Source organism: Pseudophaeobacter arcticus DSM 23566, from assembly GCF_000473205.1.
Taxonomy (GTDB): domain Bacteria; phylum Pseudomonadota; class Alphaproteobacteria; order Rhodobacterales; family Rhodobacteraceae; genus Pseudophaeobacter; species Pseudophaeobacter arcticus.
Window position 1 is genome coordinate 2,226,822 of sequence record NZ_KI421507.1, and the last position, 55,023, is coordinate 2,281,844.

Sequence of the window (55,023 nt, forward strand, 5' to 3'; positions counted from 1 at the left end):
CCAGTGAATTCAAGCAGACACCTCTCCAGTTGATAAGCTGAACGGGAGCGGACATTCAGACAAGTACGCTGTAGGTCAGGTTTGTCCGCCTAGCAGACTGTGGCTTTAGTCCCGCTGTTTGTCTGCTCTTCGATCTTTCGATGCATACCGGTCAAAAGCGCGTTGCCCTCTCTGCATGACCCAAAGGACGCCATAGAGGTAACAAATGGACCTGTCACGCTTTTGTGCCGCCCCAAGTGCTCGTTTAGGCCACTTTCCGTTCGAAGGCGACCGGGCTTTTCCAGCCCAGTGCTGAATGGCGTCGGCGTGGATTGTAGAAGCCATTGATGTATTCGAAGATGGCCATCTCAGCCTGCCTGCGCGTTTCCCATGACCGCCGCCAGATCAGCTCAGCTTTGATGGTTTTGAAGAACGTCTCAACGGCGGCGTTGTCGTAGCAGTTGCCCTTCCCAGACATCGACACCTTGAACCCATGCTGTCGCAGGATCTTCTGATAGTCGTGTGAACAATATTGCGACCCACGATCCGTGTGATGAATGCAGTCCTTGGGCGGTTGCCGGAACGCGATGGCCATCTTCAACGCTCGGATCGCCAGATCACGTTTCATCCGATTGCTCACCGCCCAGCCGATCACACGCCTTGAATGAAGGTCCAGGAATGAGGAGGAACAGAAAACGGTCCGGGGGACCGTTTTCCCGACGAATGCCAGATAAAGCCAACCCTCGCGTGTCCAGACATAGCTGATGTCCATTGCCCGGCAGGGTATTTCCGTAGGAAATGTCCCGAGAGGGGCCGCCCATTTCTGGTTGGGCGCATCAGCGTTGAAGTCTCGATCCAGCAGGTTCGGCGCAATATTGAACTTGTGATCGCTATCGGTCGTCACCTTGTGTTTGCGGGTTCTGGCCACTGATATGCCGTTCTGACGCATCAGCCTGCCTACGCGGCGGTGCCCCACGTCCAAGCCGATCTCTTTCAGCTCTTCCGTCATTCGCGGCCTGCCATAGCTGCCCAAACTAAGACGGGATTGTTCTTTGATATGGGCCAACGTGATCAAATCAGACCGCTGTCTGCGGCTGGCTGGACGGCTGCGGAACGCACGCAAACCACGTGAACTGACGCCAACAACCTCGCACAACCGATTGGCTGGAAAGCTGGACCTATGTTCTTCGACAAACCTAAATCTCATTGCTTTAGGCCCGCGAAGAACTGGGTGGCCTTCATCGGGCAAATGATCCCCCGGATCATTTCCTGATCCTCTTCAGTTTAGGATATCCCACTCCTCCTTGAGAAGCCGGATCTCGCGTCGAAGCCGCTCATTCTCTTTGGCGAGATCTAAATCTTCTTTCGACACCACGTCAGTATCTCGATGCGCGGTGATCCATTTGTTCAGCGTCTACATGCCGACACCCAGATCGTCAGCCACCTGCTTGCGCGTAAGCCCACTTGTCAGCGCGATACGCACCGCATCAGCGCGGAATTCGTCCGTCCGTTTCAGTCCCATAGTTCGTCTCCTTTGTTGCAGGAAATGCTATCAAAGGAGCGGCATCAAACCGTGACAGGTCCACTGGGTTTCAACAAGCGTGGCCTTCTCGGCTCCAGTACTGGAGACGCAACGCGAACACCCCCGCCGGAGCGAGGTGTAAGTTATTGAATTTGTTCATTTATGATAATATTGGTTGCGGGAGTAGGATTTGAACCTACGACCTTCAGGTTATGAGCCTCACAGGCGTGATATTGCTATAGTTTACTGAACATATTTCTTTGTATATTTATCAATATATTACACCCATACAAACTAAACCACTCACACCCGTATATTGTTCAAATTTGCTCGTCAGTGTAGCACTGGTGTAGCACCAATAGTATTTCGTAGCACCAAGACATTTCAGGGGAACAGCGTGGCCAGCCATCGTTTGAACTTTACCAAAGCCGCACTCTTAAAGGCCGCAGCCGCCAGGAAGGGCGCGCGGGACTATTACTATGATGAACGTGAAGCGGGGCTAATGATGGCCGTAACCGCTGCGGGATCAAAGAGCTTTTACCTCTACAAACGAATTGAGGGCCGCCCGGAACGCCTGCTCTTGGGCAAGTTCCCCGACATGACCGTAGAGCAAGCCCGCAAAGCTGCCGCCAAGGCCAAAGGCGGCATCGCCGCCGGAGCGAACCCGCAAAAAGACAAGAAGGCCATTCGAGACGAGATGACGTTTGGCGCACTCTTCGGCGAATACATGGACAAATACTCCAAGGTTCACAAAAAATCGTGGAAATACGATGAGCGCGAAGTGAACAAGTATCTGTCGCACTGGTTCCGCCGTAAAATCTCCAGCATTGACCGGGCCGAGGTCGAACGGCTGCATGCCAAGACCGGCAAGGAAAACGGCATCTATCAGGCCAATCGCCTGCTTGAACGCATTCGTTCCATTTTCAACAAAGGGATCGAATGGGGTTGGAAGGGCGTAAACCCGGCAACCGGGATCAAGAAATTCCGCGAACAGAGCCGCGACAGGTTCCTGCAACCGGACGAGCTGCCCCGCTTTTTTGAAGCCCTGGCGAATGAACCAAATGAGGCCGCGCGGGATTTCTTTATGATCTCCCTGCTGACCGGGGCGCGCAAATCAAACACCCTGGCGATGATGTGGAAAGATATCAGTTTTGAAGCCGCAACCTGGCGCATTGAGGAAACCAAAAACGCTGACCCGCTGACAGTCCACCTGCCCCAGCAAGCCGTTGAATTGCTAATTGAGCGCAAGCTGAAATCAGACAGCCCCTATGTATTTGCTGGCTCCGGCAAGAGCGGCCACCTGGCCGACCCCAAGAAAGCCTGGACGCGCATTTTGGCAGAGGCAGGCATTGAAAACCTGCGCATACACGACCTGCGCCGCACCCTTGGCAGCTATCAGGCAGCGACGGGGGCCAATGGCTATATCATCGGAAAATCGCTGGGCCACCGTTCGCAGCAATCGACCGCAATCTATGCCAGGCTAAACCTGGACCCGGTCCGTGAAAGCGTAGACAAGGCAACTGAGCTGATGTTCTCGAAGACGCGGTAGCATATCCCCCAATGGCAGTTCTGCGCAGGAAGCTGACTTTGCAAAGTCATGGTGGCACACCAGAGCGTCAGGCGCGACTGGCCCAAAGCTACCGCTCAATCGAGTTGTAAGAAACCGCAGTTAACGCCGCAAATGCGGACATTTGAATGAAGCGCCAACCAATTCAATCTCGGCACTTCGCAGGCGGCTTTGATCTGTGGCAACGTTTACAACCCGGGTTTGGAGAGCGCTTGGCGACAGCGCGGCCTGGTGCGGGACGCTGCGGGAGGTGTGTTGGGTGACCACACGTCAGCAGAGAGTTCTCAGCTGACGCCTCAGATTTAAGTGGAACCCTCGCTGCCTACCTGCTAGTCTTCCACGCCTGACGCAAGATTCCCAAGTATGCTCAGTTGTGGCATGGTCGGCGGATGAGACGCTCCGACATCTGCCTTTACCTTGGCCCCGCCGACCGCACCGAGCTGCAAGCCCTGATCGCCAACCGCAACACGCCGCGCAAGCTCGTCTGGCGGGCCGAGATCGTGCTGGCCACGGCCGATGGGAGTGGCACCACCGAGATCATGCGGCAGACGGGCATGTCGAAGCCGACGGTCTGGCGCTGGCAGGAGCGGTATCTCGATGAGGGCGTGGCGGGGCTCAAGCGGGACAAGACGCGGCCCTCTCGGGTGCCGCCGTTGCCTCGGGAGGTCCGGCTGAAGGTGATCGCGAAGACCGTGCAGGAGGCCCCGCCCAATGCCACGCACTGGAGCCGCGCGTCGATGGCAGAGGCGGTGGGAATTTCGGCTTCGAGCGTGGGGCGCATCTGGGCCGATGCCGGGCTGAAGCCGCATATCGTGAAGGGCTTCAAGGTCTCGAACGACCCGATGTTCGAGGAGAAGGTCACCGAGATCGTCGGCCTCTACCTCGACCCGCCGGACCGCGCGGTCGTGCTCTGCGTCGACGAGAAGTCCCAGATCCAGGCGCTCGACCGGACCCAGCCGGGGCTGCCGCTCAAGAAGGGACGCGCTGCCACGATGACCCACGACTACAAGCGCCACGGCACCACCACGCTCTTCGCCGCGCTGGACGTGAAGTCGGGCCTGGTCATCGGAGAATGCATGCCGCGCCACCGCGCCAGGGAGTTCCTGAGTTTCCTCCGCCGTATCGACCGGGCGGTGAAGAAGCCCCGCGACATCCATCTCGTGCTCGACAACTACGCCACCCACAAGACGCCCGAGGTGCAGGCCTGGCTGGAGAAGCATCCCCGCTTCAAGCTGCATTTCACGCCCACAAGCGCGTCCTGGATGAACCTCGTCGAGCGCTTCTTCGCCGAGATCACCGCCAAGCGCATCCGCCGCGGCAGCTACTCCAGCGTCGACGACCTCGAGGACGCAATCTACGATTACCTGCTGCAGCACAACGCCAAGCCGAAGCCCTTCGTCTGGAGCAAGACCGCCGAAGACATCCTCGCCCGGGAGCGGCGCGCACTCGACGCGCTCGACCTTATCAGAGGAAATCGGTAGCAAATGTCAGACTCGGAACACTAGTCTGTTCCAAGACGATTCGAGGAGCGACTCCGTTGCAGATAACCAACCCCCTACTTGCACCCACCAAACTACTGGATTTTGATGCCGCGCCTCTTGCGCATCTAATAGAGAGCCGCAGCTGGCGCGACTTATCCGAATACGATCGGATCGGAGCTGCCTATGATTTCGTTCGAAATGAAATCTCGTTCGGATACAATCGAGCTGACGACATCCCCGCATCCGAGGTACTTTCCGACGGCTACGGGCAGTGCAATACGAAAGGCACGCTCTTAATGGCGCTGCTGCGTGGTGTTGGCGTTCGTTGCCGGTTGCATGGGTTTACGATCCACAAAGGCTTGCAGCGCGGTGTTGTCCCAGAGTTGGTGTATCCGCTTGCTCCAGAGGAAATTCTCCATTCGTGGGTAGAGATCGAATTTCAAGGGGCCTGGATCAACCTTGAAGGCTTCATCCTGGATGACGCTTTCTTCGAAGTCCTGCAAAGATCGTTCTCGGACACGGACAGTCTCTGCGGTTATGGCGCGGGCACAGATTGCCTTGGCGCACCTCCCGTCGCCTGGAACGGAGAAGATACCTACATTCAGAAAACCGGCATCGTGCAAGATTTCGGCGTGTACGATACGCCCGACGCCTTCTATTTGTCCCATGAGCAATCCTTTGGAAGGCTGCGTGGTGCCCTTTACCGTCATATAATACGCCACTGGATGAATGCGCGCGTACGTGGTTTCCGCAGCGGCCGCCTGAAGACTGACCGACGCGCGACACACGCGCATGAGGAGCCTGCCAATGCCGCATGATCACGGGCACGCGAATATCGATCCGAATTCTGGGGATCGACGGGTTGCGATCGCGATCTGGGCGAATGGGCTACTTACTGTTGCGCAAATCGTCGGGGGCATATTGTCGGGCAGTCTAGCACTTATCGCCGATGCGCTGCACAACTTTTCCGATATGGCCTCGCTTGTCATTGCCTTCGCCGCGCGCAAGATCGCGCGCCGCCCGGCCGATGAGCGCATGACTTTCGGCTATGGCCGGGTCGAAATCGTCGCTGCCCTGATCAACTACACCACCCTGATCGTGATCGGCTTCTACCTGATCTACGAAGGTGGCATGCGCATGATTGATCCACCCGAAGTCATGGGGTGGACCGTCGTCATTCTCGGTGGAATTGCGCTTGTGGTCGACACGCTGACCGCAATGCTGACCTATTCGATGCAGAAGGGGAGCGTGAACATCCGCGCGCTGTTTCTCCACAACCTTTCGGACGCGTTGGCTTCAGTGGCCGTCATAGTCGGCGGGACGCTCATTATACTTTATGATATGCGTTGGGTGGATCCGGCCATCACCATCGGCATCGCGCTCTACATCCTGTATCTGTCCTTCACCGAAATAGGGGGCCCAATTCGAACCCTGATGCTTGGGAGCCCACCAGATATTGATGGAAATGACGTGGTCAGAGCGATCCAGAGTGTCGATGGCGTTGTGAACGTGCATCATGTCCACCTGTGGCAAATGCAGGAGAACACTGCGGCATTGGACTGCCATATTGTTGTCGAACGCGACCGGATGGGTGAGGCCGACAAAATTAAAGAAAACGTCAAATCGGTGCTGCATGAACGTTTCTCAATCGAGCATTCCACGCTTGAATTCGAAGCGACCGACAATGCGCATCAGGAGGCGCAGGTGTTCGGACACCGCTCATGACGATTGCCCAAGGCATACTAGTCTTCCACGCCTGACGCAAGATTCCCAAGTATGCTCAGTTGTGGCATGGTCGGCGGATGAGACGCTCCGACATCTGCCTTTACCTTGGCCCCGCCGACCGCACCGAGCTGCAAGCCCTGATCGCCAACCGCAACACGCCGCGCAAGCTCGTCTGGCGGGCCGAGATCGTGCTGGCCACGGCCGATGGGAGTGGCACCACCGAGATCATGCGGCAGACGGGCATGTCGAAGCCGACGGTCTGGCGCTGGCAGGAGCGGTATCTCGATGAGGGCGTGGCGGGGCTCAAGCGGGACAAGACGCGGCCCTCTCGGGTGCCGCCGTTGCCTCGGGAGGTCCGGCTGAAGGTGATCGCGAAGACCGTGCAGGAGGCCCCGCCCAATGCCACGCACTGGAGCCGCGCGTCGATGGCAGAGGCGGTGGGAATTTCGGCTTCGAGCGTGGGGCGCATCTGGGCCGATGCCGGGCTGAAGCCGCATATCGTGAAGGGCTTCAAGGTCTCGAACGACCCGATGTTCGAGGAGAAGGTCACCGAGATCGTCGGCCTCTACCTCGACCCGCCGGACCGCGCGGTCGTGCTCTGCGTCGACGAGAAGTCCCAGATCCAGGCGCTCGACCGGACCCAGCCGGGGCTGCCGCTCAAGAAGGGACGCGCTGCCACGATGACCCACGACTACAAGCGCCACGGCACCACCACGCTCTTCGCCGCGCTGGACGTGAAGTCGGGCCTGGTCATCGGAGAATGCATGCCGCGCCACCGCGCCAGGGAGTTCCTGAGTTTCCTCCGCCGTATCGACCGGGCGGTGAAGAAGCCCCGCGACATCCATCTCGTGCTCGACAACTACGCCACCCACAAGACGCCCGAGGTGCAGGCCTGGCTGGAGAAGCATCCCCGCTTCAAGCTGCATTTCACGCCCACAAGCGCGTCCTGGATGAACCTCGTCGAGCGCTTCTTCGCCGAGATCACCGCCAAGCGCATCCGCCGCGGCAGCTACTCCAGCGTCGACGACCTCGAGGACGCAATCTACGATTACCTGCTGCAGCACAACGCCAAGCCGAAGCCCTTCGTCTGGAGCAAGACCGCCGAAGACATCCTCGCCCGGGAGCGGCGCGCACTCGACGCGCTCGACCTTATCAGAGGAAATCGGTAGCAAATGTCAGACTCGGAACACTAGCCAATTGCATTGAAGGCAATGAAACACTTGGGGAAGGCGATGCCGTTCAATCCTTGGCTTACTTTTGTGCTGATTGTAATGCAAACCACTTTGCACTTAGGTGCCACCCCAGCGTCAGTACAATATTCTTTTGAAAAGGTCAGCCAGTTGCTGCGAGTTATGTCTAACATTTCTGTTCGAGGAAAAATGATCACAAGATTGCATATTTGGAATATATGCAAAATCGGCGCAATTCACGACAAGCTGTTATTCAAAAGTAACAGGAGGGCGAAGGTAAAGCTTCAATTTCTGCTCTCCCTTTTTTTCATTATCTTTTCAGGGGAAACAATAAGCGCTGGCGCTCAAAATACGCCCCTAGGGCGATGCACAATTGCGAGGCAAGGTTCCGAATTAATTCAATCAGGCTGCGATCAACAGCGCCTATCCTTGCAAGAAATCTATGACGGAAGGTTTTTGTTGGAGATCCTAACGGGTCACAAACCTTTCACGCTACTAGGGAGTCCTATTCCGGACAGAGAACCTACTGAATATATTCTCCGCAGAATGTCATTGCTAAATAAGAGCTGCAAAAATGACGAAAGTTGCCCAAATGAAGTCAAAAACATTGAGGCCGTATTGGAGACTGGCTGCGAGAATCCTATCACCACAGTGGAACTACATGCATTTGACGAAATTTCCGGAGATTACTACAAGAGTATTAAATTCGGCCAAGGCGTTTTGTGCAAATCAAATAAAATCAATTGGATGATCTTCGACAGTTTGTTCTCCCCCCTACATCGAAAAACAGTCTTGCCGGAAGAGCAAATTGAATCGAAAAGTGATCAACTACAATTCTACATATTTGGAAATTAAACAATGCCTGAAATAAGTTACGGAATTAACGGATTTCCTACCTTCTCATTTACATCAGACGATTTTCATGCTGCATATGACCCCGACGGCTTTTCGCTCGGAAGGCTAGCGTTTGACGCAGTTCAGAATTTCTCCAGCTCTTTGCATGTGCGGCAACGAGAGCGAACCTCCCTTCGCATCGGTCACTTTGGGCTGAGTGCTGCCACCCGTCACCTAGGTAGATCCGCGCGACCCTCGTGGGCTGCCAGCAACGGCAGCTCTGCGCAGAGAGCGCCATTTGCAAACTCTGTGATTAGACAAGACCTGCCACAGCTTTTTGCTGCGGTGCCACCAGCAGGAGCTGACGTTCGCCGCAAGTGCAGCCTACAATCAGGGTTGAACGGTAGAGACGCGTACAAAGCCGCCATTCACCGGCTCGCGTCGGATGGCGGCTTTCTCAACTTAGCACGATAGAAGGCAATTATGCCTAAAAAACCACTTCACCGAATTCATGCCTCAGTAGCTATCGGTTGGCCTTCTTGACAGCTTGCGCGGTTAGCAACGATTACCAGTGCATCCACCAGTGTTTTCGGCTAGCAGATTGGCATTCCCGATCAATATCAAGGACATTTCGGCATGACATCAGGCAACAAGACGGCGATTGTGACAGGTGGTTTGTCAGGCATGGGGCTTGCCATTGCACGCAGGCTGGCAAAAGACGGTACAACCGTTTTTGTTGGAACGCGGAGTGCTGGCGATGAGGCTAAAGCGCGCGCAGTTCTTGGGGCGGATGCCGATCATATTTTTGCGAAGGCCCTCGACGTGCGATCACGCGAGACCGTTGATGCCTTTGTCGCCGATGTAGTCGCGGCGCGTGGCGGCGTTGATATTCTTGTGAATGCGGCGGGTGTCTATGACGAGGCTGCAATAATCGATCATCCAGAGCAGATTTGGGAGGATCAGATTGACGTGAACCTCAGTGGTACGTTTCGGATGATACGTGCTGTGATGCCGCATATGACACACGCCGGATGGGGTCGGATCATCAACCTCGCCTCTGTTGCTGCTCACAATGGTATGGCCAACAATGCCGCCTATTGTGCATCTAAAGCGGGGCTTTTGGGCTTGGGTCGCTGTGTCAGCCTTGAGGGGGCCGCGCATGGTGTAACATGCGTCTCGATCAGCCCGACTTGGGTCGAAACCGAGATGCTGCGCAAGTTTATTGATGCCGACATGAAGGCCACGGGGCAGACGCTGGAACAGGTCCGTGCGGACTATGCCAAGTCGAATCCGCAGAACCAACTTGTGCAGCCAACAGAGATCGCCGAGCTGGCTGCATTTTTGGCCAGTGATGCGGCCCGCGCGTTGACGATGGGTGATTATCAGGTCAACGCCGGATCACTTTGGTAGTCACGCGCGCGACGTTTCAGCAGGGTATCACCATCGCTGATACTGTCGAATGGTTGCGTGCTGATGCGTGCCCAAGCAAGCCGCGCAGCGTTATTTTCAAAGGTTGAATCGGCGCGCAAAGTGTCCGGGAAATCAGCGATGACTTTGGCTATCCCTGCCTCAAGCGTTACAGCACCCAGCCACGCCGACGCAGGCAGTGCTGCTTTGGCAACCGGCGCGATACGTGCATCCGCCATCAGGTTGTAGATCGGCGCTGCGGGCGCTGTGATAGGGCCAAGTAAAAATGCAGCTGCAACTGTCACATCGGTCATCGGAAACTCAAGCGATTGTGGCATATGGCCAGCCATCAATGATGCTTTGAGAATGATTTCATAGATATCGCGCGGGTTCGGTGCATTCAGATCATAAAGCGACGGGAGACGCACAATCGCTGCAGGAACACCAGAAGCCGCAATCGCACCTTCTGCCGCGATCTTTGCTGCGCCGTAGCCGGTACATCCATCCCAGACAGTTGCGGGCGCTTCGGGCCAGGGGCCGCCACGGTCAGGAAAGACCGCACTCGATGAGGTGAACCGCAAATCGGCCCCAGCATCGGTACAGAACGTTAGGACCGTCTCCATGCCACGCGCAGACCAATCCAGCATGTCTTCGCGTCCGATCGCGAGGTTCACCATAGCCGCGCAGTGAACGACTTTAGTAACCGAAGCAGCCAAAGCGGTGTAGCTGTCCTGATGCAATGCGAAATGAGGTGCGTCCAAGGTTCCGTGCACAATAACGTAGCGGTCGGATGCGACCCCATGTGCCAGCGCGACGTCATCCAAGCGATCACGCGCGCCACGGTTTTTGTCCCTGACAAGGCAATAGACAACCTCGCCTGCGGGCAAATCACGGGCGGCTTTGGCCAGAACATGCCCACCCAGAAATCCCGTGGACCCCGTCAGCAAGATGCCCGGACGATCAAGGTTCTCGGTCGGCGCAGGCGCATCGGCCTCATGCGTCATCAATTGGTCAAGGCGGTGCAGCGGGACGTTCATTGCCAGATCAAAGTCGATCGGAAGGCCGTAGACCTTTTCAAGTTCCAGCATCAAGGTCACGCACATCAATGAATCGCCGCCCTGATCATGAAAGCTAAGCGCGGGATCAATGTCAGACGGCGCACAGGACATTGCTAGGGCTGCCGCGGCAATGACAGCATCCTCGATCACCTCTGCATCAATCATGGTTTCCTCTACCGCTGGAAGGGCCCGCATGTTTGCTTTTCCCGACACCGGATGCAGCGGCAAGGCGTCCATCTGAACTAGGAAAGTCGGCACACAATAGGCTGGCAACACAGCCCGCAGGTCGGCGGCAAGCGCTGTGGGGATTTTGTTGGTTCCTGCAACAAGCCCCCAGTGTTCATTGTTGCGTTTGGCCTGTGCAGCGTCCGCCGCAAAATAGAAAACTAGGCTTTGACCGCGCGCGCCGACTTCGGCCACCCAAGGTGCCGCACTGGAAAAAGCCAGCCTTTCGCGCATAGTGTCAGACAGCTCTTTGGTCTGGATCGAAAAGCCCCGCAGCTTGAGCATATGGGCAATGCGCCCTTCGATATGCAGCGCGCCCGTGTCGTCCACCCACGCCTGATCGCCGGTGTCGTACAGCCGCACCTCGCACCCCTCAATGGTCAGTTCGCGGAATCGCAGGCGGGTTTCCTCGGGGCGATTGACGTAGCCAGGGCCCAGCATCCGGGGCCCTTCAAAATGCAACTGCCCAGACGTGCCGGGCGGGCAAGGCAAATCCGTCTCATCCAGAATGACCGCGCGAAGATGCTCCATCGGGATACCAACCGAGGCAGGCGCATCGCCCGCTGGCTCTGTCAGGTGCGACATACAGACATCGTGGGTCTCGCAAATGCTATAAAGGTTCCACAGGGCCACGTCGGGCAGTTTGGCCAAGGACGCGATGATCAGATCATCGCTGACAACTTCTCCATTGAGCACAACGCGACGCAGCGGCAGTGCAGCCGCCTTGTCAGCGCCCAATGCATTTAGGAACGTGTCATAGAAGGAGGGTGTAAACAGCATCTCGTCAATGTTGTTTGCGATCAGAAAATCAGCGAGCTTTCCCGGTGCGAACAATGTGCTGGCATCGGGAAACCACAAGCCCGCCCCTTTGCGCAGTGGGCGAAACATTTCCCAGATCGCAAACACGTAGATGCCCACGCGCATATCGGGGCCATAGGGCGTATATGCGTCACGCCATTCATATGACAGATATGCCGCGTCCTGAGACACTGGAATACACTTTGGTCGCCCTGTTGTGCCAGATGTCGCGACCAAATAAATTGGATCGATCGGTGCAACCGCCGCCGCATGCAGTGGCGCATAATGCGCGGGGGCATCGCCAAGCAGGTCATTGGCATCAACCGTTTCGCAATCACCCGGCAACTGGCCTGATGCGGGTCTTTCGCAGGTGACAATCAGGCTGACCTGCAATTCAGACACGATGTTATGCAACACCATTTGTGGCATCGCGGGATCAAGGTGCACAAACGCACGGCCATGAACAACGCAAGCAACAGCGCTTGCGGCCATAGCAACACCAGGTGAGCCAAATATTCCGACGACCTGGGGGTCTTTCAGACGACGACCAAGTGTCGAAACAAACTGGCCGAGCCGTTTGTAAGTAACTGTACCATCGCCATTGGACATGGCGGGCAAATCCGAGAACTCTGAAATAGCGCAGACGAGATCGGCTGCAACTGTTTGGTGCGATGTCATGAAATTGGTCCCTGCTTCTGGCTCCACGTTTACCAGCATGAGAGCGAAGAAACAGTCCAACTTTTTACCTGACGACGGATATGCGCTCAGCTGCCCGCGCAACCGTGGCATTGCGCCAAAACAGGCATACGCGAGGTTAACTGAAGTACAAGGAGCGAGACCGTGAGCGCGCAGAGCCGACATTCGCCCAACTTGCAGCATTGGTCGATTAGGGCTCAAAGCTGCCTTGCGGCTGTGCAGCAGCTGGCGCGCGGCATTTTCGCTCCTGGTGCCCGCCGCTGCATGGCACCAGCCAGCCCAATCCCGACCTTCATGCAAGGCGCAGCGATGACCGTGCTGCAGGCGCGAAGGCACCCGATAGTTTCCCGAAAGCTGCCATTGGTATTGGTTGTGGTGAATGTATTCGACTACTTCCACCACGTATCGTAAGCTACCGCCCCGGCTTGCACAATCCCGACAACCATCAGAACTGCCGTCAGCCAGAAGATACGGTTTTGCGTATTTCTATTGTCAGCATGACGCTGTTCTTCGAGCTCGAAGCTGGTGACCGTGTTCAGCACTTGCGGTCTGAGCTTGTAACCATGGTGCTGCGTCGTTTCGAGATCTTGCGCCTCCTTCATCGAATCCAGAAGGAGCGTGTAGTAGGTCATCAGTTCTTCTTTATCAGACCGATGAACCCAGCGAACCGTATAGAAGTGGGTCAGCAAGCTGGTCGGATGTGTCTGGAAGGCTCGATCCTTGACCGTTTCTGAAAGAATGTAGCGCAGCACCTTCATTCGATCATGACGAGTCAGCTTGCGCTTGTTGAAGCGCGATTGCAGATATCGGTCGAATGTCACCCGTATCCAGGGCCAGCAGCTCCATCGGTAAAGAAAGAACTTCGGAAGGCCGATTGTGTAAAAGGTCCAGCCTCGATAGTAGTGCTGGACCCATGGCTGGAACTCTGCCAGTTCGCTAATGTCGAGGGATCGTTCCTCAGTGAAATTCTGACCGTCGAGCGACCACTTCCCTCTCACCTGATCATCCACGAGGTCGACGACGAGGAGCCTTGCCTCGCCCGCGCTGTCGAGCATGTAGACCAGATAGGTGTCGTTCTTCAGAGCCTCGTCACCCGCGAGCGGTATCATCCCTTTAATTGGTTTCGCTAATGCCGCCTGAATGACATGCCGTAAGGCTAACTGCCGAATCCTCGCTGGTATACCCATCCCGCCTCCGATCAATGTCCTTGAAGAAGAAATAAGTCATATTTCGTCTCACGTCTCCCTATTCCGTTCGGATATCTTGAGGGCCACGGTGCATGGAGCTTCGACCATGGTCCACATCCCTTCCATTCGATGATGCTTGGTGCCTGGATGTGCGGCGAAGGTCTGCTCCTTCCATTGCTCGTGCAGCATTGGACCGCTGCAAGTCTGGCAGATCCCGAAGACTTTGCAAATGTCACTATCTGCGCTTCGCTGCCCCTGGAGCTGATCGCAGCATCAGCCAGGGCCGCCACCGCCTGCTGAACGGCGGCTTTCGGGAAAGCTCTCGCGCTCGCAGCAGCGCTTTCGCTGCACCCTGCATGAATGTCGTGATTGGGCTGGTAGCGGGCGCTAGCGCCAATCGAGTTTGCGATGCTATCTGTATCAGCAACACCCAGCAAGGAATCCCAGCCATGCCCAAAGTGAAACCCGTCCGGGAGCGCGCCGCTCGCGCACTGTGTAAGTTAGAAGGCCTTGAACCAAACATAACAATGGAGGGGGCGCCCATGTGGTGCTCGTTCCTACCGGAAGTCGATGCCGTTCTGAGGGCAGCACTCAAACCCGAATGCTGGGAGGCCTTGAAAGATACCTCGGATGAGCTGGAAGCCGAGCACCTTCAAAAGCCTTTAAACACCCTTTAAAGACCTCCGCCGCCCGACGATTTAAACGGTTTGGGCGGCGGATTTTTGGAGTTTGAAACGGGAAGTGTCCCAAACCTCCCTCGCCGCCTCAAACCAGCCGCGCGGCTATGGGCTGGTCAAAGGCACGATTTGGGGTTAGAAAACAGGGAATTCGTCAAATTGGTGTTAGGAGACACTTGTTATTGCAGTAACCGGAAGAACCCGGATGTTCCCGGAAGAAGCCGGATAGAGCTATGTAAAAAAAGGCTTTCAGCGCTGTTTAACCTGGGTTTTAAGGCGAATAGGTTTTGTCTTTCAAACCCGCCCCAAATGGCCCATACAGGGCATCAAGGCGATTATCGGACACTTCGCCTTTCAAACTCCTCTCCCCCACTACAGCCCTTATAAAACAAGCGCTTGAGGTCGCCTCGAGTCCGATAATGGCGCTTATGTTCAATTCCGAACCAGGAAGTAGCGCCGACTGAGGCGGCCCAGTTCCTAGAATGGGATTATGCTTTTCATGACAAAGAGTTGAGCAAAATCGGTATGCCGCAGCCGCACTTCGAACTAGGAACAGATTTTGGAACGGATCTCAGGCTTGCCTTCACTTGCTGCGGCGCGGAGAATGGCAGCTGTGAGCCCAAAGTCGCGGATGCTGCACTTTGAACGAATGGCGGCTTTCCTTTTGAGTGATCAGGTTGACTATCGCTGCCGTGTAGCCACGCCACGCAGCATTTCCTCAACAACCGGTGCTGTTGCCTGTGCGATTTTCAAAGTAGCGCGTTCCAATCTTGAGGGGTTGCGGATTTGCCCGCCCCAGAAACCGCGTTGGCCTCCGTTGGGTGATACGGCCCGTGCAGTCGCCATCACTCCGCCTGACCCTGTATGCACGAGAGCAATGTCAGCCGATCCCGTCGCTGGATACATGCGTACCAAAAGCAAGTAGTTATATCGTTGTTCGCGGGCGGTTTGGACTAAGCTGTTCCTGTTGGAGTACCGGTAGTTGGCATCTCCGGCAACTAAAGGTGCAAAGCTACCAAGGCTCTCTGCGCGGCTTGCCAAGTCCGTCCAAAGTTCTGCTTCCTCTGCACCGGCGGCCTGCGTTCTGCCGTAGACAACTCGCGCCAGGGCAAAGCGAGCGGGCAACTCAAAGTGATCAGGGGTTGACGAAGTCACGGGAACTGGCCGCGCGTCGCCAACAAAACTTGGGGAGGAACAACCGCCCAGAAACACAAGAAAACAAGCGATTACAAACAGTTTCATGGGTTTTCTCCGTTTCATCATGTTTTGATTAAGTGTAAGATGTGTAAATTGCACATTTCATTTATTGATTGCAGTGTCAAGGGAAATGTGCAAATCACACATATGCATTGGCTAGACCCCATTTTGAGACCCCTTGCGCGACTGGCAGTCCGGAAAGGATGGTTGTTTCCGGTCGTGGAGCGCCGTTTGCGTCACGCATATGTTGAGGCCGCACAGGCCATTGATGGCGATGGAACAACAGACAGCAAGATCAGCATAAAAACGGGATTGCAGCGACGCGACATTGCGCGATTGCGTGGTGAACGCGATCCCAACGAGACCAAGCGCCAACCCTTGGCCGAAATCATTGCGCTTTGGTGGGATGACCCGACCTTTGATGCTGAAGGGATTCCCATTCAAGGCGATGGCGCAAGCTTCACGAGCCTCGCGCGTAGCATCAGAAAGGATGTCCATCCCCGCACATTTCTGGACATTCTCATCGAGATAGGGGCCGTGAGCGAAATCGACGAGCAAGTCAGCCTCAACGTGCGGAGTTATCGCCCGCCATCTGGTTCAGATGAGCAATTGGCTTACCTGGCAGACAATGTGGGGGATCATCTGGCAGCGGCGGTTTCGAACGTGGTTGATGGAGGACGGAATTACGACATGGGCGTCCACTACAAGGGCTTATCGGCAAGCGCAATTTCGCAACTGGACCGGCATTTTCGAACTCGAATGAGGCAAACACTGGAAGAACTAGATACTATGGCCCGAGGCTTTCCTGCCACCGAGGACGGGCTCCACAGATTCCGCGCCGGTGGGTTTTTTTTCGACGATGTAAGCAGTGAGGCCAATCCAAATGATCCGTAAAGTATTAGCGCTCTTTCTTCTGATTGCACTCGCCTCCTGTTCAATGTCTGATGAGATTCCTGCGATTGATTGTCCTCGCGAAGGAGGCATAGGCGGAACAGGCGACTGTCCTATCCAACCTGAAGTCACATGATGACTACGGAAGAAACCGGCCATTGGGGCAAGCGCAGCGAATTCACACTTTGTCCGCACACCAAACCTTAGTCGCTCCCTACCAGGCTGAGGCATTCACCACGCACTGCCGAACCGATAGTGGCACTTATGTTCACTTTCGAACTAGGAACTAGCGCCGACTGAGGCGGCCCAGTTCCTAGAATGGGATTATGCTTTTCATGACAAAGAGTTGAGCAAAATCGGCATGCCGCAGCCGCGCTTCGAACTAGGAACAGATTTTGGAACCGACCTCAGGCTTGCCTTCGCATGCTGCGGCACGGAGAATGGCGGCAATGCGCAGAGAAGCTGACTTTGCAAAGTCAGCTTTTCGACCTGGGAACGCTGCCTGCGACCGCTGTGATGCCACGTGAGAAGCGACTATTGATCAGAGGTGCGTCGGAATTTTGGGGTTGGAGGGCAGCAGTGCCAACGAAGCGCCCATTCGCTCCAGTTGCGCCAACGGCTGCTTTGCACTGGACACCGTGAGAACAATGTTGTGTTTGGTGGAGGAACCGGCAACGCTCAGTGCGGATTAAAGCGCAGGTTTGAATATTGTAAGAACTTTTTCGGTTCGGAAATCGAATGAATAGATACATTTCAGATCATCACAAATGGCATTTATATTCTTCCCAAAGCGGTTTCAATTGGTAAAAATATCAAATCACGCCTTTGATAAATTCATTTTTTGAGTATGATTGATATGCGAAGACTTGAAAATTGGTTCATGCAAATAGTGCAACGATCTTTTCAAAGATAGGCCGCAACTGGGCGATTACTGCCATACCGCTAGTGCTCGTTGCCCATGTGAACAGTGCTGTCCCAAGCGCTCCAGCGATTGCGCTAGAAACAATTCCTCCAATCGCAGCGATTCCACTGCGAAAATGACCAAGTCGGCTTGTTCCATTCTGCAGTGCACTTTCAAAGTAATTTTTGGAGGCTCTTAACGCCTCCACAACTTCGTTTTCGACTGACGGATCGCTCATCACATCGATTGCTGAGTCTGCTATTTTTAAGAGATCTTCTGAGGTTACGCTTGGTAACAACTCCGGAAGCATTGCCTCAGATTGCTCTTTGCTTACTAGCAACGGCCGAATTTCTTCGTGCATGCTGACTAGTAATTTGCAGGCCGCAATGAAGCCGCCATCAAGCCCATCTGTGACATAGTTATCATTTATACTGCCTTGTATGAAAGACATGGGTCCATCTAGCATAAGAAACACAGGAAGTTCGTGTTCGAGCGCGATCAGATAATTCGAAAGGCGTCTGTGGAAGTCATCTGGTACTTGCTTTTGTCTACATTCAACTAGGATTTGTTGAACGTGATCTTTTAGTATTCGAAACCTCAACTCAAGCTCGCCAGGCGCGCCCTTCTCTGGCGTTCCTTTGTCGCGCAGTCCCAATCGGTGATCTTGGTCAGTTAATTCGACAGGAGATGCTCCGACAATCTGCTCAATTGTAGAAATCTTGTCAGTTGGAAAGTTGGGGAAAGCTTCAATAATTACGGATCGGTCAAAGTGACTATAGAAAGCCTGAGGAATTTCGGATTTATAATTCTCAATCTCTTGACGCTCAGCTTCTATCCGTTCGGCCTCTCGGCGCTTAGCCTCTATCCGTTCGGCTTCTTCACGCTCAGCCTTTGCTTTTTTGAGGTTCTGATCACTTTCTTCATGAGTCTGTTCCACAACATGATCTATCCCGTCATGCCTTTGAAACCACTGCTGCCCACAATTGGAACATTGAACCAGGCGACGTTGCGATGGTTCTATCGTGTCTTCAGGAACTTCATACTGCACTGCGCAGTTCGGACAGATTAATCGCATTCTGTAGTCACTTCCTGTTGAAAGTCAGACACTGCTACCTATTGAGTATGTGTAGAAATGCCTACAGATGGCAAATAAGAAACACAAGTTCTGGTTGGAAATTTGTTATCTTACCAGGCTTTTACGGCCCTTTCCTTGGGCCAATGGAGGCTTTCGATACAGCTCAGGCGTTTATTCAGCTTGCAGAATAGATCCAGATGGGTGGCCCTTGGGCTTTCGCTACTCTCGCACAATTCGGCCATTTTGAAGGTCAGTTTCGTCTTGTGCCTTCGCCCCTGCGCAGCAAGAACCCACTCCTTGCCATATCCATATGACTTGAACGTCTCCTTTGGGCTTATTCCGTTGAAAAACTCGCCCCAGTAGCCGCGTTGAATAGCTCACGAGATTGAGCGCGCGTTGCCTCGCCTCTCTTCAGCAGGCGATTTTTGGTGGCGGCAGGAGCTTTGCGAGCTTTCGGAGGTTCTGGGCGGTTGCTGCGAGGTGGAATTCGTCGCGCGCGCCGAGAGGGCCCCGCAATCGAAGACGGTTCAGCCCTAGGATCCGCTTCAGATGGGCGAACAGCATCTCAACCTTCTTCCTCAGTTTGCAGGAGATCGCGTATTCCGTGGTCTAAGCGATCGCACGGGCCCGATTACGGGATGGCTCGTAGATCGACCGGAGTACCTTGCGTGCAGGCGCCTTCGGGCAGCAGCGTGCTTTCAGTTCGCAGACATCGCAGTCGGCCTTGCTGGCCCGGTAGCGCAGCATCCCATGCTCATCCGGTTTCTGCTCTCTGGCCGTCGTGAAGGCCCGACGGTTCTGTTTCAACTCCTTGCCCCCCGGACAGGTGTAAGTGTCCTGCTCGGCATCATAGGTGAAGTCGGTGCGTTCGAATGTTCCATCCCGGCGCGCCGACTTGTCAAACACCGGGATATGAGGCACGATCCCGCGCTGGCCGCTTGCCAGTCCCTCCGCGATGCAGCTGGCAACCACCGTTTCGAACAGATGGCGCAGCAGATCGCTGTCACGGAAACGGCCGTGCCGGTTCTTCGAATGATCCGGCACGGGATCGGTCAGGTCGAGACGGCAGAACCAGCGGTAAGCGAGATTGAGGTGGACCTCCTCGCAAAGTCGACGTTCCGAACGGATACCCATGATGTAGCCGATCAGCAGCATCCGGATCGTCAGTTCAGGATCAACCGACGGTCGCCCAGTGGAGCTATAGAACGGTGCCAGGTGCTGCCGGATGCCACCCAGATCCACAAACCGATCCACCGCCCGGAGCATGTGGTCCGCCGGGACATGCGCCTCAACCGAGAACTCGTAGAACAGAGCGCTCTGCGCTTCCTGCCGGGTTCCCATCATCGCCGTTCACCTCCACCTGTCTCAAGTGAACTGAATCAGCGCTCAGGGCTTCAGGCAAGCAGAGTTTTCAACAAAATAGGCTGGGACCAGTCAGTGAGATGCAAAAGGCTACCGCCAACAAAGCCCGCATAGAAGACCATAGATATTCCCTCCTCACATGAGGGGGATTTTCTTCATGTTTTCAATGACCCTCGTGCATCGCATTTAAGTACACAGCTATACTCATAGCGATGCGGTCACCTCATATTCAAGTGGCCAAAGCGATCATTTCCCGGCTCCGAACCGAATGACTTACGACTAAATCGCTATTTACCTTCTCGTCGCAATCCATGGAGAAAGGCCTGTAGCGACGGCCATCGTCCGCGCAAATATAGGCATCACCGGCAATAGAAACATTGTAGCCAAACGAGCGCAATAGCCTGCCCAACGGTGCCGGAGACAGCGACATGAGGCTACGGGCGCCCAAGCCACCGGACAGATGACAAAGCCCTGCCACGACTATGCGCGTGGCCTGTAACCTGTCCTCGTTTGTTCCCTGGTTGTTATCAGATACAAAGCGGGTGCACTCCCAAACCGTTTAACGAAAAAAATCCATGCAACTGTACATAGCTACTTGCGGGAGAGGTTCTTGCTTTCATAAGCAAAAGCCTCTCCGAAGTCTTCCAGTTCCTCACCACTTGTGCCCTGACCATACGACCTCGCCGACGATGTTTTCTGCAATGGCGTTCATAGCTTCAGCTGTGCAGTGTTCGGTTGGAAATTTTGACTGGTCTGGATTGTCGCTGCGGATGATTATGGCGTGACCGGGAACCACCTCAAGCCGCTTGATGCGGGTGCCGTTGGCGGGGTCGTTGTAGACATAGATGTGGCCGCTTTGAATTTCGCGTTTGTTGCGGTCGATCATCACCAGATCACCGTCATAGATGCTGGGTTCCATGCTGGCCCCACGTGCTGTGATCAGGGCGCTGGAGCCTGGGTAGATGCCATTTTGTGCCAGCCACCTTTTTGAGAAGGCCAGATGGTCGATCGGTGGGCCATCGAGATTGATATACCCGCCACCCGCCGCCGCCTGCACATCGTGGCGGGCCACGGTGGCAAAGGGCTGACCATCCAGTTCGAATTCATGGTCCGCGTCCAGCGCGTCGGGGTTCTTTATATAATAGTCGGCGGTGATCTCATCCGCATGTTTGGCCACCGCGATTGCGTGGCCATATTGCTCCTGCACCTTCTTGACCACGGCAGGAACTCTAATACCGGTCAAAATGTAGGCAATGTCGGCGCCGGCTTCCCGAGCTGCTATCAGGTATTCCCCAGAAGGTGAGCGTTTGTTGTTTTCATAGTTGAATTGAGCATTTTTTTTAACACCAACAAGCTGCCCCCAAGCATCTTGCGTCAAGCCGAGCCGCTCACGTTCTTCACGTAGCCGAGTACCTAATTTATCCATTTGAATTACTTTCCTGTTGACGGTATTCATTTGAATACCTAACATCACCCTATACAGGATATTATCCGATTGGTGATGAATGATGACAGATAGCGACTTCCCTTTCCAGCATGGTGACATGTTGTACAGCGCAATCCTTGGCGCGTTCCGTGCCAGCGGCACGACTTTTGATCAATGGTACAAGGCCAATGGTGTAACTCAGGCACAGGCGCGCAACGTGACCTTTGGTATCTCCCAAGGTCCGAAAAGCCGCCAAGTTTTGAAAGCGATGATCCTGGGTGCAGGGCCGGATGTTGTGAAAGCCGGATATCTTGCCCGTCTGACCCGTCATGTCGAAGCCCTGAAAGAGCTGGGGGCGCTGAAATGACCTTTTCCCGTAACGACTTGAGCGAAATCGAAGGCGAAGCGCGGATCGCAGATCGGCACATCCAAGAGGTGCTAGAATTCGGTCGGATCTCTGAACTCCACGCCCTTATAGAGCGCCGCAAGGAAGAACTTGAGGATTTCGGAGAGGTTTTCCGCGTTTCAACAAAAAACCCATCTTCAAGGGGCGGGCGTCCCACAGTCTCATACCTTCTCAATGAACATCAATCCGTAGCTGTCTGCATGTGGGCAAGAACAGAAAAGGCTCGTGAGGCCCGGCGAGAAATCATCGAAGTGTTTATGGCATGGCGGCGGGGCAGCTTGGTGGTGGCGGATGAGGCCCCGCAGAACAGCGAAACCCGTCCTGATCTGAATGCCACCATGGCGGCCAGCACTGCACGGGTGCAGCACAGCACCGACTATCTGCGCAGCCTCTATGGGCTGGGGGAATTGCAGGATATCGCCAGCGATGTAACCCATATGCCGATCTGGCCCAGCAATCGCCGCCCGAACTGGTGGCACAATCAGGACCTGCGCAGCTTTCTGACCAAGGCGCATCGCCAGATGTCCAGTGTTCGGGCCGCTTCAGAAGGTCAGCGCCTGTTTGGCGAGGACTGCCCCGGCAAATCCGCGATCTGCGAATATTGGTTGCGCCTGGATAAGGCCAAGAAAGAAATGGTTCTAGTGCCTGAACAACCAACTTCCACCGCATCACGCGAAGTGGCGAGGCTGGGTAAATGATCCGGTCCGTCCCCCTAGCAATGCAGAATAGAAGCTTTGCGTCGACCTCCCCGGAGACGCCAGCTTCTGCCTCGCTCAACCGTACCACTCTGAGCACCCGCAAGATCCAGAGTGCCCGTATGCGGTTGAGCCACTACCCCAGCGATGCCGTGGATGCGTCGCTGGGGGCTTTTGACACCCCACGCCCGCTCACGGCGAAGACCGGCCCCGGCGCAGCCCTATTTTGGCTGAACCGGGGCCACATTATCCACCTGCCCTGGGCAAACTTTTCTGAGTTTTGGGACGATCTCATTGGCGGGCTTTGCGTCTGCATCTTCCCCCTGCTTCTTTTGTTTCTGGAGTTTGTGAAGTGACCGAAGAATTTAAAACCCGGCGCACGTCCCTGGCCCCCATAGCCGCCGCACTAGCGGGTGCGACCTCTGAGTATGCGGAACGCCGCCAGGAGGTCCAAGACGTCCATATGGATCTGTGCAGTGCCCGCCTGTGGGGCGCCCCCAACCTAGGCGAAATTTCGGCAAAATCTGATGCCGCCGTCGAAGCCATGAGCGCGGCACAAGAGAAGGTCGCCGACCTGATGGCTACCCTGCAGTCCACAGGCGCCCTCGCCAATTTCTACGCCTTCGTCTCAACCCAAGACCGGGCTGCAACCTGATGCCCGGCGCGCAGATCATAAAGGGCCGTTTCCCGGCCCCAGAGCGCGCCGATCCCACCGGTCATGCCGCACAGAACGGCAGGCCTTCCCCAACTGAACCCCATTTCACTGGAGCATCCACAATGACCCCTCCAAATTGGCAGAATACTCAATCGTTGCCGGTGGCAGACATCCAGGTGGAAGAGCGCCTGCGCATCGCCTCCGACACGGCAGTCGCCAGTATCGTTTCATCCATTCAGGAAGTCGGCAGCATCCTGCAACCCTTGTTGGTGCGCCGGGTCAAAGGCGGCTATCGCCTGATGGACGGGCTGCACCGCCTGACCGCAGCGAAGCAGGTCGGCCTGGAAGAAGTACCGGTCAAGGTGAGCGAATGCACCAATGACCAGGCCATCAGGATTGAGGTCGACGCCAACGTGGCAGGCGCACCGCTCACACCTTTGGATATGGCGGTATTTTTGGCCGCTCATAAAGAGCTGTACGAGCGGGAAAACCCCGAAACACGGCGCGGTAGCGCTGGCGGCAGAGCCAAAAGTGAAGTGCTAACTGACAAAATGTCAGTTAGCAGTTTTGCTGCCAACGCCGCCGAGGTTTTTGGCAAGGGCGAGCGTCAAATCTTCCGCCTGATCAGCGTCGGTGAGAAGCTGTCGAAAGCTGAAATTGGCCTTTTGCGCAAAGCACCAAAACGGGTGCAGTTCAAAGACCTGGAACACATCGCCAAATGCGGCGCACAAGCCGACCGCAGTGCAATCTGCGCCGCCCTGGGAGCGGGCGAAGCGAAAACCGCCAAGGAAGTTCTGGACCGCAAAAAGGCCCCAGGCGCGGCGGTGCTGTCGCCGCTCGATCAGCAGATTGCGAAGCTCAAAGACGCCTATTCGCGCGCTCAGAAAAGCGCCCGCCGGGAGTTCGTCCGGCTTCATAGCGACGAGCTGATTGAGTTGATCCATGAAATCAGCGCCGAGGAAGAGGGTGCCGCCGAAGTGGTCTCGTTTGCCAGCAAACGGGAGGCGATCCAATGAGCGCCGACATAGCCCCATCCCAAGAATGGTGGTCTGCAGAGCAGATTGCAGAGGCTTGCCTGCCCGGCCTTCCGGGATCCGCGCGGGGGGTGAATGCTTTTGCCCTGCGGGAAAACTGGCGCGCGACACCCGGCGCCATCATGCGCAAGCCTGGGCGCGGTGGCGGGTTGTTCTACCACTGGTCCCTCTTGCCCTTTAATGCCCGTTTAAAGCTGATTGAACGGGAGGCGCAGCACAAAGAGGCCTGCCCCGAAGATCACCAGGATCGTGGGCAAGCCTGGGCCGGGTACGAGGCGTTGAGCCAGAAGGCGAAAGACACCGCAGCCGACCGGCTGGACGCCTTGGATAAGGTCGAATTGTTGCACACCAGCGGCGCGCGCCATGTGGTCGCGGTTGAGGCCGTCGCTAAGGAAAAGGGCCTCAGCCCCCGCACGGTCTATAACTGGATCGCCTTGGTTGAGGGCGTCGCGCCTGAGGATCGTTTGGCCTATCTTGCACCGCGCCCGCCTAAGAAACGCACCAAGGCCGAAGACCGGGCGCAGTTCGCCCCGTTCCTGGACTGGCTGAAAAGCGCTTACCTCCGCCTGGAACGCCCGACCTTTGCCCAAAGCTACCGCTCGGCAAGTTCTGAGGCCCAGCGTAAAAAATGGCCGACGCCCCCAGAGAAGACCGCGAAACGCTGGGTTGACGCAGAAGTGCCCCGTACCGTGCAGGTCTTCAAGCGGGAGGGGGCCAACGGCCTCATGCGCTGCTTTCCTGCCCAGATCCGCGACCGCTCATGCCTGTCTGCCCTGGAAGCGGTCAACGCTGACTGCCACAAGATCGACGTCTTTGTGGAATGGCCAGACGGAACCATAAACCGCCCCCAGATCGTGGCGTTTCAGGATCTCTATTCTAACAAGATCCTGTCCTGGCGCGTCGATCACGACCCCAACAAGGTCATGGTTATGGCCGCCTTTGGTGAGCTGGTCGAAAACTGGGGTATTCCCAAGCGCTGCCTCTTCGACAATGGCCGGGAATTTGCCAACAAGTGGATGACCGCCGGCGCGCCAACCCGGTTCCGGTTCAAGATCCGCGAAGACGACCCAATCGGGGTCTTGCCCCACCTTGGAATTCAGATGCACTGGGCCACCCCGGCCCATGGCCAGGCCAAGCCCATCGAGCGGGCTTTTCGAGACCTGGCAAGCGACGTGGCGAAAGACCCGCGCTTTGCCGGGGCCTATGTCGGCAATCGGCCCGATGCGAAACCTGAAAACTACGGCAGCCGTGCCATCAAGGCGGCTGATTTCGTGGAAATTCTGTCCGAGGGCATTGCAGAGCACAACGCGCGCCCTGGACGCCGCTCAGCAACCGCCAACGGGCGCTCCTTCGACCAGACCTTTGAAGAGAGCTACGCGACCGCTCCGATCCGCAAAGCAACCGAAGACCAGCGCCGTCTTTGGCTGATGGGCCAGGCCCCCGCAAAGCTGCACAAGGAAAATGGTGGTTTGAAGCTGCATGGCAACGTCTATCACTGCGACTGGATGAGTCAGGAGGCAGGAGCAAAGGTCATTGCCCGCTTCGACCCTGAGGATCTGCACAGCGGCGTCCATATCTATGCTTTGAGCGGCGAATACATGGGCTTTGCGGAATGCCAGCAAAAGGTCGGGTTCTTCGACCTGGAAGGCGCGCGTTCAACAGCTCGCCGCCGCAGCCAAATTACCAAGGCTCAGAAGAAGCTCGCCGAGCTTCATGCTCCATTTGCACCGGAACGGCTCGGCGCGGACATGAACGCTGGACGCAAAGAGACCCCTGCCCTGATGGCGGCAAAGGTGGTTTCGCCGGTCTTTCCAAAGCCGCAACCCCGTGTTGCCTTGTCTCGGACCAATCCCGACGCGGCAACCGCTCGCGATGCGCTGGTCTTGAAAATGAAATCCAAGCCGAAGGCCAAGGCCACTCCCACCGAGTTTCAGGTGGCCGGCACCCCCGACGAGCGCTTTGACCAGGTTGCCGAGATCCGGCGGAAAATCAACGCGGGCGAACCAGTCGGTGACCGGGAACGGAGCTGGATGGAAGGCTTTGTGGACCACCCCGAATACAAGGGCCTTTTGGCCGTGAAACGAAGCTTTAGCGGCGGCAACGCCGGGTAAAAAAAAAGAAACGCCGCCGCCTGGCTGGACCCCAAGGCGACGGCATAAGACTTGATAGGAGTGAGCATGGCATATCTTTCTGAAATCGGCAACGCTGTTAGGCCTCTGACCAATGTGGCCAGAATGGCTGGGCTTCTCGATGAGCTGAAAGACCGCGTCTTTGGTGCCCCCGGCTTTGGGGTGTTCCATGGCCCTCCGGGCTACGGAAAGACCTTCGGCGCGATCTTCTGCGCGGTTGAGCTGGATGCAATTCACCTGCTTGTGCAAAGCGAATGGAGCAAGAAATTCTTCCTCCAACAGCTTTTGCGCGAACTCGGACAATCCTCAAAGGGGACTGTCCCAGAACTTGTGCAAGCCGCCACACAGGCCCTGGCATTAGAAAGTCGCCCCTTGATCATTGACGAAGCTGACTACCTGATCGCCAAGGGGCTGACCGGAATTGTGCGCGACCTTCACGACGGATCGCAAATCCCAATCCTGCTGGTTGGTGAAGAGAAACTGCCCCAGAAACTCAGGCAGTTTCGCCAGTTCGACAGCCGAATTTTTGCCTACGCAGAGGCGTTGCCCGCCGACCTAAAAGATACGCGGGAACTGGCAGACATGGTGTCCCCCCAAGGCATCAGCCTTGATGACGAGATCTTGGAGGAAGTGCGCGCCCGCCACACCGGAAACGCCCGCTGGATCGTCAAGGAAGTCTCCCACATTTGCAAACAGGCCCGGCTCAACGCCATCAGCGAAATCACCAAACAGAGCTGGGGGGGCCTGGAGTTCCTGCGCGACACAGCCCCCATGCCACGGGATGACTTGAAATGATGCAGGTCCCCGTAAAAAAAGGCCCGGAACGGGAAATGCTGGAGTTCATCCGTTCCCAGCTTCGCTTTGTCGAAATGGACGTTTCCGCGCATTGCTCTGCTAGGCCGGAAGCCATGTCCCGCTTTATGGAACGGCTGCGGGACAGTGGCGCGGTGGTTCCCTGTGGCGTCTCGGGCGGTCTGCGCTACCTCACCGCCTGGGGGCCACAGGAAGCGGTCAAGATCGACGCCATGGACAAAGCTGGTGAACTCACAGCAAAACGCGCCCGCTCCTACCTGCTTGAGCTGATCGAAGGGGCAGCAGCAGAGGGCGTTTCGGTTGATATCCCCACCTCGAAACCCGGCACAGACCACGAGCGCAAGATTTGGCAATTCATCTCTGCACACCGCCACTTCACCAACGGCGATGTCATGGCAGCCTTTCCAGAGAACCCGCTTGAAACCATGGGCTTTCTGCGCGCGTTGCGCGCGGCAAAAGTGGTCAAATTCTGGGGGCGTGAAAAGGCGACAGCCTTCTATACGGTTCACTCCCCCAAAGAGCAGCGTGTAGCGGCAAAAGACCTGCGCAGCAGCACCGAGGGCGCTATCTGGTCCGCGATCCGCATCAAGCGTCGTTTCCGCCCCCTTGAGCTGCACCAGGCCCTTCTCCCAACGCGCCCCGAACTCAGCCAAGACGAGGTGACCCGGTACTGCCGCACCCTCAACAAGGCGGGTTACATCAAGCCCCCGAAGCCAACCAAAAAGATCACCTGTGAAACTCCGTTCAATCTGGTCAACAACACCGGCCCGCTCCCCCCTCACTCTCAGCGCGTGACCGTGATTGTTGACCCCAACGAAGACAGAATTTCTTACTCACCACTAGGGCAAGTACAATGAGCAACCGAGCAATCCTCGCCGATGACGGCTGGAACGGCAGCGTTCCCGATTGGGTGACCGTTCTTGTCACCGAATGCGACCAATCTTCCCAGGCGACCGTGGCCAAAAAGCTGGACGTCAGCTCGGCACTGGTCAGCCAGACCATTCGCAACCAATACAAGGGCAACATGAGCAATGTGGAAACCATTGTTCGCGAAACCTTCATGAACGCACCCGTGCAGTGCGGTGCCCTGGGCGGCGAGATTGAAAGCGCGACCTGCCTCACCTGGCGGCGCCGGGCCGAAGATCTCACGTCTTCAAGCCCCATGCGCGTGATGATGTTTCACGCCTGCCGGGCCTGCCCCAAGTTCAAGCCGGAGGCCGAAGAGTGACCCTTCCCCCGAAAACCAAACTCGCCATCTGGCTCCGCAGTCTTGCCGACCGGCTTGATCCGACCGGAGCTTAACCACCCCCCAAATCGAAAGAAACCACCCATGACAAACGCCCAGAATCCGACTCCCGAAACGACCTCAAGGCCCGCACAGATCCCCGATGGGGTTGTTGAGATCAAAGGCAAAGAATACCGCACCAATGCCAAAGGCTCATTGGTGCCCGCTGAGCTGGTGAAAGCCCAGGACGCGCTCCAGGACGAGACGGTCCGCAAGATGATCGGCTATGGCAAGGCCCTTAGCGAACAGATTGCCCGGTTCAAGGCCCATACATTCAACGACATCAGCGCATTCGAAGCGCTGCTGGCCCAAGAATACGACGCCACTGTCGGTGGCAAGAAAGGCAACAAGACCCTGTTCAGCTATGACGGGTTGTACAAGGTCCAGGTGCAGATCGCCGAGTCCTTTGATTTTGGCCCTGAATTGCAGATCGCCAAAGGGCTGGTGGACGAGTGCCTGAATGAGTGGGCCGCAGATTCTGGCCCTGAGCTGCGCGCCATCGTGACCAAGGCGTTCAACACCGACAAAGAGGGGCAAATCAACCGCTCTGAAATCTTCATGCTGCTGAATCTGGACATCGCCGACGAGCGCTGGAAACGGGCCATGCAGGCAATCCGCGACGCCATGCGGGTGGTCGGTTCCAAAACCTATGTCCGCTTCTACGAGCGGGCCTCTCAGACCGCCGCATGGGAAGCGATCACCATTGATCTTTCAAAAGCATAGGAGGCTGAGACCATGGCACTGACCGAAGATGAAATCCGCGCCAGCCTCAAAGAGGGAATGAGCCTCTACGCAACCAGGTTGCACCGCGCCAATCTGGTGCTGGGCAACCGGCTCGCGGTCCTGCGCCAGGAAGCGGACCTGGCCAAACTTCCAGACGGTCGCTTTGACCAGGTTGCGCGGGAAGAAATGGAAGTGGCCGACCGGCGTATGCAAGCCAACGTCCAGATCTGCCACCCGGCCACACCTTTCCTGCAGGAGATCTCGTAATGAGCCGCGCCCTGCAAAAGAAGATCCACGTCGGGTGCAAAGAACTTGGCCTGGACGGTGACGCCCGCCAGGCGCTGCAACTTGCCGTCACCGGCAAGGCTTCCATGAAAGACATGACTGAGGCCGATTTAAACGCCGTTTTAAATCGCCTTAAACAGGACGGTTTCAAGGTCAACTCGAGCGGTAAGAAACATGCCAAGGCCTCGCGCGCCGATCTGCGCTTGATCCACGTTCTTTGGCGCAAGCTCGGCGAGGCTGGCAAACTACGAGACCCGAGCCGCAAAGGCCTCAACAAGTTCATTCGCGAGCGCTTTGGCAAAGCCTGGAGCAATGTGCCCGCAGACGTGGACATGATGCGCGATCACGTTGAAATCGACCAGGTCATTCAAGCTCTCAAAGCCTGGGGGCAGCGCGTCGATATCGACTTCAATTGGTCGGACCACCAGAAATGACCCAAGAGTTCCGCCCCTACCTGCCCGGTGTCCTGGCCTTCATTGCTGATGAAATCAGCGATAAACTGGCTGTGCGTTTGGCGGAACTCAAAGGCGGGCGTGAGGTCTACATTCCCAAGAACCCCGGCCCTGAAACCTCCCTGGCCAAACTGGTCGGCCTGGAGAACGCTCGCCTTCTCTACGAACATCTAGGCAGTGGCAAACTGTTGGTCCCTGCCGGAAACATTGGCGGCCAAACAGGCCGACGCCAGCGGGTGGCAATGCTACTAGACCAAGGCTTGAGCCACTCAGAAATAGCGGCAGAGGTTGACGTCCATCTGCGAACTGTGGAACGTGTAGCCGCGTCCCTGCGTGATCCTGAAAGCAAGAACCAGGGCGACTTTTTCCTCTAAAATCAGACTATCCCCGACAATCGCCGGGGCGGCAAGTTCGCTTTGCACCGCGTAGTTTCGTCTCAAACAGACGGAGCTTTCCATGCAGTCAGTCCAGCAAATTGCACAAGAGATCGTGGCGCGTGAAGGCGGCTATGTGAACGACCCGGACGATCCGGGCGGGGCCACCAAGTTTGGCGTCACCATCCACACCATGCGCCGACTTGGGCTGGATCTGGACCGCGACGGCGACATCGATGCCCAGGACGTCCGCAAGCTGACCCGCGAAGACGCCGTCGAAATCTTCATCCAGCACTATTTTGCAAAGCCCCGTATCAACCTGCTGCCAGCCGAGTTGCAGGCGTCCGTCTTTGATATGTACGTCAACGCCGGCGGCAATGCAGTGAAGATCCTCCAGCGGCTATTGGGCGAATTTCAAGAGCCGGTTGCCGTTGATGGCGCGCTTGGCCCGAAGACCGCGCAAGCGGTGCACCGCGCGTTCAAAAAGGCAGGCGGCTACTTTGTCGACGCCTACGGCATTGCCCGTCGCAATTACTATTTTCGGCTGGCGGATCGGCGGCGCGCCTCCCGCAAATATGCCCGCACCCGTGCGGGCGGCAAAGGCGGCTGGATCAAGCGCGCCGAGGAGTTCATCGCGCCGCGCTTTCACATGAGCCAATCAGAGTTTCAGAAGAGGACCGCACAATGGGGCTGATTAGTCAATTTTGGGGAATGCTCTTTGGCGGGGGCCGCAACGTGGTCGCTGAGACCGTCGAAGTCTTCCGGGAGAACGCCGAGGCCGGGGCCGTGCGTGGCGCTGCAATCCAAACCGGGGCCATGGGGCAATTCTCGGCTGAGTTCGGCCAACGCCAGCGCGGCTGGTTTGATCGCTTTATGGACGGTCTAAATCGCCTGCCCCGCCCCGCTATGGTGATCGGTATCCTGGCGTTGTTCACATCGGCCATGACCAATCCAATCTGGTTTGCAGAGCGGATGCAGGGGCTGGCTCTTGTTCCTGAGCCGTTGTGGTGGCTGCTGGGGGCCGTCGTGTCCTTCTATTTTGGTGCACGGCAACAGGTGAAGACCCAGGACTTCCAGCGTGATCTAGCGGCAACCATGAGCCGCGTTCCCCAGGTCGTGGAGAATATCGACGCTCTGCGCACCCTGCGCCATGACAGCCCCGGTGCCGCTGAAACGGGAACGGATACGGAGTTGGCTCAGTCAGCCACTGAGCAAAGCGACAACCCCGCTGTGACCGAGTGGCAGGAGAGCAAAGAGTGGCCCTAGATCTTGATACAGGGCTGAAGCTTGCAAGTTTCCTGCTGTCCGTTGGGGCGATCATTTTCGCCTTCATATCCAATCGCAGAAAAGACACCGACGAACGGTTCAAGGACGGTTCAAAGCGGATGGACCGCCACGACATGCGGATTGTTGCCCTGGAACAAACCGTGCAGGCCATGCCCGGAACCGGTGACATCCACGCCCTGCAACTGGAGCTGGTCAAACAGACGGGCTCGCTAGCAGAAATGCGCGCTGTAATGGAAGGCAACGCCAAAATTATGGCGCGGCTTGAAACCATTGTCAGCCGCCACGAAGACCACCTTATCGGGGGCTAAGAGCAGATGACCAAATACATCGACAGAATTTCCCAGCACCGCCGCCTCACCATCCTGAAATTCCTAGCGGACAGCCCAGAATACACGTCAAACGCGTCAATCCTGGAACACGTCTGTAATGACTTCGGCATTTCGTCTTCCCGTGACCAGATCATGGGCGAGTTGGATTGGCTTCAGGAACAAGGCTTGGCAACATTTGAAGACAACGGCTCCTTCCGCGTGGCGACCATCACCAGCCGGGGCGTTGACATTGCCACAGGCAAGGCCCGCAATGCTGGTGTCAAACGCCCACGTCCGGGTTCCTGACATGCCCCCGCCCCGCAAGGTTGACCTGCTCCCCTCTGAGCTGAAGAAATGGCTGCAAGACGCGCTGAAAGAGCGTGGCTTTGCAGGCTATGAGGATCTGGCCGAAGATCTGAATTTCCGCCTGGAAGAAGAAGGCTATGAGCTTCGGATCAAGAAATCTGCAATCCATAGTTACGGCACCGAGTATGCCGAGTTCGTCAAACATCAGGACGAAGCCAGCGCCTGGGCGGCAGGGTGGATGAACGACAACGGCTTGGAAGAAGAGGCGCAGCGCCACAACGTGCTCTTCCAAATGATCACCACCCTCGCCTTCAAAGTCATGCAAAGCCAGATGACCAAGAAGGGGGAAGAGATCGACCCCAAAGAACTGCACTTTATCGGCAAAATGCTCAAAGACGTGATGGCAAGTTCCGGCATTCGGCAAAAGCTCATGGATGATGAACGCAGCCGGATCGCCGAGGAAGAACGCGCCGCATTGGCCAGCAAGCTTGATGAGGCTGTTGAAGCTGGCGACGTCGAAAAAGAAGCCGCCTTGAAGGCCAAAGAGATCATGGGGTTTGCATGAATACCGAACCCGAAACAGAACTGTTTGAGGCTTTTGGCTTTCCGGTCGAAGTGGACCAGAACTTGGGCCATCTCTGGGTGATCCACGACGGGACTATTTCTTGGGACCAGCTCCAGGAGATCAAGAACCAAGCCTGGGGCGCTGATGCCCGTGCGATTGAAGTTTACCCAGCCAAAAAGGACGTGGTGAACTCGCTGGACTGCCGTCACCTCTGGCGGCTTGGCCCAAATGATTTTGCACCGGATCTGCTTGGCAATGACCCCGCAAGAGATAGCCTCGCCGCTCGCTACATGACTGCTTGGGCAGAAGCGCGAGAGGATAGACATGGCAGCTAATGTTGATCCGGTCATCACCTTTCTGCCTTACCAAAAGGCATGGATTGCGGACAAATCCCGTTTCAAAATCGGTATGTTTACCCGTCGTGGCGGCAAGACTTTTGGCTCGGGCGGCGAAATCGTTGACGACTGCATTGATGCGGAGATCGAAGGCCGTAAGACCCGCTGGACCATCCTGTCCCGATCTGAGGCCACTGCAAAGGAAGCCATTGAAGACGCTGTAAAGCCCATGACCGAGGGCTTTTACGCAGCCTATTCGACATTGGCGCGCAAGGGACGCCCGGAATTCTCAGAGGAGGATTTCATTGTCCCGGCCCACAAGCGGGAAGTGGTCCAGAATGGTGACACCCACCTGATCGACGTGGAGGAAGCCAAGTATAAAGCCCAGGAGGTGCGCTTCCCTGGTGGCTCTCGTGTTACTGCGATTTCAGCCTCCCCCGATGCCGCCCGTGGTTTCGGCGGCAACATGCTCTTTGACGAATTCGCGTTCCATGCAGACAGCCGCAGGATCTGGGGCTCAGCCTTTCCGGTTGCCGCGCGCGGCGGTCACAAAATCCGCGTCATCAGCACACCAAATGGCAAGGGCAACAAATTCCACGAGCTGATGACCACCGTGGACAACGGCTTTTCCAAGCACCACGTCGATATCTACGAGGCCGTCAAACAAGGCCTGGACGTAAATATCGAAGAGCTTCGGGCCGGTATGTCCGACGAGGACGCCTGGTCGCAGGAATTCGAGCTGCAATGGCTGGATGCCGCGTCGAGCTGGCTAGACTACGATTTGATTTCGTCATGCGAAGATGTGCGCGCCGGTCATCCGGCTCTCTATCGTGGCGGGATCTGCTATGTCGGCGTCGATATTGCAGCGCGCAACGACCTCTTTGTGATCTGGGTTCTGGAGCTGGTAGACGGCCAATTCATCACCCGCGAAATCATCGCAGAAAAGCGGATCAAGTTTGCCCGCCAGGATGAGCTTTTGGCCGACGTGTTCCGGCGCTACCGGGTTGCCCGTTGCTGCATGGACCAAACCGGCATGGGCGAAAAGCCGGTTGAGGATGCCAAGCGCAACCACGGCGAAGACCGGGTACACGGCGTCATCTTTGGCACCGGCACAAAGCTGGATATGGCAACCGGCCTGAAAGAGCGCTTCCAGGATCGCTCTATGCTCATTCCAGAGGGCGACCCGAAGCTACGCGCCGATCTTCACGCAATCAAATCGGTGACCGGCCCCACGGGCATTCGCCGCCTTGTGGCTGACACCGACACCGACGGCCACGCTGACCGCTTCTGGGCGGCGGCTCTCGCCTGTCTTGGGGCCGAAACAGAATATCAGCCGTTTGTCTATCTCCCGGTTCCTGCAGGTGGCGGTAAAGACGCGCAGCGCCCTGTCAAAATTACAGCGGGCTTTCGTGCCCAAAAAGGAGTTTGGTAATGGCTTACCAGCTGGTCGACCACCTTGGACGCCCGATTCAGAAATCTGCACTGGTGGAACGGATTGCGGAGCCGGGCCTAACCTCAATCCGAAACGCCTGGGCGCCAACCGTGGCATCGGGAATGACCCCGTCCCGCTTGGCGTCCGTGCTCTTGGCAGCCGCAGAGGGCAATATTCACGACTACCTTGTTCTGGCTGAAGAGATGGAAGAGCGGGACCAGCACTATGCGTCAGTCCTGGGCATTCGCAAACGGGCGATTTCCGGTGTTGAAGCCATTGTGGAGGAAGCCTCCGACAACCCGCTTGATAAGAAGATCGCCGACGACGTCCGGGAAAACCTTGCGGAGCATGACGGGTTTTCAGATCTGGTCGAAGACATGCTGGACGCCCTGGGCAAAGGGTTTTCACAAGTGGAACTGGACTGGGGGTTCGGCAAAAAGAGCTGGTGGATTGAAGAATTCATTCGCCGCGACCCCCGGTTCTTTACCTTCGACCGCGACACTGGCCAGGAGGTTCGCCTTTTGGACCAAGAAGACCTGGTCAATGGCGTTGAGCTGAAGCCCTTCAAATGGATTTCCCACAAAGCCAAGTTAAAATCCGGCCTTCCAATCCGGGGCGGTCTCGCGCGCCTGGTTGCGTTTGGCTGGATCTGCAAAAGCTACACGGTCAAAGATTGGACCGCCTTTATTGAGACCTACGGCCTGCCCCTGCGCCTGGGGCGCTACGGCCCTAGTGCTACCAAAGAAGATGTCGAGATCCTGTTCCGCGCTGTTGCAAACATCGGCACCGATGCGGCTGCAGTTCTTCCCGAGAGCATGAAAATCGACTTTGAGGGCGGCGATAAAGGCACCGGGGGCGACAAGGTTTTTGAGAACCTGGCGCGCTGGACCGACGAGCAAACATCCAAGGCGGTTCTTGGCCAAACCATGAGTTCCGACAACGGCTCTTCCATGGCCCAGGCTCAGGTTCATAACGAGGTGCGCCACGACGTTGCCAAGGCCGACGCCAAGTCCGTCACCACGACTTTGATGCGTGACCTGGTCAAACCCTATGTGGATCTGAATTATGGGGTGCAAAAGCAATATCCCAAGCTCAAGATCATCATTGAGGAAGCCGAAGACGTCGACATGATCATGCGCCACACCGCCGAGATGGTGGACCGGGGCATGAAAATCAAACAGTCTGAGGTGCGCAGCAAGCTCGGCTATTCGCAGCCGGATAGCGACGACGAGGTCTTGGTGTCGTCAACGGCTCAGCCCGCCGCAAAGCCAGCCCCTACACCTCCCGCGAAAGAAGCCGTGGCCAAGAACCGCGCGACCGAACCAAGTGCAGACCCTTATGCCGCGCTGAAAGAGCTGGAAGGGGAGCTGGCGGGGGATTGGGAAGAGGTCATGACCCCGATTATTTCACCCGTTCTTGAAGTGCTGGAAACGGCGACCTCCTACGAGGAAGCTCTTGCTACTCTCGCAGAGGCTTTCCCCAAGATGGACACGAAGGCCTTGGTTCAAAGCCTGGTTAAATCGGCTGTAAAGGCCCGAGCCCTGGGCGACGGTTCTGATGGCTGAGTATTCAGACAAGCCGGGCTATGCCTTTAACCCAGGACCGCCGCCCGAGGTTTCGAATTTCTTTAGCAACAAGAGCCTGCGCCCTAGCTTTAGTTGGCAGGATATTGAGCCAGAAGAACACGCGGTCAGCTTCACCGTCGCCAAGGCTATGCAGGTCGATGTGCTTCAAACCATCCGCGACGAGCTGCAAAAGGCGATTGATGACGGCGTCCCGTTTGAACAGTTTCAAAAGAACCTGGAGCCACGACTGCGCCGGATGGGCTGGTGGGGCGTCAAGGAACAAATCGACCCGCTGACCAATGAAGTAAACAAGGTGCGCCTCGGCTCACCCCGCCGCCTGAAGACGATCTATCGCGCCAACATGCGCTCAGCCCGCGCCGCTGGACAGTGGGACCGCATCCAGCGCAGCAAGCGCGCCCTGCCCTATCTCGTTTACCTGATCGGCCCCAGCCAGCGTCACCGCCCGACCCATGAGGCTAAGAACGGCCTGGTGCTGCCCGTGGATGATCCGTTCTGGCAAATTTGGTATCCGCCCAATGGTTGGGGCTGCTTATGCCACGTGCGCCAAATCACCCGGCGCGAGGCCGAGGAAATCGGTATCGGCGAAAGCCCGGAAACGCCGATGCAAGACGTGTTCAATGAGCGCACGGGAGAGATCAAATCTATTCCTTCCGGCATTGATCCAGGATGGGAAAGCAACCCCGGCGCTTTCAGGCAACGCCGCATGGCAGAGTTTTTGCAAGGCAAGCTCGATGAGGCAGATCCGGCCATCGCCCATGCGGCGGCACGAGACATGGCGACAAGCTGGCGGGTTCGGCGCATCCATGACGGCACCGCGCAAGGAACCGCGCCTGTGGCTATCCTGCCAAAAGCCCTTGCGGACAAGATCGGGGCACAAACCCGCGTTGTGAGTTTTTCAGACTACACCGCTGCCAAGGGCCGGGAAAAACACCCAGAAGCCGAGATTGAACGCTTTGCAGATCTGGAGCGGGTTCTGGGGCGCGGCACCATTGTGCAACGGGACAACCCCAAAAGCCTGTCCGTCCTGGAAGAGATCGACGGCGATTATTGGCTGGCAGCGTTCAAGGCGACCCAGGACGGCAGCGAAATCTATCTCAGCACTTTTTACCGGCCTGCCCGGCGATATGCTGAGCGCCTTCTAAAGCGAGCTGGAAAGTGAGTGGATCTGCGCTTGCAAGGTCGCAACCCCTTGTCGATCCCAAACCGAGGGTCTGGTCCGGTCGAGCGAATGGCTCAAGCGCAGGACCAAAATAGGCTGTTGGGGGCGAATTTTCAACCCGGCCACCAGATTTGATGCAATCGCCTGCCTGCCGCCCGGCTAGGATCAAATTTAAAGGGTACTTAAACGGGGTACAAACGCCCTTGAGCAATTTTCCGGGCCACGATAGCGTCTAGAGTGTAGAGGCGCTGTATGGGCCTTATTTCGGCCTCCCCCAAAATCCCAAAATCACCCGAGCCACTGCCCCCGACATCCGTCAGGGATGAGTAAGGCCGCGCCGTGGCGCAATGTCGGCCCATGACACAGACCAATTCAATCCAAACTCTGGCCTTGGCCATGAACAGCGTCGGCGACGAAGCGCCCGACTGGATCCAGCTCACACCGGCTGGCCCAACTCTTGAGGGGCGCGACGGTCGCACCTGGAAAATGGATGACCCGGAAGCCGTGGTCGCTGCGTTTGAAACCCACGGCCAGGACCTGCCCGTCGATTTTGAACACGCCACCCAGGAAAAAGGCGCTAAGGGCGAACACGCTCCTGCGGTGGGTTGGATCACCGAGCTGGAAGCCCGCAACAATGCCCTGTGGGGAAAAGTTGACTGGCTGGATACAGGCAGAGAGGCCGTCGCCTCTCGCGCCTATCGTTATGCCAGCCCGGTTTTCAATTTTGCGCGTGCGACCAAAGCCGTCAGCAAAGTCTTGTCTGTGGGCCTCACCAATCAACCGAATTTTCAACTCACCGCCCTCAATCGCGAAGGCGCACAGGAGGACTGCACCATGAATAAAGACGCCCTTGAGGCGTTGGGCCTGAAAGAAGACGCATCAGACGGCGACGTTCTGACCGCGATCAACAAGCTCAAGTCGGACGAAGCCACCGCGCGCAATCGCGCCGAGACGCCCGACACCTCAAATTTCGTGCCCAAGGCTGATTACGATCTGGCCATGAACCGCATTCGCTCCTTTGAGGGCGAGGCGGAAAAGCGCGCCGACGCAGAAATCACCGCCGCTGTGGATGCCGCTGTGGAAGCGGGCAAGATTGCCCCGTCCAGCCGCGACTATCACACCGCCGCCTGCCGCTCCGAAGGCGGTCTCGCAAACTTCCAGGCGATGGTTGAGGCCAGCCCCGTCATCGCTGCCAAAACCGACCTGGACGACAAAGACCCCGACAAGGGGGCAACCGCGCTTTCAAGCGAAGAGATCGCCACGTGTCGTGCCCTTGGCATGACCGAAGCTGAATTCGCCAAAGCCAAGGCCGAGGAGTAACCCGACATGATGGTAACAGCCGCCGCTCTCGCCGCCCTTCAAGTGGGCTACAAGAAGAATTTCCAGGACGCGTTTTCCGCAATTCGTCCTGAGGCCGATTTCACCAAGGTCGCCACTGTCATCCAATCGACTTCCAAATCCGAGACCTATGGCTGGCTCGGCAAGTTTCCCAAGATGCGGGAATGGGTCGGTGCCCGCGTGATCAAAGACATGGAAGCCCATGGCTATTCGATCACCAACAAAGACTTTGAAGCCACGGTCGGCGTTGACCGAAACGACATCGAAGACGACAACCTGGGCATCTATGCGCCTCTGTTTCAGGAGATGGGGCACAGTGCCGGTCAACAGCCCGATGACCTGACCTTTGGCCTGCTGGCAAACGGTCGCACTGAGACCTGTTTTGACGGCCAGTATTTCTTTGACACCGACCACCCGTCACATGATGAGAACGGCGGTGACACAGTGGCATCCAATGTCGATGCATCCGGCCTGGGCGGAAACCCCTGGTGGTATCTGCTGGATGTCAGCCGGCCGTTGAAACCGCTGGTTTATCAGGAACGCAAGAAGCCTGAGTTCGTCGCCCATGTCGATCCAAAGAACTCCGACCACGTCTTCCACAACAAGGAATTCCTCTACGGTGTAGACGCGCGGTCCAACGTCGGCTTTGGCCTCTGGCAAATGGCCTATGCCTCAAACGTGGCTTTGGACGGCGACAGCCTGGATGCCGCAATTGAGCAGATGCGCTCGCTGAAGGATATCAACGGTCGCCCCCTGGGCATCAAGCCTGGCCTGCTTGTTGTTGGTCCCAAGCTGCGCTCCCAGGCGAACAAGACCGTCAAAGTCATGTTGAGCGAAGGCGGCGCATCCAATGCCAACTACAACGCGGTGGACGTCCTGGACACCGACTGGGCGGCCTAACCGCTACCCAGCGCGGGGTAGAGCAGAGGTAGCTCGCCAGCCTCATTAGCTGGAGGTCGCGGGTTCAAATCCCGCCCCTGCACCCAACCCATCAAATAGAAAGGCTGACCCATGAGCGCAGCGAAACTCAAGATTTCATCCGTATCGGCAAACGGCTTTTGGCGCTGTGGTCGCCACTTCACCAAGACAGGCGTCCTTGTGACCGCTTCGGACTTTTCCGAAAAGCAGCTCGAACGTCTCAAAGGCGAACCCATGTTGCGGGTTGCCCCGGCAACCAAAGAGGACGCGGGTCTGGCTGAAGAACGAGCGGCGGCAATTGCAGCGGGCATCAAAACCCTGGCCGCCCAGGACTTCCAACGCGACGGCAAGCCCAAGATTGATGCTTTGAACGAATTGCTGGGCGACGAGCTGGGCAAGATCGCGGTCCCAGAACGCAACGAGATCTGGGACCAGCTTGTGCGCGGGGGTTTCAAAGCCCCCGAGCCAGCGGCCTAGCCAAGATCCCTAGGGTCCAATGATCCACTGCGGCACCGGGGCGCTGCAGTTGGGAAGCCCTCCCCGCCCCGGTCCTCATTCTTTTCACCAGACAGGTGCGCCAATGGCCTATGCCACGCAAATCGACATCACCGAGCTGTATTCTGAAGACGCCCTCTATGTGGCGGATCGGGACGGCGACGGCGTGCCCGATGCGGCGGCGGTCACCCGCGCCCTGCGGTCTGCCAGCGGCGAAATCGACAGCTACCTCGGGGTCCGGTTTGCGCTTCCCTTGCCTGAGACCCCGGACTTGCTGGTGCAATTCTGCGTAGACATTGCGCTCTATCGCCTGGCCCTGTCCCGTGACGTGCTCTCCGATGAGCATCGCAATCGCTATGAGGACACCCTTAAGCACCTCAAAGACATCGCGCGCGGGTCTGCCACTCTGAATATTGCCCAGGGAACGGACGGCGATGACAGCGCGCCAACCGAACCGGATCGCCCCCGCCCCATCGTCGTTGGCGGCCCAGAGCGCGAATTCACCCGTGCAAAACTGCGGGGGCTTTAAGCATGTCAGGCGTTACCGCATCCCTCACAACCCAAGGCCTCAAAGAAGCGATTGCAGCGCTCAGCCGTCTGGAAGGCTTTCAGATGGCTGAGCTGGCAGACGACGCGGGCGCGATCCTTGAAAGCTCCACGCGGCGTCGGTTCGACACCAAGACTGCCCCGGATGGCGAAGCCTGGACCCCCTGGTCTGAAGCCTACGACGAAACCCGCGACCATGATGTGCATTCGTTGCTGCTCGATGGCGGGGATCTGCGCGACAGCATGGCCAGCTACTCCAACGGCACCGAGGCCCATGTTGGCTCTAACCTGGTCTATGCCGCCCACCACCAAATCGGCGGTGAGGAAATCGGCAGCGGTATGCCCGCCCGGCCTTATCTCGGCGTTTCCGATGACGACGAGCTGGACATTCAGGACCTTGTCACCACGCGGCTTGAGGAGCTGATGCAATGACCTCTGCCCCGGATCTTCTCGGCCTCTTGCCTGCAACTGTTTGCGCCGCGATCAAGGATCTGCTGCCGGATCTGCGCGAATGCGAACCGCACGAAGGCAAGTATTCCCTGGAAGAGCTGAAACGTGAGGGCCTGCCCTCGCCTGCCGTCAAAGTCTCTTGCCTGGGCGCGAAACAGGACAAGACCTTTGCCGGTGCCCCTGCCACCTTCATGCTGCAGATGGCCGCTTATGTGGTGACCCGCGACAGCTTGCGAATGCGCCGCGAAGTTGCTGCGGCCAATATCTGCCAAACGATCATGACTTTGGTTCCCGAACAGGACTGGGGCTTGGCAGGGCTTGGCCGCGCGCGCAGCGCCGCCTTGCACAGTCTTGTTTCAACCAAGGTCAAATCCAAAGGCGTCTCCCTTTGGGCGGTGACCTGGCAACAGCCCATCAGCTTTCACCAGCCCGCTTTGCAGCCGCTCGGAATGGCCCTCTATGTGGGCATCGACCCGGCTATTGGTCCCGATCACACCGCGACTTACGAAATCGTAGGAGGTGGCACCGATGAGTGAGCAAGCAGCCGAAGCCGACCGCCGCATTGAAAACCTTCTGCTGACTGGCAAGGTCATTGAAGTTGATCCCCCCAGTGGCAAGGCCCGCGTCAAATGCGGCGATGTGGAAACACAGCTTATCCCCTGGATGACGCCGCGCGCCGCTTCGGACCATTCCTGGTGGCCGCTCCAGGCCGGTGAATGGGTGATGATTGGCGCACCTTCCGGTGACCTGGCCCAGGCGGTCATTCTGGGGGCGGTGCCGACAGGAAAGAACCCGCCCTACGGGGCGGCTGACACCTTCCGCCTTAGCTTTGAGGGCGGCTCCTACATCGAGTTTGCAGGCGGCAACATCACCATCCACGCGACCGGCGACCTGATCCTTCAGGGCGCGAATGTGAGGCTCAACTGATGCCAGGAGTTTCGCGCATATCGCAAGACGCAGCGGGGGGAACCCTGATCGGTGTTCTGGCCCCAACTGTCGTGGTCAACGGCTCCCCGGTCGCGGTGCTGGACTGCGCCGTCGAAGGGCACGGCCTCGTCCCCCACGCGGCCCCGGTCATGGCCGAAGCCAGCGGCACAGTCTTTGCCGGGGGAATTCCACTGTGCCGCACCGGGGACGCCGCAAGCTGCGGGCACCTCGCCACCGGATCAACCAATGTTTTTGCAGGAGACTGACCATGCCCAAGCCTACCAAACCCAACCAACCCACCAAGAACAGCTACGTCGCCAATGCGGATGGCTGGACCGCTGGTGAATGGCGCGCAAAGGGCAGCCCGCTCGAGCTGACCGAAGAGCAGGCCAAATATGAAAACGTCACTCTGGTTCCAAAAGAACCCGCCAAAGCCGCGCCCGCCAAAGGGAGCGCCGCGAAGAAATGATTGGCATGGACAGGCAAACCGGACGGTCAATTGAGGGCGGCGCGCACCTGGCGCAGTCGATCCTTGATATATTGACCACGCCAAAAGGAACGCTGGTGATGCTGCGTGACTATGGCTCCGATTTGCCTGCCGTAATCGACCAGCCTTTGAACGGTGAAACCCTCATTGACGTCTATCAAGCCACGGCTGAAGCGCTCGCGTTGTGGGAACCCCGCATCGAGCTGGGCCGCGTCCAGGTGATCGACGCCCGCGCGGGGTATGCCGAGCTGGAACTGACGGACACCGATGGCAATGTGATTTCCTTGCCTGTCCTAACAAGCGGTGAGGCTAACCCATGAGCGGCTTTATCCCTATCGACCTGAGCAAGCTACCCGCGCCGGAGGTCATCAAGACCGTGAGCTTTGACGCGCTGCTGGACGAGATGAAGGCCGAAGCCATCAGCCAGATGCCCGACCTCGCGCCCTTCCTGGACCTGGAAAGCGAGCCGGTCTCCAAGCTTTTGCGGGTTTGCGCATATTTCCGAATGCTGGACCGGCTGGAATTCAACGACGGGGCACGGGCCAATATGCTGGCGCTGGCGACCGGAACCAACCTGGATGGGTTGGCTGCCTTTTGGGGCGTCGAACGGTTGGTTGTGCAGGCAGCCGACGACAACGTAACGCCGCCTCTGCCTCAGATCCTGGAGGCCGATGACGCGTTCCGCAGCCGCGTACAACAATCACTTGAAGGGCATTCAACTGCGGGGCCTCGCGGGGCCTATCGGTTCTGGGCATTGTCGGCCTCTGGCGAAGTGAAAGACGCAGCTATTTCTTCCGGCGTTCCCGGAGAAGTTCTCGTGACAATCTTGTCGGTCAACGGCGATGGCACCCCGTCAAACAGTGTTTTAAGCGCCGTTGAAGCGGTCCTAAATGATGAGGACGTGCGCCCGATGAATGACCAGGTCACGGTCCAGGCGGCCGAGATCCTGACCTATACGATTTCGGCGCACCTGATCGTGCAATCCGGCCCAGATGCCGGCGCAGTCCAGGCGGCGGCTTCAGCCGCAATTGAAACCTATGTCGCGGCTCAACACGGGCTTGGGCGTGACGTCACCCTGTCTGGGATCTACGCGGCGCTACACCAGCCCGGAGTTGCCAATGTTCAACTCGCCTCGCCAGCCGCAGACATTCCGGTAAATGCCGATCAGGCTGCATTCTGTTCCCCCGGCCCCAGCCTAACTGTCGGAGCGGAAAATGTCTGAGTTTCAATCCATTCTGCCTCCCAACAGCACCAAGACAGAACGGGCGCTTGAACAGGCGTTCGGCGCCCAGAAGCCTGACCTGGCACCCGTTGCTCAATTGATGCGCCCCGGCCTGTGTCCGGCCCCGCTGTTGGGCTGGCTCGCTTGGGCGGTCTCTGTCGACGTCTGGGACCCAAATTGGGCGGATGAAGACAAGCGCAGTGTGATCGCTGGTTCAGTTTCGGTGCACCGGCACAAAGGGACCATAGGGGCCGTGCGGCGCGCCCTGGTGACTGCCGGATATGGCACCGCACAAATTGTCGAAGCAAAACAAAGCGCCCTGTTTGACGGCAGTATTCGCTACGACGGCACCGAGATCTACGAAGGCCCCGACCATTGGGCCGAATACCGGATTTATCTAGACCACCCAATCACGGCCAACCGGGCCATCCAGGTCCGCGACATCCTTGCTCGTGTGGCACCCGCACGGTCGCACCTGAAAGGCCTTTATTTCATCGAAGCCGCCCACAGCTACAACGCTGCCATCTCGTATGACGGCAGCTTCACGCACGGAGTTGTCCAATGACCAACCTTCCCGAGGCAGCCGAATGGGCCGCCGGCATCTACCAAATCGAGCAAACAGATCCGGTCCTGGGTGGCCCGCCAAACCTTGCTGCCGGTGCCGGTATTGCCAATGTGCAGGCTGAACAGCTCGCCAAGAGAACTGCCTGGCTGAAACAAGAGATTGCAACGCTGCTGGCGACCCAGATTTCGACCTGGAACGGGATCACCGGCGGCGGCACTCTCGACGGCGGTTTGACCCTGACTGCGGATCTGGCGGACTGGGGCGAAGCCCAGGCGGGCACCAGCGCGTCCAAGGTGATGAGCGCGCTGCGCGTCAAACAGGTCGTCGACGCTGCAATCGACGCTCTTGTCGGGGCCGCGCCTGCCCAGATGGACACGCTCAACGAGCTGGCGGCGGCCATCACCGAGAATGGTGACACCTCGTCGGCGCTCACCGCGCTCATTGCCTCAAAACTGGATGCGGCCACTTACACCCCGCAAGATATCCTGGCCAAATTGCTCAGCGTCGACGGGACCGGTTCTGGGTTGGATGCGGACAAGCTGGACGGGCTGCAAGCCACTAGCTTTTTCCGAGCGGACCAAAGCGGCGCACTGACCAACCTTGGTGGATCAAAGCAGATTTTCCAAGGCTGGGCCGGTGACGGGTCGCGCTGGTATTTGACCCCTAGGAAATCAGACGACTCCAATTGGGATTGGGATTTCGAATTTGGCTTTTCCCGCCAAAATGATTGGTGGTACTGCGATACAGATTTCGTGATCAAAGGGCACAAGGCCTGGCACGCAGGCAACCACGGCGCAGGCTCTGGGCTGAATGCTGACATGCTCGACGGAAAACATGCCTCCGAATTTGCGCTGATGGGATCAAACAATCTGCCGTCTGCCTGGGTCAATTTTAACGGCCAAGGGACGCTGCAAGTCCGAGATGCCCTGAATGTGTCCAGCGTCACAGATCTTGGTGCCGGGCTTTTCAGGATCAATTTTGCCACACCGATGGCTAACACAGACTACGGCATTTGGAGCTTCGCAGGACTGGCACTGGCTGCAGGCGATGAGCGCGGGCATTGCTACATAAACGCCAAAACAGCCAACTATCTCGAAATTTACACTGTCAATGTGCACGGCACCGCAGGCGATTGGGATGACGTGTCTGTTTTAATTATGGGGGGGCTATAACATGGGCTCTGCAATCGTTTACCGCCTCGCCGAAGGTTCTGCCGCGCTAATGACACCTGCGCCTGGGCATGATGCGTCCGAACTGGCTACGTCTTTGCCAGAGGGCACAGTCTTTTTCATCAAGGATACCTCCGAAATCCCGCCTGTTGGGATTGATCAGCTTGATGTGGATTTTGACAGCGAAACGGTCACACAAAAGCCGCCTAACCTTGAAGCGCTCAAAGCCAGCGCATTGCTAGCCGTGCGTGAAATCGCGCAAGAGATCCGTGGTCATATTGCGACCTCTGCGCCGGTCGAGCGCTCCCTAAACTGGATTTTGAAAGCGGTTTACGGGGCTGCCTGGAAGGCCAACGAGACCGCTGCAAACCCTGCCCTAGCTCCTTTCAGTGCCATAGCCGAGGCCGGGTTCAAACTCGAAACAGACCTAACCGGCGAAGACCCCGTGACAGTCCGGGACCGTTCTTTGGAAAAGGCCACGCTGTTCTTTTATGCCAACCAACTGGTCGAAGGCATGGAACGCCTGGCTGAAGACCGCATCCCTACCGCCACTGACACGGCAGAACTCGAAATCATCATCACCCAATTGCGGGAACTGGAAACCCAAGCCCGCAGCAATCTCGAAACCCTCAACGATGGAGGCAATTCTAGTGCCTGAACAGTTTCTTCATGGTGTGGAAGTCATCGGCATCGATGACGGCATCCGCCCAATCCGCAACGCCAAAAGCTCGGTGATTGGTCTCGTCGGCACCGCCCCGGACGCCGCAGGGTTTCCGCTCAATAAGCCTGTGCTTATCAAAGGGCCGCGTCATGCCTATGAACTTGGTGCAGGCGGGACCCTGCGCGACGCCTATCTGGCCGCCTATGAAAACGGCGCGTCCGAAGTGGTTGTCGTCGCCGTCGCAGAGGGCGCGGACGCTGCCGCGACCAAGGCCAATGTGGTCGGCAGCGCGGCCACCGGCACTGGCGTTTTCGCCCTGGAAAATGCCCGTAGTGTCCTGGACATGGTGCCACGCATCACCGCCGCGCCAGGCTTTACTTCCGGGCTTCCGGCAGACGGCGTGAACCCGGTGGTTTCCAGCCTTATCACGGTAGCCGAAAAGAACCGGGCAATCGTCTTGAAAGACGGCCCCAACACCACCGAAGAAGACGCCAAGCTGGACCGCGACAACTACGGTTCCGAACGGCTCTTTATCGTGGATCCTGCCGTCACGGCGTTTGATGTGGACAGCGCTTCAGATGTGACCCGCCCGGCTTCGGGCTATGTCGCCGGTCTGATCGCCAAGAACGACGTGCAAAATGGCTACTGGCATTCGCCGTCAAACAAGATCCTGCGCGGCATCACAGGCACCGCCCGCCCGGTCGGGTTCCACCTGAGTTCGGCGGCAACCGAAGCTAACCGGATGAATGAAGCCGAAGTGGCGACCATCATCCGCAGCAACGGCTTCCGCCTTTGGGGCAACCGCACCACCAGCGCCGACGCCCAATGGGCCTTCCTGTCGGTCGTGCGCACCAATGACATCATCGCCCAAAGCATTGCAGACGCGCATCTTTGGGCCATGGATCGCCCAATGTCCGCGCAGCTCTTCATGGACGTGCGCGACGGGGTTCAGGCCTTTGGCCAGGGATTGGTTCAGCGTGGCGCTTTGCTGGGTTTCAACTGCTGGATGGACCCGGAACTGAACACCGAGACCACCCTGAAAGCGGGCAAGCTCTATCTCGATTATGATCTCGAGCCGCCCGCACCGCTGGAGCACCTGATCTTCCGGGGTCACCGCAATGGCGACTACTACAACGACCTCGTTTCCAACGTGAAACAGGCTGCATAAGGAGACACGGACATGATGCAGTATCCTCGCACTATCCGCAATTTCGGCGCCTTCATTGACGGTCGCAGCTATTGCGGCCGGGTCACCGAAGGCAAGCTCGCAGAGCTGAAGATGCAGACCGCCAGCCATCGCGGCGCGGGCATGGATGCCCCCGTTGCAGTCGACATGGGCATGGAAGCCATGCGCACCGAATTGACCCTGGCGGAATGGCCGCCCGAGTTGATCAAGATGTTTGGCACCCGCCAGCGTCTGACCCTGCGCCCTGGTGCCATGGGGGAGGAGGATTTCACCGCCGACACCTTTGTTGCCACTGTGGGCGGGCGGTTTTCCGTCACCAACTTTGCCGATCTGAAACCCGGCTCGGATGCGCCTCTCAAGCTCACTGTTGAGACCGACTATTTCCGCATGTTGCACAACGGCGAAGAGCTGTTCGAGATCGACGTGAAGGCCGGGAAACGGATCATCGGCGGCGTTGATCAATTGGAGGCCCTGCGCGCTTCAATGGGCTTTTAAAGCCCCTTTAAACTTCAGGGCGCGGCGGTCCACGCCGCGTCATATATCCCCTCAAATTTAGAGTGAACCCAATGACAAAAGTCAGCAAGTTGAATGCCGTCACCCTGTCCACCCCCATCACAATTGACGGCAAGGAAGTGAAAGAAATCACTCTGCGAAAGCCCAGCACGGGTGAACTGCGCGGCCTTGGCACGGTAGATATCTTGCGCATGGAGGTCGACACCATGCTCAAGCTCCTACCCCGGATCACCCAACCGCCTCTTTCTTCCCTCCAAATTTCCGCTGAAATCGCGCTGGAGGACTTCACAGAGTTGGCGACCAAGACACTGCTTTTTTTCGCGAAGAAGGAGCAGTTGGACGGTCAACTGTTGGAGCTGGAAGCAGCCCCCTAAAGCTCCCCGAATACGTGGAAGACGCCATGGCCGATATCGCCTCCGTCTTCCACTGGCCAACTGATGCCATGGACGCCATGCCCATCGAAGAACTGGCCATGTGGAGAGAGAAGGCGCGGGAACGCGCCGAAGCACAGAACGGCGGAGGTGATCCGCCCTAAGCATGGAGCTGGCTAAAGTGGCCCTCGGAAATCTCAACATTGCGCTGATTTTGAAGCTGGTTGACCAGGTGTCTGGCCCAGCCCGAGGCGCAGAAGGCGCTCTGCGCCGGATCGGCGATGTCACCGAACAGTCCGGTCGCGCTGGTGTTGACTGGGCAAACCGGCAGCTCGAAGCCAATCAGGCGCGCCGATCTGCCCTCCAGGGGGAAGCTCTTGGATTGCTTGCCCTCGGCGGCAGTCTGATGGCTCTAACCGAACCCGCCATCCAGGCAGAGCAACGCCTGGCCGAAGTCTCAAAAGTGGTGGATTTTGAATCTCCTGAAGGCTTCAATATTCTGGCAAAAGATATCCGCGAACTGGTGACCTCTGGCGGGCTTGCTGCCACGGCCCAGGGGATGACAGATATCATCGCTGCGGCGGGCCGAATGGGTGTTGTGGACGCCAACCTGCCAGACGACGTCAAGCGCCGGGAGCTGCTGGAATTCGCCACTGATGCGGCCAAGATGAGCGCCGCCTTTGGTATCTCCGCAGATGAGGCCGGAACGACCCTGGCGCGCTGGCGGCAAAACCTGTCGATGACCCAGAAGGAAGCTATGGTCCTGGGCGATACCGTCAATTTGCTTGGCAATACCATGGCCACCAATGAGGCCGACATTCTCTCGGTGATCAACCGACAAGGCGTCGTTGCGCAGACGGCGGGTCTCGCAACATCTGAAATTGCCGCCTTGAGCGCGACCCTTTTGGCTGCTGGCGCACCGGCTGAAATCGCGGCCACAGGCCTGAAAAACTTCACCAACGCATTGACCAGGGGCGAAAGCACCACAAAGCGCCAGGCTGCCGTTTACAAAGCCCTCGGCATTGATCCTGTGTACATGGCCAAAAGGATGCAAGAGGACGCCTCAGGCGCAATTCTCGAAGTCCTGGGCGCCTTTGAGAAGATCCCGATGCACGCCCGCAGCTCCATGGTCGGGGATCTGTTCGGAGAAGAAGCCAAGGGCGCAATCATGCCCCTTATCCAGAACACCGAGATGCTGGAAAAGGCCTTCGCCAAAGCCGCCGACACCGCAAGCCTGCTGGGCCTCATGGAAGAAGAATACAGCCGCCAAGCGTCAACCACCCTGGTGCAGCGCCAGCGTCTGTTTGAATACGCCAAAGGGCTTGCCGTCGTCGTGGGCACGGTGCTGCTGCCCCAGCTCAACGAGCTGATGGAAGCCGTCATGCCCTTGATCGCTGCGACCTCTGAATGGGCCGCAGCGCATCCCGATTTGATCAATGGATTTATGAAGGCCGCCGTGGGGCTGTTTACCTTCAAACTGGCCTCCATAGCCCTGCGCTGGACGTTATTCTCTATCCTGCCGCCCTTCCTTCACATCATTCGCGCGGGCAGTTGGATGCTGATTTTGGCACCAAAGCTTGCCCGTGGCCTCCTGGCGCTTCTAAGCCCGATCAAACTGGTTCGCGGTGCCCTTGTTGCCATTCGCATGGCCTTTATCGCCACCGGGATCGGCGCGCTCCTCGTCGCCGTGGGCATGGCCGCAGTGTGGATCTACAACAACTGGTCGGGGCTTCAGGCCTTCTTTGTCGGCTTCTGGAACGGGTTCAGGGAAGCCCTAGGCCCAGCCGCGCCCATGCTTGATGCCATTGCCGATTCCGTGAAGGGGATTTGGGAGTGGCTGGGCAATCTCCTGGGGCCGCTGGACGCCAGCCTGGAACAATGGACGGCCTGGGGCACAAGCGCGGGTGAAGCCGTTGGCGGCTTTGTCGCCAAGCTCAGCGAATGGACCGGTGTTAACGGAGAAATCCTGGCATCCGCCGCAGCGCTCTATGCTGGGTTTTCGGCGCTACGATTTATTTGGTGGCTCCCTACCGCCCCTATCGTCGCCGCTGGGAAACTCTTGGCTTGGGTTGGAAAAGGCCCCCTAAAGCTCTTGCTCTCAGGTGTTAGGGTATTGGCCGGTGCCTTTGTCCGTCTAGGTCTTTTGGCCCTGGCAAATCCAATCGGCTTGATCATCGCCGCCGTCGCCGCGCTTGCCTATGTCGTCTATGACAACTGGGACAAGATTGTGGCCAAGGTCACCGAAAAGATTGAAGTGGTACGCGCCGCCTTTGACGAAGGGCTGATACAGGGCGTGTTCAAGCTCCTGTCAGAGTTCAACCCCTTCACCCTGGCCGTTGAAGGAATGATCGGGCTTCTCGCCTATGTGATGGATCTGCTCGGCGTTCCTGAGCAAATCATCGAGAAGTTCAAAGAGATCTCCCTGTTCGCGACCGGCGTCACCCTCATGAAATCCCTTTGGGACGGGATGGCGTCGATTGTGGACCAGGCGGTGAATTTCATCGTCCAGAAGCTGAAGGACCTAAAACCCGACTGGATTTCAGATCTTCAGGCTTGGGTGAGCGGCTCCGGGGATACCCCCGCCGCCCCACAGTCTAGCAGCACACGACGACGCACCAGGGGCACCCGCGATCACGGCGGGCCGGTTATGCCGGGTGTGCCCTATTTGGTTGGGGAGCGCGACGCGGAGATCTTTGTGCCAGGCGTAGCGGGCAGCATCCTGCCCACCCGCGTAATGAAGGCGGCCATGGCCGCGACCGTCATGGCTACGCCCAGCTTTGCCATGCCCACCAGTGCCGAAATCGAACAACGCATCGACCCCAGACCAGCCCTGGCAAAGCCCGCACCCGCAACGCAGGTCCACCGCGAGGGCGACACCATCAGCATTCACATCGCGCCGCCTCCCGGCACCGACGAGGAAACTATCGCCCGCCTGGTGATGCGAGAATTGAACCGCAGAGACAACGAACGGCGCGCTGATCTGCACGATGGAGTGGACTACTGATGCAGCTTGGAATGGTCATGATGGCGCTGGGTGTTTTTCGCTTTGGGATCTCCAGCGGATCTTATCAAAACTTCTCCCGCTCAGCGTCCTACAGGTGGGGCAAGGTCAACCGCATTGGCCGCGCGCCAGCTCTGCAGTTCACCGGGCCGGATGCCGAAACCATCAAGCTTGATGGGGTCATTTACCCCCATTTTAAAGGCGGTTTAAGGCAGGTTGAATTGATGCGCCTGCGCGCCAAAGCGGCCAAACCCATGATGATGGTGGACGGCCTCGGCTGGGTCTGGGACCGCTGGGTAATTGACCAGGTGGAAGAGCGCAAAAGCGTGTTTCTCAGGGACGGCGCCCCGCGCAAGATCGAATTCACCCTATCCCTGAAATCCTACGGCAAAGACAACGGCGTCTTGTCGTCCTTCCTTGGGGGGCTGTGATGGCGTCTACAAAGAAAGACCTATGGGGTGTCTACATGGACCGCGCATTTCATTTCGACGCGCTCGGAACTGATGCGGCCGACAAGGGGGAGTACGTACTCGCAATAAGCCAATTTCGCATGATGAAGTTTTATGTGGCCATGGCAAAGCACGCTGTAACATCGGAGTTGCCGTCATGACCACTTACCGCACGACCGACGGCGATATGGTCGATGAGATCTGCAAGGTTCACTACGGCGACGAGAGCATGACCGTGGCCGTCTACGAGGCCAATCCGGGTCTCGCCGAGCGCGGCTCCATCCTGCCAAAAGGCTTGGAAATCACCCTCCCCGAAAAAGCGCCGGCACCCGTGCGCCAGCCTGTTCGGCTGTGGGGGTAGGTCATGAAAGTTGCCTTCCAAATCATCGCCGATGGCAAAGACGTCACCGCAAATTTTGCCGACCGGCTCATTGGCCTAACCATCGTCGATGAGGCTGGCAATAAGTCTGACCGGGCGGATATACAGATTGACGACCGGGACTATGCCGTGGCCCTGCCGGAGACCGGCGCCAAGCTGAAAATCTCGCTTGGATTTGTCGGAGATCTGGTCGAAATCGGCCACTTTGTCGTAGACGAAATCAGCGGCACCATGGCCCCAGACACATTGTCGATCGGGGCCAAGGCGGCGGATATGCTCGGCGGTATTCGTGCCCGCAAATCGCGCTCCTGGCGCGACGTCTCAGTGCAAGACATCGTCCAGAAAATCGCCTCTGAGCATGGGCTGAAACCCGTCATCAGCGAAAGCCTGAAGGCCCAGAAATTCGCCTATCTGGCACAGACGACTGAGAGCGATTTGAATTTCCTAACCCGTATCGCCAAGGATCTGGACGCCGTTGCAAAGCCCGCAGGTGGTGCCCTGGTGGTTGCCAAGCGCGGCGAGAACAAGGCCGCTGACGGCTCTGACCTTCCTGTTTTTCAGGTGGATAAATCCCAAATCTCCGAAGGCAGTTGGCAGATCAACGGGCGCGGAAAATACCGCTGCGTGATTGTAGAATGGACCGACCCGGAAACAGCCGAAGTGCAGACCTGCACAGCCGGAAAAGACGACCCCAAGCTAAAAATCCGGCACCGCTACCCTAACAAGGCAGAGGCACAGCGGGCAGCCGATGCGGCCCTGGAGCGCGGTGGCCGGTCCAGTGGAAAAATTGACATTCGCTTGGGCGGGTTCTGGGGCGATCTGATGGCCGAGGCCAAGGTCAATCTCACCGGCATCAAACCCGAACTGGAAGGCGAATGGCTAATCACCAACGTCACCCACCGCCTCGGCAGCACATTGACCACCAGTTTCAAGGCAGAGCGCGACAATGAGAAAGCGAAATCATAGCCGAGCAAGACGCCTCCCGGTCACGGGAGGTTAAAGGGTGCTTCAACACCCCTTAACACGGGTCCAAATTCTGACAATGACCCCGCCGACCAGCAAAAGCTTCATGGCCGCTCCCTGTCCTCGAGGACCCGGCCTTCATGAGGTGATTCCACTTGACGTTGCAAGACCAGCGTTGCGGCGAATGCCGTAGATTGCTATTCAAAATTGAGCCTGGCGCATTAAGCGGCGCGCTCTCTATCAAGTGCCCAAGATGCAAGGCACACAACACCCTGAGGCCACAGAGCCCTTCACCAAAGCGCCGGGAACATTCCCAAGAGCGCGATGGAAAGGACGGGCCACATGCCCAAGTTTCGCCATTGGATTTCATCCCGACATAGCAAACCCGTGGGAGAGCGTATCGTTCTGCCCTTGACCACGGCCTCCCAACCTCAGCTCGACAAGACAGGCCCGTCTCAGGTCTCCAAACACCAGCTATCACTTGCCTGGATTGGCTATCATGACGCGCTTTGGGCCTGCCAAAATTGGCACTACACAAAGAAAATTCCAGTCGGAAAAACCGTGAAAGTCGGCGTCTTCGAAGACGGTAAGTTCATCGGGGCCGTGATCTTTTCGCGGGGGGCCACCCCTCGCATCGGTTCACCCTACGGTCTTGAACAGACTGAAGTCTGCGAATTGACCAGGGTCGCCTTAACCTCTCACAAATCGCCTGTGACACAAATCATCAGTGAGGCACTGAGCATGGTCAAACAGGCCAATCCTGGCCTGCGCCTGGTTGTCTCTTATGCTGCCCTTGAAGAAGGTCACCATGGCGGCATCTACCAGGCGGGAAACTGGATCTACGAGGGTTGCGTCAAGTCCCATGTCTTCAAGATCGGAGACGAGCTGGTCCACGGTCGAAGCATGAGCCTGCGCACAAAGAGGCTAGGCATGACCTATGCGGAATATGCCCAGTCTCTGGGGTTTAAACAGCTCCCTCGAATCCATCTCAAGCGGCATAAATACTTGATGCCATTGGACCGAAAGATGCGGCGACAGATAGATCCGCTGTCAAAGGAGTATCCTAAAGCAGAGTGAAGAAGAAGTTCCTGGCCTAGGCCGGGAACCACAACTGTCGCATGTCACTTTAAAAGGCTGCTGTGCGCAGGTAGCGAGCTTTGCAAAGTTTGATCCATTTCCCAACAGCGGCCTTTCATGTAGCCTGCAGCGAAAGCCGGGTGAGAGCCCTTAGTGACCGATGCTGCGCAGTTCACGAATGTCCGGGTTCGGTTGCGCATCCGCCGGAAACACTAAATGCTATACACGGCAACAGGAGACCATTTGATATGAGCTTTGAAACTTGGTTGGCATATTTAGCTGCATACACGATCCTTTCGCTCATTCCTGGACCCAGTGTCTTGATGGTGATTGGTCAGTCGCTATCCAAAGGTCTCGGCACTGCTTTTTATTGCATCTTCGGTGACTTGCTCGGCGGCATTGTCATGATGACGTTTGCGTATGTTGGGCTTGGTACGGTTCTGGCAACATCCAGCGAGATTTTCCATATCATCAAATGGGCGGGCGTCGCCTATATGGCTTACCTAGGGTTAATGCAAATTCTGGCCGCACGGCGCATGGTCGAAAGCGACCTGATCAGTGCAAACCCATTTGTCGCTCGTTCGGACAGCTTGCGAGCAGGATTTCTAACTGGCGTCCTAAACCCGAAAGCGATCCTTTTCTATGTTGCCTTCCTCGCCCAGTTCATGAATCCGGCGCATCCCATGATGCCTCAATTCCTGTTGCTGATGGCAACATCGACGATGATCGTTCTCTTTGTCTTGGGTGGATATGCGCTTCTGGCAGCGCAGGCACGAAAGGCCTTCCAAAGCCTACGTGCCCGAAAACGGATGGGTTACACTGGGGGATCATTTCTTTTGGGCGGCTCTGCTTTGTTGGCAACGAACTGAAAGCCGACATCCGTTCCGAAAATTCGAATGGAAACTTAGTCCGCATACCACCAGTTCGCGACGTGCGTAGCCAAGGTCAGCTAACACAGATTCGTGCCAATGGATGTAGGGTCGCATTGGGCTGGAAGCCGAGCACCTTCAAAAGCCTTTAAACACCCTTTAAAGACCTCCGCCGCCCGACGATTTAAACGGTTTGGGCGGCGGATTTTTGGAGTTTGAAACGGGAAGTGTCCCAAACATCCCTCGCCGCCTCAAACCAGCCGCGCGGCTATGGGCTGGTCAAAGGCTCGATTTGGGGTTAGAAAACAGGGAATTCGTCAAATTAGTTTGCTGCAACGGGAAGTGTCCCGTACTGCAACGCGAAGTGTCCCGCTACAGTCCCGCTACAACGGGAAGTGTCCCGTACTGCA

At 57.3% G+C, this 55,023-nt stretch carries 61 protein-coding genes, 1 tRNA gene and 2 pseudogenes; 57 read left to right on the forward strand and 7 right to left on the reverse strand.

The window, feature by feature from the left end:
• Positions 1 to 244: 244 nt before the first annotated feature.
• A pseudogene (locus ARCT_RS0114850) lies at positions 245 to 1,501 on the reverse strand (IS3 family transposase).
• A gap of 397 nt (positions 1,502 to 1,898) precedes the next feature.
• Here ARCT_RS0114850 and ARCT_RS0114865 point away from each other — a divergent pair.
• The 7 genes from ARCT_RS0114865 to ARCT_RS0114895 all read left to right on the forward strand — a co-directional run bounded on the left by ARCT_RS0114865 (position 1,899) and on the right by ARCT_RS0114895 (position 9,708).
• Positions 1,899 to 3,050 (forward strand): tyrosine-type recombinase/integrase, encoded by a 1,152-nt coding sequence (locus ARCT_RS0114865; RefSeq protein WP_027240783.1) that lies wholly within the window; start codon positions 1,899 to 1,901, stop codon positions 3,048 to 3,050.
• A 407-nt stretch (positions 3,051 to 3,457) separates the two neighbouring features.
• Positions 3,458 to 4,549 (forward strand): IS630 family transposase, encoded by a 1,092-nt coding sequence (locus ARCT_RS26210; RefSeq protein WP_027238313.1) that lies wholly within the window; start codon positions 3,458 to 3,460, stop codon positions 4,547 to 4,549.
• Positions 4,550 to 4,611: 62 nt separating this feature from the next.
• Positions 4,612 to 5,367, forward strand: coding sequence for a transglutaminase-like domain-containing protein (locus tag ARCT_RS0114875; protein ID WP_027240784.1), 756 nt, complete (start codon positions 4,612 to 4,614; stop codon positions 5,365 to 5,367).
• Positions 5,357 to 6,274 (forward strand): cation diffusion facilitator family transporter, encoded by a 918-nt coding sequence (locus tag ARCT_RS0114880; RefSeq protein WP_027240785.1) that lies wholly within the window; start codon positions 5,357 to 5,359, stop codon positions 6,272 to 6,274. The genes ARCT_RS0114875 and ARCT_RS0114880 overlap by 11 nt, the downstream gene beginning before the upstream one ends.
• 77 nt (positions 6,275 to 6,351) lie before the next feature.
• A complete protein-coding gene (locus ARCT_RS26215; RefSeq protein ID WP_027238313.1) occupies positions 6,352 to 7,443 on the forward strand; it encodes an IS630 family transposase in 1,092 nt (363 codons plus the stop codon).
• Positions 7,444 to 7,485: 42 nt separating this feature from the next.
• Positions 7,486 to 8,319 carry a hypothetical protein gene (locus tag ARCT_RS0114890; RefSeq protein ID WP_027240786.1) on the forward strand — a complete coding sequence of 278 codons (834 nt, stop codon included), beginning with the start codon at positions 7,486 to 7,488 and terminating at the stop codon, positions 8,317 to 8,319.
• A 615-nt stretch (positions 8,320 to 8,934) separates the two neighbouring features.
• Positions 8,935 to 9,708 carry an SDR family NAD(P)-dependent oxidoreductase gene (locus ARCT_RS0114895; RefSeq protein WP_027240787.1) on the forward strand — a complete coding sequence of 258 codons (774 nt, stop codon included), beginning with the start codon at positions 8,935 to 8,937 and terminating at the stop codon, positions 9,706 to 9,708.
• Here ARCT_RS0114895 and ARCT_RS0114900 read toward each other — a convergent pair.
• Positions 9,681 to 12,464, reverse strand: coding sequence for an AMP-binding protein (locus ARCT_RS0114900; protein ID WP_084300967.1), 2,784 nt, complete (start codon positions 12,462 to 12,464; stop codon positions 9,681 to 9,683). The genes ARCT_RS0114895 and ARCT_RS0114900 overlap by 28 nt on opposite strands.
• Positions 12,465 to 12,871: 407 nt before the next feature.
• Positions 12,872 to 13,591 carry a hypothetical protein gene (locus ARCT_RS0114905; RefSeq protein ID WP_161631325.1) on the reverse strand — a complete coding sequence of 240 codons (720 nt, stop codon included), beginning with the start codon at positions 13,589 to 13,591 and terminating at the stop codon, positions 12,872 to 12,874.
• Positions 13,592 to 14,118: 527 nt separating this feature from the next.
• Here ARCT_RS0114905 and ARCT_RS28270 point away from each other — a divergent pair.
• Positions 14,119 to 14,346, forward strand: a complete 228-nt coding sequence (locus ARCT_RS28270) for a hypothetical protein (RefSeq protein ID WP_036784961.1) — start codon at positions 14,119 to 14,121, stop codon at positions 14,344 to 14,346.
• Positions 14,347 to 15,027: 681 nt separating this feature from the next.
• Here the strand turns inward: ARCT_RS28270 and ARCT_RS28045 are convergent.
• Entirely contained in the window at positions 15,028 to 15,588 is a 561-nt protein-coding gene (locus ARCT_RS28045) for a hypothetical protein (protein ID WP_154665370.1), read from the reverse strand.
• 102 nt (positions 15,589 to 15,690) lie between these two features.
• On the opposite strand from ARCT_RS28045, the gene ARCT_RS0114925 reads away from it, so the two are divergent.
• A complete protein-coding gene (locus ARCT_RS0114925) occupies positions 15,691 to 16,437 on the forward strand; it encodes a DUF6502 family protein (RefSeq protein ID WP_027240790.1) in 747 nt (248 codons plus the stop codon).
• A gap of 875 nt (positions 16,438 to 17,312) precedes the next feature.
• Here the strand turns inward: ARCT_RS0114925 and ARCT_RS27155 are convergent.
• The 3 genes and pseudogenes from ARCT_RS27155 to ARCT_RS27160 all read right to left on the reverse strand — a co-directional run bounded on the left by ARCT_RS27155 (position 17,313) and on the right by ARCT_RS27160 (position 21,243).
• A complete protein-coding gene (locus ARCT_RS27155) occupies positions 17,313 to 18,410 on the reverse strand; it encodes a zinc-ribbon domain-containing protein (RefSeq protein WP_027240791.1) in 1,098 nt (365 codons plus the stop codon).
• Between the two features lie 411 nt (positions 18,411 to 18,821).
• A pseudogene (locus ARCT_RS26230) lies at positions 18,822 to 19,754 on the reverse strand (transposase).
• Between the two features lie 670 nt (positions 19,755 to 20,424).
• Complete coding sequence (locus ARCT_RS27160; RefSeq protein WP_161631326.1) at positions 20,425 to 21,243, reverse strand: XRE family transcriptional regulator; 819 nt, start codon at positions 21,241 to 21,243, stop codon at positions 20,425 to 20,427.
• A gap of 37 nt (positions 21,244 to 21,280) precedes the next feature.
• Here ARCT_RS27160 and ARCT_RS0114950 point away from each other — a divergent pair, with 37 nt between their 5' ends.
• From ARCT_RS0114950 to ARCT_RS0115185, 48 genes are all read left to right on the forward strand, one after another.
• A complete protein-coding gene (locus ARCT_RS0114950) occupies positions 21,281 to 21,565 on the forward strand; it encodes a hypothetical protein (RefSeq protein WP_027240792.1) in 285 nt (94 codons plus the stop codon).
• 239 nt (positions 21,566 to 21,804) lie between these two features.
• Entirely contained in the window at positions 21,805 to 22,302 is a 498-nt protein-coding gene (locus ARCT_RS28055) for a hypothetical protein (protein WP_161631327.1), read from the forward strand.
• A gap of 20 nt (positions 22,303 to 22,322) precedes the next feature.
• Positions 22,323 to 22,655 carry a hypothetical protein gene (locus ARCT_RS0114960; RefSeq protein ID WP_027240794.1) on the forward strand — a complete coding sequence of 111 codons (333 nt, stop codon included), beginning with the start codon at positions 22,323 to 22,325 and terminating at the stop codon, positions 22,653 to 22,655.
• Positions 22,652 to 22,954, forward strand: a complete 303-nt coding sequence (locus ARCT_RS0114965) for a hypothetical protein (protein WP_027240462.1) — start codon at positions 22,652 to 22,654, stop codon at positions 22,952 to 22,954. The genes ARCT_RS0114960 and ARCT_RS0114965 overlap by 4 nt, the downstream gene beginning before the upstream one ends.
• Positions 22,954 to 23,970: a ParB/RepB/Spo0J family partition protein gene (locus ARCT_RS26240; RefSeq protein WP_084300878.1), complete on the forward strand. Its 1,017-nt coding sequence runs from the start codon at positions 22,954 to 22,956 to the stop codon at positions 23,968 to 23,970. The genes ARCT_RS0114965 and ARCT_RS26240 overlap by 1 nt, the downstream gene beginning before the upstream one ends.
• Entirely contained in the window at positions 23,967 to 26,099 is a 2,133-nt protein-coding gene (locus ARCT_RS26245; RefSeq protein WP_036784964.1) for a transposase domain-containing protein, read from the forward strand. Before ARCT_RS26240 ends, ARCT_RS26245 begins: the two co-directional genes overlap by 4 nt.
• Positions 26,100 to 26,165: 66 nt before the next feature.
• Positions 26,166 to 26,912 carry an AAA family ATPase gene (locus ARCT_RS26250; RefSeq protein WP_051360787.1) on the forward strand — a complete coding sequence of 249 codons (747 nt, stop codon included), beginning with the start codon at positions 26,166 to 26,168 and terminating at the stop codon, positions 26,910 to 26,912.
• Positions 26,912 to 27,787: a hypothetical protein gene (locus ARCT_RS0114985; protein ID WP_027240795.1), complete on the forward strand. Its 876-nt coding sequence runs from the start codon at positions 26,912 to 26,914 to the stop codon at positions 27,785 to 27,787. Before ARCT_RS26250 ends, ARCT_RS0114985 begins: the two co-directional genes overlap by 1 nt.
• Complete coding sequence (locus ARCT_RS0114990; RefSeq protein WP_051360788.1) at positions 27,784 to 28,158, forward strand: hypothetical protein; 375 nt, start codon at positions 27,784 to 27,786, stop codon at positions 28,156 to 28,158. The genes ARCT_RS0114985 and ARCT_RS0114990 overlap by 4 nt, the downstream gene beginning before the upstream one ends.
• 102 nt (positions 28,159 to 28,260) lie before the next feature.
• Positions 28,261 to 28,938 (forward strand): DUF3164 family protein, encoded by a 678-nt coding sequence (locus ARCT_RS0114995; RefSeq protein WP_036784966.1) that lies wholly within the window; start codon positions 28,261 to 28,263, stop codon positions 28,936 to 28,938.
• 12 nt (positions 28,939 to 28,950) lie between these two features.
• Complete coding sequence (locus ARCT_RS0115000) at positions 28,951 to 29,205, forward strand: hypothetical protein (RefSeq protein WP_027240798.1); 255 nt, start codon at positions 28,951 to 28,953, stop codon at positions 29,203 to 29,205.
• Complete coding sequence (locus ARCT_RS0115005) at positions 29,205 to 29,657, forward strand: gp16 family protein (RefSeq protein WP_027240799.1); 453 nt, start codon at positions 29,205 to 29,207, stop codon at positions 29,655 to 29,657. The genes ARCT_RS0115000 and ARCT_RS0115005 overlap by 1 nt, the downstream gene beginning before the upstream one ends.
• Positions 29,654 to 30,049: a helix-turn-helix domain-containing protein gene (locus ARCT_RS0115010; protein WP_027240800.1), complete on the forward strand. Its 396-nt coding sequence runs from the start codon at positions 29,654 to 29,656 to the stop codon at positions 30,047 to 30,049. Before ARCT_RS0115005 ends, ARCT_RS0115010 begins: the two co-directional genes overlap by 4 nt.
• A gap of 82 nt (positions 30,050 to 30,131) precedes the next feature.
• Positions 30,132 to 30,743, forward strand: coding sequence for a holin-associated N-acetylmuramidase (locus tag ARCT_RS0115015; RefSeq protein ID WP_027240801.1), 612 nt, complete (start codon positions 30,132 to 30,134; stop codon positions 30,741 to 30,743).
• Positions 30,734 to 31,315, forward strand: a complete 582-nt coding sequence (locus ARCT_RS0115020; protein ID WP_027240802.1) for a holin family protein — start codon at positions 30,734 to 30,736, stop codon at positions 31,313 to 31,315. Before ARCT_RS0115015 ends, ARCT_RS0115020 begins: the two co-directional genes overlap by 10 nt.
• On the forward strand, positions 31,306 to 31,644 hold the full coding sequence (locus ARCT_RS28680; RefSeq protein WP_084300879.1) for a DUF2730 family protein: 339 nt from the start codon (positions 31,306 to 31,308) through the stop codon (positions 31,642 to 31,644). The genes ARCT_RS0115020 and ARCT_RS28680 overlap by 10 nt, the downstream gene beginning before the upstream one ends.
• A 6-nt stretch (positions 31,645 to 31,650) precedes the next feature.
• Positions 31,651 to 31,950: a VpaChn25_0724 family phage protein gene (locus tag ARCT_RS0115030; protein WP_027240804.1), complete on the forward strand. Its 300-nt coding sequence runs from the start codon at positions 31,651 to 31,653 to the stop codon at positions 31,948 to 31,950.
• A 1-nt stretch (position 31,951) separates the two neighbouring features.
• Complete coding sequence (locus ARCT_RS0115035) at positions 31,952 to 32,515, forward strand: phage protein Gp27 family protein (protein WP_027240805.1); 564 nt, start codon at positions 31,952 to 31,954, stop codon at positions 32,513 to 32,515.
• Positions 32,512 to 32,850 (forward strand): DUF7694 domain-containing protein, encoded by a 339-nt coding sequence (locus tag ARCT_RS0115040; protein ID WP_051360790.1) that lies wholly within the window; start codon positions 32,512 to 32,514, stop codon positions 32,848 to 32,850. Before ARCT_RS0115035 ends, ARCT_RS0115040 begins: the two co-directional genes overlap by 4 nt.
• Positions 32,840 to 34,282, forward strand: coding sequence for a phage terminase large subunit family protein (locus ARCT_RS0115045; protein WP_027240807.1), 1,443 nt, complete (start codon positions 32,840 to 32,842; stop codon positions 34,280 to 34,282). The genes ARCT_RS0115040 and ARCT_RS0115045 overlap by 11 nt, the downstream gene beginning before the upstream one ends.
• Entirely contained in the window at positions 34,282 to 35,847 is a 1,566-nt protein-coding gene (locus tag ARCT_RS26255; RefSeq protein WP_036784969.1) for a DUF935 domain-containing protein, read from the forward strand. Before ARCT_RS0115045 ends, ARCT_RS26255 begins: the two co-directional genes overlap by 1 nt.
• Entirely contained in the window at positions 35,840 to 37,027 is a 1,188-nt protein-coding gene (locus ARCT_RS27595; RefSeq protein WP_027240808.1) for a phage head morphogenesis protein, read from the forward strand. The genes ARCT_RS26255 and ARCT_RS27595 overlap by 8 nt, the downstream gene beginning before the upstream one ends.
• Before the next feature lie 357 nt (positions 37,028 to 37,384).
• Positions 37,385 to 38,347, forward strand: a complete 963-nt coding sequence (locus tag ARCT_RS0115060) for a phage protease (protein WP_027240809.1) — start codon at positions 37,385 to 37,387, stop codon at positions 38,345 to 38,347.
• Positions 38,348 to 38,353: 6 nt separating this feature from the next.
• Entirely contained in the window at positions 38,354 to 39,265 is a 912-nt protein-coding gene (locus ARCT_RS0115065; protein ID WP_027240810.1) for a Mu-like prophage major head subunit gpT family protein, read from the forward strand.
• Positions 39,266 to 39,276: 11 nt separating this feature from the next.
• A tRNA-Met gene (locus tag ARCT_RS0115070) sits at positions 39,277 to 39,351 on the forward strand.
• Positions 39,352 to 39,376: 25 nt separating this feature from the next.
• Positions 39,377 to 39,760, forward strand: a complete 384-nt coding sequence (locus ARCT_RS0115075; protein WP_027240811.1) for a hypothetical protein — start codon at positions 39,377 to 39,379, stop codon at positions 39,758 to 39,760.
• 103 nt (positions 39,761 to 39,863) lie between these two features.
• On the forward strand, positions 39,864 to 40,307 hold the full coding sequence (locus ARCT_RS26260; protein ID WP_051360792.1) for a gp436 family protein: 444 nt from the start codon (positions 39,864 to 39,866) through the stop codon (positions 40,305 to 40,307).
• A 2-nt stretch (positions 40,308 to 40,309) separates the two neighbouring features.
• Entirely contained in the window at positions 40,310 to 40,756 is a 447-nt protein-coding gene (locus ARCT_RS26265; RefSeq protein ID WP_036784972.1) for a phage virion morphogenesis protein, read from the forward strand.
• Positions 40,753 to 41,310, forward strand: a complete 558-nt coding sequence (locus ARCT_RS0115090) for a hypothetical protein (protein ID WP_027240812.1) — start codon at positions 40,753 to 40,755, stop codon at positions 41,308 to 41,310. Before ARCT_RS26265 ends, ARCT_RS0115090 begins: the two co-directional genes overlap by 4 nt.
• Positions 41,303 to 41,701 carry a phage baseplate assembly protein V gene (locus ARCT_RS0115095; RefSeq protein ID WP_027240813.1) on the forward strand — a complete coding sequence of 133 codons (399 nt, stop codon included), beginning with the start codon at positions 41,303 to 41,305 and terminating at the stop codon, positions 41,699 to 41,701. Before ARCT_RS0115090 ends, ARCT_RS0115095 begins: the two co-directional genes overlap by 8 nt.
• Entirely contained in the window at positions 41,701 to 41,967 is a 267-nt protein-coding gene (locus ARCT_RS26270; RefSeq protein ID WP_036784975.1) for a PAAR domain-containing protein, read from the forward strand. The genes ARCT_RS0115095 and ARCT_RS26270 overlap by 1 nt, the downstream gene beginning before the upstream one ends.
• Before the next feature lie 2 nt (positions 41,968 to 41,969).
• The gene (locus tag ARCT_RS0115105) at positions 41,970 to 42,170 is read left to right on the forward strand and encodes a hypothetical protein (RefSeq protein ID WP_027240814.1); all 201 of its coding nucleotides are present in this window, start codon (positions 41,970 to 41,972) and stop codon (positions 42,168 to 42,170) included.
• Positions 42,167 to 42,508: a GPW/gp25 family protein gene (locus ARCT_RS0115110; protein WP_027240815.1), complete on the forward strand. Its 342-nt coding sequence runs from the start codon at positions 42,167 to 42,169 to the stop codon at positions 42,506 to 42,508. The genes ARCT_RS0115105 and ARCT_RS0115110 overlap by 4 nt, the downstream gene beginning before the upstream one ends.
• Positions 42,505 to 43,410, forward strand: coding sequence for a baseplate assembly protein (locus ARCT_RS0115115; RefSeq protein WP_027240816.1), 906 nt, complete (start codon positions 42,505 to 42,507; stop codon positions 43,408 to 43,410). Before ARCT_RS0115110 ends, ARCT_RS0115115 begins: the two co-directional genes overlap by 4 nt.
• Complete coding sequence (locus ARCT_RS0115120) at positions 43,403 to 43,975, forward strand: phage tail protein I (RefSeq protein WP_027240817.1); 573 nt, start codon at positions 43,403 to 43,405, stop codon at positions 43,973 to 43,975. The genes ARCT_RS0115115 and ARCT_RS0115120 overlap by 8 nt, the downstream gene beginning before the upstream one ends.
• On the forward strand, positions 43,972 to 45,147 hold the full coding sequence (locus ARCT_RS0115125; RefSeq protein ID WP_027240818.1) for a hypothetical protein: 1,176 nt from the start codon (positions 43,972 to 43,974) through the stop codon (positions 45,145 to 45,147). Before ARCT_RS0115120 ends, ARCT_RS0115125 begins: the two co-directional genes overlap by 4 nt.
• 1 nt (position 45,148) lies before the next feature.
• On the forward strand, positions 45,149 to 45,802 hold the full coding sequence (locus ARCT_RS0115130) for a hypothetical protein (protein WP_027240819.1): 654 nt from the start codon (positions 45,149 to 45,151) through the stop codon (positions 45,800 to 45,802).
• Entirely contained in the window at positions 45,795 to 46,973 is a 1,179-nt protein-coding gene (locus tag ARCT_RS0115135) for a phage tail sheath subtilisin-like domain-containing protein (RefSeq protein ID WP_027240820.1), read from the forward strand. The genes ARCT_RS0115130 and ARCT_RS0115135 overlap by 8 nt, the downstream gene beginning before the upstream one ends.
• 12 nt (positions 46,974 to 46,985) lie before the next feature.
• Complete coding sequence (locus ARCT_RS0115140) at positions 46,986 to 47,486, forward strand: phage major tail tube protein (protein WP_051360794.1); 501 nt, start codon at positions 46,986 to 46,988, stop codon at positions 47,484 to 47,486.
• Between the two features lie 71 nt (positions 47,487 to 47,557).
• On the forward strand, positions 47,558 to 47,878 hold the full coding sequence (locus tag ARCT_RS26275) for a phage tail assembly protein (RefSeq protein WP_051360796.1): 321 nt from the start codon (positions 47,558 to 47,560) through the stop codon (positions 47,876 to 47,878).
• Positions 47,879 to 47,904: 26 nt separating this feature from the next.
• Positions 47,905 to 48,039 carry a GpE family phage tail protein gene (locus ARCT_RS27600; protein ID WP_084300883.1) on the forward strand — a complete coding sequence of 45 codons (135 nt, stop codon included), beginning with the start codon at positions 47,905 to 47,907 and terminating at the stop codon, positions 48,037 to 48,039.
• Between the two features lie 17 nt (positions 48,040 to 48,056).
• Positions 48,057 to 50,879: a phage tail tape measure protein gene (locus tag ARCT_RS0115155; protein ID WP_161631328.1), complete on the forward strand. Its 2,823-nt coding sequence runs from the start codon at positions 48,057 to 48,059 to the stop codon at positions 50,877 to 50,879.
• The gene (locus ARCT_RS26280) at positions 50,879 to 51,307 is read left to right on the forward strand and encodes a phage tail protein (RefSeq protein WP_240476324.1); all 429 of its coding nucleotides are present in this window, start codon (positions 50,879 to 50,881) and stop codon (positions 51,305 to 51,307) included. The genes ARCT_RS0115155 and ARCT_RS26280 overlap by 1 nt, the downstream gene beginning before the upstream one ends.
• Before the next feature lie 175 nt (positions 51,308 to 51,482).
• Positions 51,483 to 51,686 carry a tail protein X gene (locus ARCT_RS0115170; protein ID WP_027240824.1) on the forward strand — a complete coding sequence of 68 codons (204 nt, stop codon included), beginning with the start codon at positions 51,483 to 51,485 and terminating at the stop codon, positions 51,684 to 51,686.
• A 3-nt stretch (positions 51,687 to 51,689) separates the two neighbouring features.
• Positions 51,690 to 52,670: a phage late control D family protein gene (locus ARCT_RS27605; protein WP_027240825.1), complete on the forward strand. Its 981-nt coding sequence runs from the start codon at positions 51,690 to 51,692 to the stop codon at positions 52,668 to 52,670.
• Positions 52,671 to 52,828: 158 nt separating this feature from the next.
• Positions 52,829 to 53,047 carry a Com family DNA-binding transcriptional regulator gene (locus ARCT_RS28975; RefSeq protein ID WP_084300969.1) on the forward strand — a complete coding sequence of 73 codons (219 nt, stop codon included), beginning with the start codon at positions 52,829 to 52,831 and terminating at the stop codon, positions 53,045 to 53,047.
• Positions 53,010 to 53,744, forward strand: a complete 735-nt coding sequence (locus ARCT_RS0115180) for a Mom family adenine methylcarbamoylation protein (protein WP_205855569.1) — start codon at positions 53,010 to 53,012, stop codon at positions 53,742 to 53,744. Before ARCT_RS28975 ends, ARCT_RS0115180 begins: the two co-directional genes overlap by 38 nt.
• 248 nt (positions 53,745 to 53,992) lie before the next feature.
• Complete coding sequence (locus ARCT_RS0115185; RefSeq protein WP_027240827.1) at positions 53,993 to 54,613, forward strand: LysE family translocator; 621 nt, start codon at positions 53,993 to 53,995, stop codon at positions 54,611 to 54,613.
• Positions 54,614 to 55,023 lie beyond the last annotated feature (410 nt).

What these genes read in the sequence shown, in the direction of transcription:
- ARCT_RS26210 (WP_027238313.1), top strand. Translation starts at nt 3,458, where the DNA reads ATGAGACGCTCCGACATCTGCCTTTACCTTGGCCCCGCCGACCGCACC.
- ARCT_RS0114880 (WP_027240785.1), top strand. Translation starts at nt 5,357, where the DNA reads ATGCCGCATGATCACGGGCACGCGAATATCGATCCGAATTCTGGGGAT.
- ARCT_RS26215 (WP_027238313.1), top strand. Translation starts at nt 6,352, where the DNA reads ATGAGACGCTCCGACATCTGCCTTTACCTTGGCCCCGCCGACCGCACC.
- ARCT_RS0114890 (WP_027240786.1), top strand. Translation starts at nt 7,486, where the DNA reads ATGAAACACTTGGGGAAGGCGATGCCGTTCAATCCTTGGCTTACTTTT.
- ARCT_RS0114895 (WP_027240787.1), top strand. Translation starts at nt 8,935, where the DNA reads ATGACATCAGGCAACAAGACGGCGATTGTGACAGGTGGTTTGTCAGGC.
- ARCT_RS0114900 (WP_084300967.1), bottom strand. Translation starts at nt 12,464, where the DNA reads ATGACATCGCACCAAACAGTTGCAGCCGATCTCGTCTGCGCTATTTCA.
- ARCT_RS0114905 (WP_161631325.1), bottom strand. Translation starts at nt 13,591, where the DNA reads ATGATACCGCTCGCGGGTGACGAGGCTCTGAAGAACGACACCTATCTG.
- ARCT_RS28270 (WP_036784961.1), top strand. Translation starts at nt 14,119, where the DNA reads ATGCCCAAAGTGAAACCCGTCCGGGAGCGCGCCGCTCGCGCACTGTGT.
- ARCT_RS28045 (WP_154665370.1), bottom strand. Translation starts at nt 15,588, where the DNA reads ATGAAACTGTTTGTAATCGCTTGTTTTCTTGTGTTTCTGGGCGGTTGT.
- ARCT_RS0114925 (WP_027240790.1), top strand. Translation starts at nt 15,691, where the DNA reads ATGCATTGGCTAGACCCCATTTTGAGACCCCTTGCGCGACTGGCAGTC.
- ARCT_RS27155 (WP_027240791.1), bottom strand. Translation starts at nt 18,410, where the DNA reads ATGCGATTAATCTGTCCGAACTGCGCAGTGCAGTATGAAGTTCCTGAA.
- ARCT_RS27160 (WP_161631326.1), bottom strand. Translation starts at nt 21,243, where the DNA reads ATGTTAGGTATTCAAATGAATACCGTCAACAGGAAAGTAATTCAAATG.
- ARCT_RS0114950 (WP_027240792.1), top strand. Translation starts at nt 21,281, where the DNA reads ATGACAGATAGCGACTTCCCTTTCCAGCATGGTGACATGTTGTACAGC.
- ARCT_RS28055 (WP_161631327.1), top strand. Translation starts at nt 21,805, where the DNA reads ATGTGGGCAAGAACAGAAAAGGCTCGTGAGGCCCGGCGAGAAATCATC.
- ARCT_RS0114960 (WP_027240794.1), top strand. Translation starts at nt 22,323, where the DNA reads ATGCAGAATAGAAGCTTTGCGTCGACCTCCCCGGAGACGCCAGCTTCT.
- ARCT_RS26240 (WP_084300878.1), top strand. Translation starts at nt 22,954, where the DNA reads ATGCCCGGCGCGCAGATCATAAAGGGCCGTTTCCCGGCCCCAGAGCGC.
- ARCT_RS26245 (WP_036784964.1), top strand. Translation starts at nt 23,967, where the DNA reads ATGAGCGCCGACATAGCCCCATCCCAAGAATGGTGGTCTGCAGAGCAG.
- ARCT_RS26250 (WP_051360787.1), top strand. Translation starts at nt 26,166, where the DNA reads ATGGCATATCTTTCTGAAATCGGCAACGCTGTTAGGCCTCTGACCAAT.
- ARCT_RS0114985 (WP_027240795.1), top strand. Translation starts at nt 26,912, where the DNA reads ATGCAGGTCCCCGTAAAAAAAGGCCCGGAACGGGAAATGCTGGAGTTC.
- ARCT_RS0114990 (WP_051360788.1), top strand. Translation starts at nt 27,784, where the DNA reads ATGAGCAACCGAGCAATCCTCGCCGATGACGGCTGGAACGGCAGCGTT.
- ARCT_RS0114995 (WP_036784966.1), top strand. Translation starts at nt 28,261, where the DNA reads ATGACAAACGCCCAGAATCCGACTCCCGAAACGACCTCAAGGCCCGCA.
- ARCT_RS0115000 (WP_027240798.1), top strand. Translation starts at nt 28,951, where the DNA reads ATGGCACTGACCGAAGATGAAATCCGCGCCAGCCTCAAAGAGGGAATG.
- ARCT_RS0115005 (WP_027240799.1), top strand. Translation starts at nt 29,205, where the DNA reads ATGAGCCGCGCCCTGCAAAAGAAGATCCACGTCGGGTGCAAAGAACTT.
- ARCT_RS0115010 (WP_027240800.1), top strand. Translation starts at nt 29,654, where the DNA reads ATGACCCAAGAGTTCCGCCCCTACCTGCCCGGTGTCCTGGCCTTCATT.
- ARCT_RS0115015 (WP_027240801.1), top strand. Translation starts at nt 30,132, where the DNA reads ATGCAGTCAGTCCAGCAAATTGCACAAGAGATCGTGGCGCGTGAAGGC.
- ARCT_RS0115020 (WP_027240802.1), top strand. Translation starts at nt 30,734, where the DNA reads ATGGGGCTGATTAGTCAATTTTGGGGAATGCTCTTTGGCGGGGGCCGC.
- ARCT_RS0115030 (WP_027240804.1), top strand. Translation starts at nt 31,651, where the DNA reads ATGACCAAATACATCGACAGAATTTCCCAGCACCGCCGCCTCACCATC.
- ARCT_RS0115035 (WP_027240805.1), top strand. Translation starts at nt 31,952, where the DNA reads ATGCCCCCGCCCCGCAAGGTTGACCTGCTCCCCTCTGAGCTGAAGAAA.
- ARCT_RS0115040 (WP_051360790.1), top strand. Translation starts at nt 32,512, where the DNA reads ATGAATACCGAACCCGAAACAGAACTGTTTGAGGCTTTTGGCTTTCCG.
- ARCT_RS0115045 (WP_027240807.1), top strand. Translation starts at nt 32,840, where the DNA reads ATGGCAGCTAATGTTGATCCGGTCATCACCTTTCTGCCTTACCAAAAG.
- ARCT_RS26255 (WP_036784969.1), top strand. Translation starts at nt 34,282, where the DNA reads ATGGCTTACCAGCTGGTCGACCACCTTGGACGCCCGATTCAGAAATCT.
- ARCT_RS27595 (WP_027240808.1), top strand. Translation starts at nt 35,840, where the DNA reads ATGGCTGAGTATTCAGACAAGCCGGGCTATGCCTTTAACCCAGGACCG.
- ARCT_RS0115060 (WP_027240809.1), top strand. Translation starts at nt 37,385, where the DNA reads ATGACACAGACCAATTCAATCCAAACTCTGGCCTTGGCCATGAACAGC.
- ARCT_RS0115065 (WP_027240810.1), top strand. Translation starts at nt 38,354, where the DNA reads ATGATGGTAACAGCCGCCGCTCTCGCCGCCCTTCAAGTGGGCTACAAG.
- ARCT_RS0115075 (WP_027240811.1), top strand. Translation starts at nt 39,377, where the DNA reads ATGAGCGCAGCGAAACTCAAGATTTCATCCGTATCGGCAAACGGCTTT.
- ARCT_RS26260 (WP_051360792.1), top strand. Translation starts at nt 39,864, where the DNA reads ATGGCCTATGCCACGCAAATCGACATCACCGAGCTGTATTCTGAAGAC.
- ARCT_RS26265 (WP_036784972.1), top strand. Translation starts at nt 40,310, where the DNA reads ATGTCAGGCGTTACCGCATCCCTCACAACCCAAGGCCTCAAAGAAGCG.
- ARCT_RS0115090 (WP_027240812.1), top strand. Translation starts at nt 40,753, where the DNA reads ATGACCTCTGCCCCGGATCTTCTCGGCCTCTTGCCTGCAACTGTTTGC.
- ARCT_RS0115095 (WP_027240813.1), top strand. Translation starts at nt 41,303, where the DNA reads ATGAGTGAGCAAGCAGCCGAAGCCGACCGCCGCATTGAAAACCTTCTG.
- ARCT_RS26270 (WP_036784975.1), top strand. Translation starts at nt 41,701, where the DNA reads ATGCCAGGAGTTTCGCGCATATCGCAAGACGCAGCGGGGGGAACCCTG.
- ARCT_RS0115105 (WP_027240814.1), top strand. Translation starts at nt 41,970, where the DNA reads ATGCCCAAGCCTACCAAACCCAACCAACCCACCAAGAACAGCTACGTC.
- ARCT_RS0115110 (WP_027240815.1), top strand. Translation starts at nt 42,167, where the DNA reads ATGATTGGCATGGACAGGCAAACCGGACGGTCAATTGAGGGCGGCGCG.
- ARCT_RS0115115 (WP_027240816.1), top strand. Translation starts at nt 42,505, where the DNA reads ATGAGCGGCTTTATCCCTATCGACCTGAGCAAGCTACCCGCGCCGGAG.
- ARCT_RS0115120 (WP_027240817.1), top strand. Translation starts at nt 43,403, where the DNA reads ATGTCTGAGTTTCAATCCATTCTGCCTCCCAACAGCACCAAGACAGAA.
- ARCT_RS0115125 (WP_027240818.1), top strand. Translation starts at nt 43,972, where the DNA reads ATGACCAACCTTCCCGAGGCAGCCGAATGGGCCGCCGGCATCTACCAA.
- ARCT_RS0115130 (WP_027240819.1), top strand. Translation starts at nt 45,149, where the DNA reads ATGGGCTCTGCAATCGTTTACCGCCTCGCCGAAGGTTCTGCCGCGCTA.
- ARCT_RS0115140 (WP_051360794.1), top strand. Translation starts at nt 46,986, where the DNA reads ATGATGCAGTATCCTCGCACTATCCGCAATTTCGGCGCCTTCATTGAC.
- ARCT_RS26275 (WP_051360796.1), top strand. Translation starts at nt 47,558, where the DNA reads ATGACAAAAGTCAGCAAGTTGAATGCCGTCACCCTGTCCACCCCCATC.
- ARCT_RS27600 (WP_084300883.1), top strand. Translation starts at nt 47,905, where the DNA reads ATGGCCGATATCGCCTCCGTCTTCCACTGGCCAACTGATGCCATGGAC.
- ARCT_RS26280 (WP_240476324.1), top strand. Translation starts at nt 50,879, where the DNA reads ATGCAGCTTGGAATGGTCATGATGGCGCTGGGTGTTTTTCGCTTTGGG.
- ARCT_RS0115170 (WP_027240824.1), top strand. Translation starts at nt 51,483, where the DNA reads ATGACCACTTACCGCACGACCGACGGCGATATGGTCGATGAGATCTGC.
- ARCT_RS27605 (WP_027240825.1), top strand. Translation starts at nt 51,690, where the DNA reads ATGAAAGTTGCCTTCCAAATCATCGCCGATGGCAAAGACGTCACCGCA.
- ARCT_RS0115180 (WP_205855569.1), top strand. Translation starts at nt 53,010, where the DNA reads ATGCCCAAGTTTCGCCATTGGATTTCATCCCGACATAGCAAACCCGTG.
- ARCT_RS0115185 (WP_027240827.1), top strand. Translation starts at nt 53,993, where the DNA reads ATGAGCTTTGAAACTTGGTTGGCATATTTAGCTGCATACACGATCCTT.